The 56,910-nt window shown below is 66.4% G+C and carries 53 protein-coding genes, 1 tRNA gene and 1 pseudogene (1 of these 55 only partly in view); 26 read left to right on the forward strand and 29 right to left on the reverse strand.

Annotated elements, in window-relative coordinates; all coding sequences use genetic code 11:
- Window positions 1–4: 4 nt before the first annotated feature.
- Window positions 5–89: transfer RNA gene (locus ACIBW7_RS40565), tRNA-Leu, on the reverse strand.
- 156 nt (window positions 90–245) lie between these two features.
- Here ACIBW7_RS40565 and ACIBW7_RS40570 point away from each other — a divergent pair.
- Complete coding sequence (locus tag ACIBW7_RS40570; protein WP_397056179.1) at window positions 246–602, forward strand: winged helix-turn-helix transcriptional regulator; 357 nt, start codon at window positions 246–248, stop codon at window positions 600–602.
- 4 nt (window positions 603–606) lie between these two features.
- Here ACIBW7_RS40570 and ACIBW7_RS40575 read toward each other — a convergent pair whose 3' ends face one another.
- Window positions 607–1,482 carry a lysophospholipid acyltransferase family protein gene (locus ACIBW7_RS40575; protein ID WP_397056026.1) on the reverse strand — a complete coding sequence of 292 codons (876 nt, stop codon included), beginning with the start codon at window positions 1,480–1,482 and terminating at the stop codon, window positions 607–609.
- Between the two features lie 182 nt (window positions 1,483–1,664).
- Between ACIBW7_RS40575 and ACIBW7_RS40580 the strand changes: the two genes are divergently transcribed.
- Window positions 1,665–3,026 (forward strand): M20/M25/M40 family metallo-hydrolase, encoded by a 1,362-nt coding sequence (locus ACIBW7_RS40580; protein WP_364348263.1) that lies wholly within the window; start codon window positions 1,665–1,667, stop codon window positions 3,024–3,026.
- A gap of 18 nt (window positions 3,027–3,044) precedes the next feature.
- A complete protein-coding gene (locus ACIBW7_RS40585; RefSeq protein ID WP_397056028.1) occupies window positions 3,045–3,581 on the forward strand; it encodes a YbhB/YbcL family Raf kinase inhibitor-like protein in 537 nt (178 codons plus the stop codon).
- Window positions 3,582–3,635: 54 nt separating this feature from the next.
- Here ACIBW7_RS40585 and ACIBW7_RS40590 read toward each other — a convergent pair whose 3' ends face one another.
- The 4 genes from ACIBW7_RS40590 to ACIBW7_RS40605 form a co-directional block, all read right to left on the reverse strand.
- A complete protein-coding gene (locus ACIBW7_RS40590; RefSeq protein ID WP_397056030.1) occupies window positions 3,636–5,468 on the reverse strand; it encodes an AMP-dependent synthetase/ligase in 1,833 nt (610 codons plus the stop codon).
- 182 nt (window positions 5,469–5,650) lie between these two features.
- Complete coding sequence (locus ACIBW7_RS40595) at window positions 5,651–6,463, reverse strand: GTP cyclohydrolase II (protein WP_397056032.1); 813 nt, start codon at window positions 6,461–6,463, stop codon at window positions 5,651–5,653.
- A gap of 565 nt (window positions 6,464–7,028) precedes the next feature.
- Window positions 7,029–8,039 (reverse strand): GTP cyclohydrolase II, encoded by a 1,011-nt coding sequence (locus tag ACIBW7_RS40600; protein WP_397056034.1) that lies wholly within the window; start codon window positions 8,037–8,039, stop codon window positions 7,029–7,031.
- A 143-nt stretch (window positions 8,040–8,182) separates the two neighbouring features.
- Window positions 8,183–9,688, reverse strand: coding sequence for a PfkB family carbohydrate kinase (locus ACIBW7_RS40605; RefSeq protein ID WP_397056036.1), 1,506 nt, complete (start codon window positions 9,686–9,688; stop codon window positions 8,183–8,185).
- Window positions 9,689–10,151: 463 nt separating this feature from the next.
- On the opposite strand from ACIBW7_RS40605, the gene ACIBW7_RS40610 reads away from it, so the two are divergent.
- The 3 genes from ACIBW7_RS40610 to ACIBW7_RS40620 are packed head-to-tail and all read left to right on the forward strand — an operon-like array spanning window position 10,152 to window position 11,109.
- Complete coding sequence (locus tag ACIBW7_RS40610; RefSeq protein WP_397056038.1) at window positions 10,152–10,439, forward strand: hypothetical protein; 288 nt, start codon at window positions 10,152–10,154, stop codon at window positions 10,437–10,439.
- Window positions 10,436–10,720, forward strand: coding sequence for a hypothetical protein (locus ACIBW7_RS40615; protein ID WP_397056040.1), 285 nt, complete (start codon window positions 10,436–10,438; stop codon window positions 10,718–10,720). The genes ACIBW7_RS40610 and ACIBW7_RS40615 overlap by 4 nt, the downstream gene beginning before the upstream one ends.
- Entirely contained in the window at window positions 10,717–11,109 is a 393-nt protein-coding gene (locus tag ACIBW7_RS40620) for a hypothetical protein (RefSeq protein WP_397056042.1), read from the forward strand. Before ACIBW7_RS40615 ends, ACIBW7_RS40620 begins: the two co-directional genes overlap by 4 nt.
- Before the next feature lie 48 nt (window positions 11,110–11,157).
- On the opposite strand, the gene ACIBW7_RS40625 is transcribed toward ACIBW7_RS40620, so the two are convergent.
- The 4 genes from ACIBW7_RS40625 to ACIBW7_RS40640 form a co-directional block, all read right to left on the reverse strand.
- Entirely contained in the window at window positions 11,158–12,144 is a 987-nt protein-coding gene (locus ACIBW7_RS40625) for a PfkB family carbohydrate kinase (RefSeq protein WP_397056044.1), read from the reverse strand.
- 120 nt (window positions 12,145–12,264) lie between these two features.
- Window positions 12,265–13,341: a quinone-dependent dihydroorotate dehydrogenase gene (locus tag ACIBW7_RS40630; RefSeq protein WP_397056046.1), complete on the reverse strand. Its 1,077-nt coding sequence runs from the start codon at window positions 13,339–13,341 to the stop codon at window positions 12,265–12,267.
- Window positions 13,342–13,345: 4 nt separating this feature from the next.
- The gene (locus tag ACIBW7_RS40635) at window positions 13,346–13,591 is read right to left on the reverse strand and encodes a DUF5703 family protein (protein ID WP_040691094.1); all 246 of its coding nucleotides are present in this window, start codon (window positions 13,589–13,591) and stop codon (window positions 13,346–13,348) included.
- Window positions 13,591–14,649 carry a YncE family protein gene (locus ACIBW7_RS40640; protein WP_397056048.1) on the reverse strand — a complete coding sequence of 353 codons (1,059 nt, stop codon included), beginning with the start codon at window positions 14,647–14,649 and terminating at the stop codon, window positions 13,591–13,593. The genes ACIBW7_RS40635 and ACIBW7_RS40640 overlap by 1 nt, the downstream gene beginning before the upstream one ends.
- A 154-nt stretch (window positions 14,650–14,803) precedes the next feature.
- On the opposite strand from ACIBW7_RS40640, the gene ACIBW7_RS40645 reads away from it, so the two are divergent.
- Genes ACIBW7_RS40645 through ACIBW7_RS40655 form a run of 3 tightly spaced genes read left to right on the forward strand, consistent with a single transcriptional unit; the run spans window position 14,804 to window position 17,788 of the window.
- Complete coding sequence (locus ACIBW7_RS40645; RefSeq protein ID WP_040691095.1) at window positions 14,804–15,160, forward strand: hypothetical protein; 357 nt, start codon at window positions 14,804–14,806, stop codon at window positions 15,158–15,160.
- The gene (locus tag ACIBW7_RS40650; protein WP_397056050.1) at window positions 15,161–15,694 is read left to right on the forward strand and encodes a hypothetical protein; all 534 of its coding nucleotides are present in this window, start codon (window positions 15,161–15,163) and stop codon (window positions 15,692–15,694) included.
- Window positions 15,695–17,788, forward strand: coding sequence for an MMPL family transporter (locus ACIBW7_RS40655; protein WP_397056052.1), 2,094 nt, complete (start codon window positions 15,695–15,697; stop codon window positions 17,786–17,788).
- Window positions 17,789–17,849: 61 nt separating this feature from the next.
- Here ACIBW7_RS40655 and ACIBW7_RS40660 read toward each other — a convergent pair whose 3' ends face one another.
- From ACIBW7_RS40660 to ACIBW7_RS40680, 5 genes are all read right to left on the reverse strand, one after another.
- Entirely contained in the window at window positions 17,850–18,692 is an 843-nt protein-coding gene (locus ACIBW7_RS40660; RefSeq protein ID WP_397056181.1) for a heme ABC transporter ATP-binding protein, read from the reverse strand.
- A gap of 358 nt (window positions 18,693–19,050) precedes the next feature.
- Window positions 19,051–20,124 (reverse strand): FecCD family ABC transporter permease, encoded by a 1,074-nt coding sequence (locus tag ACIBW7_RS40665; RefSeq protein WP_397056183.1) that lies wholly within the window; start codon window positions 20,122–20,124, stop codon window positions 19,051–19,053.
- A 38-nt stretch (window positions 20,125–20,162) separates the two neighbouring features.
- The gene (locus ACIBW7_RS40670; protein WP_397056054.1) at window positions 20,163–20,291 is read right to left on the reverse strand and encodes a hypothetical protein; all 129 of its coding nucleotides are present in this window, start codon (window positions 20,289–20,291) and stop codon (window positions 20,163–20,165) included.
- A gap of 173 nt (window positions 20,292–20,464) precedes the next feature.
- The gene (locus ACIBW7_RS40675) at window positions 20,465–21,502 is read right to left on the reverse strand and encodes a hemin ABC transporter substrate-binding protein (protein ID WP_397056056.1); all 1,038 of its coding nucleotides are present in this window, start codon (window positions 21,500–21,502) and stop codon (window positions 20,465–20,467) included.
- Window positions 21,503–21,530: 28 nt separating this feature from the next.
- The gene (locus ACIBW7_RS40680) at window positions 21,531–22,508 is read right to left on the reverse strand and encodes an aldo/keto reductase (RefSeq protein WP_397056058.1); all 978 of its coding nucleotides are present in this window, start codon (window positions 22,506–22,508) and stop codon (window positions 21,531–21,533) included.
- A 237-nt stretch (window positions 22,509–22,745) separates the two neighbouring features.
- Here ACIBW7_RS40680 and ACIBW7_RS40685 point away from each other — a divergent pair, with 237 nt between their 5' ends.
- The 4 genes from ACIBW7_RS40685 to ACIBW7_RS40700 all read left to right on the forward strand — a co-directional run bounded on the left by ACIBW7_RS40685 (window position 22,746) and on the right by ACIBW7_RS40700 (window position 25,889).
- Complete coding sequence (locus ACIBW7_RS40685) at window positions 22,746–23,675, forward strand: undecaprenyl-diphosphate phosphatase (RefSeq protein ID WP_397056185.1); 930 nt, start codon at window positions 22,746–22,748, stop codon at window positions 23,673–23,675.
- A gap of 16 nt (window positions 23,676–23,691) precedes the next feature.
- The gene (locus ACIBW7_RS40690; protein WP_397056060.1) at window positions 23,692–24,435 is read left to right on the forward strand and encodes a histidine phosphatase family protein; all 744 of its coding nucleotides are present in this window, start codon (window positions 23,692–23,694) and stop codon (window positions 24,433–24,435) included.
- A gap of 83 nt (window positions 24,436–24,518) precedes the next feature.
- Window positions 24,519–25,103: a DUF3090 domain-containing protein gene (locus ACIBW7_RS40695; protein ID WP_040691105.1), complete on the forward strand. Its 585-nt coding sequence runs from the start codon at window positions 24,519–24,521 to the stop codon at window positions 25,101–25,103.
- 3 nt (window positions 25,104–25,106) lie between these two features.
- Window positions 25,107–25,889 carry an SCO1664 family protein gene (locus ACIBW7_RS40700; protein ID WP_397056062.1) on the forward strand — a complete coding sequence of 261 codons (783 nt, stop codon included), beginning with the start codon at window positions 25,107–25,109 and terminating at the stop codon, window positions 25,887–25,889.
- Between the two features lie 199 nt (window positions 25,890–26,088).
- Here ACIBW7_RS40700 and ACIBW7_RS40705 read toward each other — a convergent pair whose 3' ends face one another.
- Window positions 26,089–26,961 carry an LLM class flavin-dependent oxidoreductase gene (locus ACIBW7_RS40705; RefSeq protein ID WP_397056064.1) on the reverse strand — a complete coding sequence of 291 codons (873 nt, stop codon included), beginning with the start codon at window positions 26,959–26,961 and terminating at the stop codon, window positions 26,089–26,091.
- A 239-nt stretch (window positions 26,962–27,200) separates the two neighbouring features.
- Between ACIBW7_RS40705 and mshC the strand changes: the two genes are divergently transcribed.
- Window positions 27,201–28,439, forward strand: coding sequence for a cysteine--1-D-myo-inosityl 2-amino-2-deoxy-alpha-D-glucopyranoside ligase (gene mshC / locus ACIBW7_RS40710; RefSeq protein ID WP_397056066.1), 1,239 nt, complete (start codon window positions 27,201–27,203; stop codon window positions 28,437–28,439).
- Window positions 28,440–28,481: 42 nt separating this feature from the next.
- Here mshC and ACIBW7_RS40715 read toward each other — a convergent pair whose 3' ends face one another.
- Window positions 28,482–28,886 (reverse strand): hypothetical protein, encoded by a 405-nt coding sequence (locus ACIBW7_RS40715; RefSeq protein ID WP_397056068.1) that lies wholly within the window; start codon window positions 28,884–28,886, stop codon window positions 28,482–28,484.
- 166 nt (window positions 28,887–29,052) lie between these two features.
- Between ACIBW7_RS40715 and ACIBW7_RS40720 the strand changes: the two genes are divergently transcribed.
- Complete coding sequence (locus ACIBW7_RS40720; protein ID WP_397056187.1) at window positions 29,053–30,126, forward strand: MBL fold metallo-hydrolase; 1,074 nt, start codon at window positions 29,053–29,055, stop codon at window positions 30,124–30,126.
- Window positions 30,127–30,305: 179 nt separating this feature from the next.
- On the opposite strand, the gene ACIBW7_RS40725 is transcribed toward ACIBW7_RS40720, so the two are convergent.
- Entirely contained in the window at window positions 30,306–30,968 is a 663-nt protein-coding gene (locus tag ACIBW7_RS40725; RefSeq protein WP_397056070.1) for a TetR/AcrR family transcriptional regulator, read from the reverse strand.
- A gap of 109 nt (window positions 30,969–31,077) precedes the next feature.
- On the opposite strand from ACIBW7_RS40725, the gene ACIBW7_RS40730 reads away from it, so the two are divergent.
- Window positions 31,078–32,508, forward strand: a complete 1,431-nt coding sequence (locus ACIBW7_RS40730; protein ID WP_397056189.1) for a cytochrome P450 — start codon at window positions 31,078–31,080, stop codon at window positions 32,506–32,508.
- The gene (locus ACIBW7_RS40735) at window positions 32,505–32,693 is read left to right on the forward strand and encodes a ferredoxin (RefSeq protein ID WP_397056072.1); all 189 of its coding nucleotides are present in this window, start codon (window positions 32,505–32,507) and stop codon (window positions 32,691–32,693) included. Before ACIBW7_RS40730 ends, ACIBW7_RS40735 begins: the two co-directional genes overlap by 4 nt.
- Before the next feature lie 71 nt (window positions 32,694–32,764).
- Here ACIBW7_RS40735 and fadD11 read toward each other — a convergent pair whose 3' ends face one another.
- The 3 genes from fadD11 to ACIBW7_RS40750 all read right to left on the reverse strand — a co-directional run bounded on the left by fadD11 (window position 32,765) and on the right by ACIBW7_RS40750 (window position 37,915).
- Complete coding sequence (gene fadD11 / locus ACIBW7_RS40740; protein WP_397056074.1) at window positions 32,765–34,579, reverse strand: fatty acid--CoA ligase FadD11; 1,815 nt, start codon at window positions 34,577–34,579, stop codon at window positions 32,765–32,767.
- Window positions 34,580–34,941: 362 nt separating this feature from the next.
- On the reverse strand, window positions 34,942–36,165 hold the full coding sequence (locus ACIBW7_RS40745) for a methyltransferase (RefSeq protein ID WP_397056076.1): 1,224 nt from the start codon (window positions 36,163–36,165) through the stop codon (window positions 34,942–34,944).
- A gap of 580 nt (window positions 36,166–36,745) precedes the next feature.
- Window positions 36,746–37,915, reverse strand: a complete 1,170-nt coding sequence (locus ACIBW7_RS40750; RefSeq protein ID WP_397056078.1) for a lipase family protein — start codon at window positions 37,913–37,915, stop codon at window positions 36,746–36,748.
- A 179-nt stretch (window positions 37,916–38,094) separates the two neighbouring features.
- Between ACIBW7_RS40750 and ACIBW7_RS40755 the strand changes: the two genes are divergently transcribed.
- A complete protein-coding gene (locus ACIBW7_RS40755) occupies window positions 38,095–38,808 on the forward strand; it encodes a dienelactone hydrolase family protein (protein WP_397056080.1) in 714 nt (237 codons plus the stop codon).
- Window positions 38,809–38,907: 99 nt separating this feature from the next.
- Here the strand turns inward: ACIBW7_RS40755 and ACIBW7_RS40760 are convergent.
- From ACIBW7_RS40760 to ACIBW7_RS40770, 3 genes and pseudogenes are all read right to left on the reverse strand, one after another.
- Window positions 38,908–39,690, reverse strand: a pseudogene (locus tag ACIBW7_RS40760) (crotonase/enoyl-CoA hydratase family protein).
- A 38-nt stretch (window positions 39,691–39,728) separates the two neighbouring features.
- Window positions 39,729–40,388: an enoyl-CoA hydratase-related protein gene (locus ACIBW7_RS40765; RefSeq protein WP_397056082.1), complete on the reverse strand. Its 660-nt coding sequence runs from the start codon at window positions 40,386–40,388 to the stop codon at window positions 39,729–39,731.
- Window positions 40,389–40,408: 20 nt separating this feature from the next.
- On the reverse strand, window positions 40,409–41,023 hold the full coding sequence (locus ACIBW7_RS40770) for a helix-turn-helix domain-containing protein (RefSeq protein WP_397056084.1): 615 nt from the start codon (window positions 41,021–41,023) through the stop codon (window positions 40,409–40,411).
- Window positions 41,024–41,237: 214 nt separating this feature from the next.
- Here ACIBW7_RS40770 and ACIBW7_RS40775 point away from each other — a divergent pair, with 214 nt between their 5' ends.
- Window positions 41,238–41,786, forward strand: a complete 549-nt coding sequence (locus ACIBW7_RS40775; RefSeq protein ID WP_397056086.1) for a TetR/AcrR family transcriptional regulator — start codon at window positions 41,238–41,240, stop codon at window positions 41,784–41,786.
- 97 nt (window positions 41,787–41,883) lie between these two features.
- Here the strand turns inward: ACIBW7_RS40775 and ACIBW7_RS40780 are convergent, their stop codons facing one another.
- A complete protein-coding gene (locus ACIBW7_RS40780; protein WP_397056088.1) occupies window positions 41,884–43,743 on the reverse strand; it encodes a Na+/H+ antiporter in 1,860 nt (619 codons plus the stop codon).
- Between the two features lie 137 nt (window positions 43,744–43,880).
- Here ACIBW7_RS40780 and ACIBW7_RS40785 point away from each other — a divergent pair, with 137 nt between their 5' ends.
- The 5 genes from ACIBW7_RS40785 (at window position 43,881) to ACIBW7_RS40805 (ending at window position 49,500) form a co-directional block, all read left to right on the forward strand.
- Window positions 43,881–44,771: an alpha/beta fold hydrolase gene (locus tag ACIBW7_RS40785; RefSeq protein WP_397056090.1), complete on the forward strand. Its 891-nt coding sequence runs from the start codon at window positions 43,881–43,883 to the stop codon at window positions 44,769–44,771.
- A gap of 41 nt (window positions 44,772–44,812) precedes the next feature.
- The gene (locus ACIBW7_RS40790; RefSeq protein WP_397056092.1) at window positions 44,813–45,436 is read left to right on the forward strand and encodes a TetR/AcrR family transcriptional regulator; all 624 of its coding nucleotides are present in this window, start codon (window positions 44,813–44,815) and stop codon (window positions 45,434–45,436) included.
- 205 nt (window positions 45,437–45,641) lie between these two features.
- Window positions 45,642–46,613, forward strand: coding sequence for an enoyl-CoA hydratase-related protein (locus ACIBW7_RS40795; RefSeq protein ID WP_397056094.1), 972 nt, complete (start codon window positions 45,642–45,644; stop codon window positions 46,611–46,613).
- Between the two features lie 69 nt (window positions 46,614–46,682).
- A complete protein-coding gene (locus ACIBW7_RS40800; RefSeq protein ID WP_397056096.1) occupies window positions 46,683–48,971 on the forward strand; it encodes a molybdopterin-dependent oxidoreductase in 2,289 nt (762 codons plus the stop codon).
- A gap of 136 nt (window positions 48,972–49,107) precedes the next feature.
- Window positions 49,108–49,500 (forward strand): hypothetical protein, encoded by a 393-nt coding sequence (locus ACIBW7_RS40805; RefSeq protein WP_397056098.1) that lies wholly within the window; start codon window positions 49,108–49,110, stop codon window positions 49,498–49,500.
- 162 nt (window positions 49,501–49,662) lie between these two features.
- Here ACIBW7_RS40805 and ACIBW7_RS40810 read toward each other — a convergent pair whose 3' ends face one another.
- The 3 genes from ACIBW7_RS40810 to ACIBW7_RS40820 all read right to left on the reverse strand — a co-directional run bounded on the left by ACIBW7_RS40810 (window position 49,663) and on the right by ACIBW7_RS40820 (window position 54,673).
- Window positions 49,663–51,867: a molybdopterin oxidoreductase family protein gene (locus tag ACIBW7_RS40810; protein WP_397056100.1), complete on the reverse strand. Its 2,205-nt coding sequence runs from the start codon at window positions 51,865–51,867 to the stop codon at window positions 49,663–49,665.
- A gap of 333 nt (window positions 51,868–52,200) precedes the next feature.
- Window positions 52,201–54,159, reverse strand: coding sequence for a glycoside hydrolase family 15 protein (locus tag ACIBW7_RS40815; RefSeq protein WP_397056102.1), 1,959 nt, complete (start codon window positions 54,157–54,159; stop codon window positions 52,201–52,203).
- A 244-nt stretch (window positions 54,160–54,403) separates the two neighbouring features.
- The gene (locus tag ACIBW7_RS40820) at window positions 54,404–54,673 is read right to left on the reverse strand and encodes a hypothetical protein (RefSeq protein WP_397056104.1); all 270 of its coding nucleotides are present in this window, start codon (window positions 54,671–54,673) and stop codon (window positions 54,404–54,406) included.
- 183 nt (window positions 54,674–54,856) lie between these two features.
- On the opposite strand from ACIBW7_RS40820, the gene ACIBW7_RS40825 reads away from it, so the two are divergent.
- Entirely contained in the window at window positions 54,857–55,615 is a 759-nt protein-coding gene (locus ACIBW7_RS40825) for a FadR/GntR family transcriptional regulator (RefSeq protein ID WP_397056106.1), read from the forward strand.
- Window positions 55,599–56,330 carry a cache domain-containing protein gene (locus ACIBW7_RS40830; protein WP_397056108.1) on the forward strand — a complete coding sequence of 244 codons (732 nt, stop codon included), beginning with the start codon at window positions 55,599–55,601 and terminating at the stop codon, window positions 56,328–56,330. Before ACIBW7_RS40825 ends, ACIBW7_RS40830 begins: the two co-directional genes overlap by 17 nt.
- Window positions 56,331–56,396: 66 nt before the next feature.
- Here ACIBW7_RS40830 and ACIBW7_RS40835 read toward each other — a convergent pair whose 3' ends face one another.
- Window positions 56,397–56,910, reverse strand: partial view of a LysR family transcriptional regulator gene (locus tag ACIBW7_RS40835; protein ID WP_397056110.1) — the 3' portion only. Its footprint extends 443 nt past the window's final position; the window shows 514 of its 957 coding nt (coding positions 444–957); its start codon lies beyond the right edge, outside the window; its stop codon occupies window positions 56,397–56,399.

The following is a 56,910-nucleotide window of genomic DNA, read 5'->3' on the forward strand; positions in this document are numbered from 1 at the left end:
TAGGTGTCCGGAGGGGGACTTGAACCCCCACGCCCGATAAAGGGCACTAGCACCTCAAGCTAGCGCGTCTGCCATTCCGCCACCCGGACCGGTGTGCTCAGCAAGGTTATCGGATGTGGCGGCGTTGACCAAATCGCGGGTTTAGCTGGTAATTCCCGGTGTTGCGCGCTCGCCTTGTCCGAGCTGGCGACGAGTACCTACTATTTGAGCCAGTACTTACCGATACGCATGTGGGACAGGTAGCGATGGGTGCCAAGAGATCCGGACCGTACTTCTGCGGCATCGACGCGGCGATGGATGTAGTGGGCGGGAAATGGAAGGCGCTGATCCTGTGGGAGTTGGCGAATCACGGCGTGCGTCGCTTCGGTGAACTGCGCAAGGGGCTGCCCGGCGTCTCGGAGAAGATGCTGATCCAGCAGCTGCGGGAGCTGGAGGAGGACGGCATCGTCGATCGCGAGATCTATCGCGAGGTCCCGCCGAAGGTCGAGTATCGGCTGACCGAATTGGGCATTGCCCTCAATGCGGCGCTGGAGCCGCTGGGGGTGTGGGGCCGCGATCGCATCGACCGGATCGGCGCCGGGCGCGTCCACCTGCCCACGTGAGGGCTCATCCCAGGATCGGCAGCGTCCGTTCCTCGGCCAGCCGCGACAATGCCTCCTGCATGATCCCGGTGACGTACTCGTAGCCGCGATCCACATCCAGCTCCGGCCCCGATATCTCGTGCAGGTCGATCGGCGGAAGGAATTCGACGGTCACTTTCGTGGGCAATGGAATATGCCCGGCGAGGTCGCTGACATTCAGCCCCCACGGCAGCGCCAGCGAAATCGGGAACACCTTCAACCGCAGTGTCCGATCCAGGCGTAGCAGCCGCGCTATCCGGTCGCCGCGGGTGAGCATGAGGGCGTTCTGCTGGGCGCCGTAGTTCACGAACGGCACGATCGGTACGTGTTCGTCCCAGGCCAGTCGGAGGAATCCGGTGCGTCCGGCGAAATCGAGCCGGTCCTCCTCCCAGGTCGGGCGGTGCACCTCCCAGTCGCCGCCGGGATACACCAGCACCGCCGCGCCACTGCGTAGCGCGGCCTTGGCGCTGTCGGGATCGGCTGCCACCGTGCCGAAGCGGGACAGGAACGAGCCGAGGAACGGCACGGCCATCACCAGATTGTGGGCGAGTTGGTAGAAGGGGCGCTCGGGTCCGAAATAGTGCGCGAACGCGAGGGTGGTCACGAATGCCTCGGGCGAGACATTGCCGCCGGAGTGGTTGCCGACCAACAGTATCGGTCCGTCTTCGGGTATCTGCTCCATCCCACGCACCTCGGCGCGGAAGTACGCGCGGGCCAGTTGCCAGGACGGTTCGACGGCGCAGGCGATGAAGGCGGGATCCCGGTCGCTCATATCCGCCTTGGGAACCCGCGCTCGCACCTGCCTCGCGACCCATTCGGACGCGCTGTCGAGCGGCAGCAATGGCAGGTTCGGGAACTTCATGGGCACGGCTTTCCGGTCAAGGCTTCGACCGAGACATACCCCGCAATGCCGCGACCACACCGCACCCGCGATTGCGATCAGCGTGAATCGACCCGCGATTGCGCATCTCGCGACCGTGGCGGGTGCCGTCCGATAACAGCCGCGGTGCCCTGCGGGCGGTGTCAGGTGGTAGGAAAGGGTACGTGTCTGCAACTGGCGAAGTATCCGGTCCGAACACCACATCTCGTGCCGTGTCCGAGGTGGTCGAATTGGTCAGTACGCTGATCCGGTTCGACACTTCCAACACCGGGGATCTGGCCACCACCAAGGGTGAGCGCGAATGTGCGCAGTGGGTGGCCGATCAGCTGCATCAGGCGGGGTACACGACCGAGTACGTGGAGTCGGGCGCGCCGTGTCGCGGGAATGTGTTCGCGCGGTTGAAGGGGGCCGATTCGAGCCGCGGCGCGCTGCTGATCCACGGGCATCTTGATGTGGTGCCCGCCGAGGCCGCGGACTGGAGTGTGCACCCGTTCTCGGGTGCGGTGCGCGACGGCTATGTGTGGGGGCGTGGCGCGATCGATATGAAGGATATGGTCGGCATGATGCTGGCCATCGCGCGCCAGTTCAAGATCGAGGGGACGGTGCCGCCGCGCGATATCGTCTTCGCCTTCCTCGCCGATGAGGAGAACGGCGGCAAGTGGGGTTCGCAGTGGCTGGTGCAGAATCGGCCCGACCTGTTCGACGGGATCACCGAGGCGGTGGGGGAGGTCGGTGGCTTCTCGCTGACCGTGCCGCGCCCGGACGGCACCGACCGTCGGTTGTATCTGGTGGAGACCGCTGAGAAGGGGCTCGGCTGGATGCGGTTGCGGGCCAAGGCCCGTGCCGGTCACGGTTCGTTCCTGCACGAGGACAATGCCGTCACGATTCTGGCCGCCGCGGTGGCGCGCCTGGGCAAACACACGTTCCCCCTGGTGCTTTCGGATTCGGTCGCCGAATTTCTGGCCGCGGTCGCCGAGGAGACCGGCTTGGAGTTCGATCCGTCGAGTCCCGATATCGAGGGTCAGCTCGCGAAGTTGGGCACGATCTCCCGCATCATCGGCGCGACACTGCGCGATACCGCGAATCCGACCATGCTGCAGGCCGGTTACAAGGCGAATGTGATCCCGCAGACCGCCGAGGCGGTCGTCGACTGTCGCGTGGTGCCGGGGCGGCAGGCCGCATTCGAGCGTGAGGTGGACGAGCTGATCGGCCCGGATGTCGAGCGCGAGTGGATCACCAAACTCGATTCCTACGAAACGACATTCGACGGACATCTCGTCGACGCGATGAACGACGCCATTCTCGCCCACGACCCGCAGGGCCGGACCGTGCCCTACATGCTCTCCGGCGGTACCGACGCAAAGGCCTTCGCCCGCTTGGGTATTCGCTGCTTCGGTTTCGCACCGCTGCAGCTGCCACCGGAATTGGACTTCACGGCACTCTTCCACGGTGTCGACGAGCGGGTTCCGGTGCAGGCACTCGAATTCGGCACCCGGGTGCTGGAACACTTCCTGTTGAACAGCTGACGATCGAAAGGACCCACCGTGCCCGACTACTCTTACAACCCGTACGACGCGCTGCCCGAGGTGCCAAGCTTCACGGTGACCTCGGAGGATGTCGCCGATGGCGAGAGCTTCGGCAACGATCAGGTCAGCGGCGTATTCGGCGCGGGCGGCAAAGATGTCTCGCCGCAGCTGTCCTGGTCCGGATTCCCCGCGGAGACAAAGAGTTTCGCGGTCACTGTCTACGATCCGGATGCACCGACTGCCGCCGGTTTCTGGCACTGGGCGGTGGCCAACATTCCGGGGAGCACCACCTCGCTGCCACGCGGAGCTGGTAGTGAGGGCGGTGTCCTGCCCGAGGGTGCGGTCACATTGCGCAATGACGGCGCGTTCCCGGGATTCGTCGGTGCGGCGCCACCGGCCGGACACGGGTACCACCGCTACTTCATCGTCGTGCACGCGGTGGATGTGGAGCGCTTGGAGATCGACGAGAACGGCACACCCGCCTTCCTCGGCTTCAACCTGTTCTCGCACACCGTGGCCCGCGCCACCATCGTCGCCAAGTACGAGGTCGCTTAGCATCTGCCGGGAAAACGACTGTGGCCCTGAGCTTTTGCTCAGGGCCACCGATCGTTACGAGACGTTCACCACCGATTCGGGCAGCGGCGTGGTGTACAGCGAGGCGATCTCCTCGGCGTACTTCGCCGCGATCGGGTTGCGCTTGAGCTTCATCGTCGGGGTCAGCTCGTCACCGCCCGGCTCCCACGGCTTGCCGACCACGGTGAACCGTTTGATCTGCTCGACCCGCGACAGCTTGCGGTTACCCGCGACGACCGCGGCCAGCACCTCGTCCAGGATCTCCTTGCGGGTGGCCAGCGCGGCCAGATCGTCGGCGGGCGCGTCGAATTCCTTGGCCCGGATGGCGGCGGTGTCCGGATCGAGCACGATCAGCGCGGAGATGAACGGTTTGGCCTCACCGATCGCCACCACCTGACCGACCAGCGAGGAGGCCCCCTTGACCACGTTCTCGATATTGGTCGGGGAGATGTTCTTGCCCGACTCGTTGATGATCAGTTCCTTCTTGCGATCCACGATGCGCACATAGCCGTCGGCATCAATGGTGGCGACGTCACCGGTGGCCAGCCAGCCGTCGGCATCGAGCGCCTCCTTGGTCTTATCGGGCTGCTTGCGGTAGCCCGGGGTGACGATCGCGCCACGCACCAGCAGTTCACCGTCCTCACCGAGCCGTAGCTCGAGGCCCTCGACGGCCCGGCCGACCGAACCCGGCCGCGGCTTGGCCAATTCGGTGTAGGTGGCCACGCCGGTGGTCTCCGACATGCCCCACACCTCGCTGACGGTCAACCCGAGACCGAGGAAGTATTCGAGGGTTTCGGCGGGGATCGCGGCGGCGCCGGAGGCGGCGACCTTGAGGTTGTCCAAGCCGAGGGCTGCTCGCAGCTTCGACAGCACCAGCGCGTCGGCGACCTTGTACTGCGCGGCGAGCACCGGGCTGCGGCCCTTACCCGCCAGATCGGCGCGTGCGGCCGCGATACCGGTATTGATGGCCCAGTTCGCCAGCGCCTTCTTCACCGGGCTCGCTTCGGCGGCCAGCTTGCCATCGATACCTGCCTTGATCTTCTGCCACACCCGGGGCACACCGAAGAAGGCGGTGGGGTGTGCGTCGGGCAGCGCGGCGGCGATCTCGCGCGGATCCGGTACGCAGGTGATCAGGATGCCGGTGAGCAGGCTGATGGCATGGCCGGAAATGCGGTCGGCGACGTGGGCGGCGGGCAGGTAGGAGATGGCGCGGTCGTCGAAGCCGACCGGCAGTGGGCCGTTGACCAGCGCGATGATCTGGGCCAGCACATTGCGGTGGGTGATCTCCACCCCCTTGGACGGGCCGGTGGTGCCCGAGGTGTAGATCAGCGTGGCGAGATCGTCGGGGGTGACTGCCTGCCAAGCGGCATCGAAATCGAAGTCCGCGGCCGGATTCGCCTCGAGGTCGGCCAGGCCGACCGTATCGGCGGCCGGACCGTCCACCACCACGATGTGCGCGAGCTCGACGCCCGCGCCCTTGATCACGTCGAGGAAGGCGCGCTCGGTGATCACCACCTTGTTCTCCGCATTGGTGAACAGATGCTTGATCTGCTCGGGAGAGCTGGTGTTGTAGATCGAGAACGGGGTGGCGCCCAAATGCAGTGCGGCCGTGTCGATCAGATTGAACTCGGGCCGGTTGGTGAGCATGATGCCGACGCTGTCGCCGTGGCCGACACCCAGGCCGGCCAACCCCGCTGCCAGCGTGCGCACCCGCTCACCGTATTCGCGCCAGCTGATCTCCGTGGTACCGCCGACCGTCCGCAACGCGACCTGATCCGGTCGTAACTTCACGGTCTCCTGGAATGCTTCCGGCACCGTGTACACCGCCTTGCCGGACTCGTGCGCGAAACCGATTTCTGTTGTCGTCATCTTCCCGTTTCCCGATATCTCTGGCGTGAACCGCGCCCGGCGCGACCGCATGGTTTCCACGCGGTTCGAGAGCCGCTGCTCCTGATAAATTGCAAGCGACTCTATCTCATCGTGTCACGCGGTGGGATAGCACCGTGTGGCGCGGCTCACTCATGGTAGCCAGATCGGGGTAATCGTGTCCGTTACTTGGACGCGGGCAAATCAGACCCCTTATCGCGGCCCCACGGCAGATTCGCGCCCGGCAGCCAGATCCGGCGGAGCGTGCTGGGCCGCACTTTGACGCGGACGCGCCGAACCGTGTGGCGTCTGCGCAGTGCGGGCCCGAGCCGCGACCAGGCGCGCAAGAAACGGTCGTGTCGTTCGGGTATGGGTTCCACGCACGGTCCGGACAGCACATCCCACGACGGAAGCAAGTGTCCGCGTCGGCGACGTTTTGCGTCGAGATATAGGGCCGCCTCTCGGCTCAATGGTTTGGTATGCAACGGCACCCTGTCGACCGTCACCCCGGTCGATCGCAATTCATCGACCTTCGCGGGATTGTTCGTGAGTAGCCGCACCTTCGTCAGGCCGAGATCCTGCAAGCTCTTGGCTGCATGGAGGTAAGTGCGGCTGTCCGCAGGAAACCCGAGACGCTCATAGCTCGCGAACGTGTCGATCTTGCACACCTCGCTCTCCCGGTGGCCGAGCGCCTTGGCTATCAGTCCACTGCCTCGGCCCTCTTGTTCCAGGTAGATGAGCACGCCGCCGCCGTCGGCCCAGATCAGGTCCAGCGCCTTGTCCAGCTCCGGCCCACAGTCACAATTCTGCGAGCCGAGCGCGTCGCCATACAGGCACCGCGAGTGGATCCGGACCAGACAGCCATCGGTGACCTCACCGTAGACGAGCACATGCCCGTTGTCGCCGCCGCCGGCCACTTCCATCACCCGAACTATCAGAGTCTGCCCCTTGCGGGTGAATCGATGCGCGGTGTCATCGAGAGTGCCCGAGTTGTCCACCGTGTGACCTCCGTTTTTCCGCGACCCGGATACGTAGCCTGGCGTCCTTGCCCGATCGCGGCGCCATGGCAGCGGCAGCTGCCCACAGCGGCTGGGTTGCACGAGGTCGATCGAGCCGACATCGGTTTGCGCACGCCACCGATGCCCGTACCGTCTGGAGGCCCGAGATGCCTTGGCTCACAGACGAAAGCGCTGGCCGGTCGCGGCAGTGCTTCGATATCGGTCACCCCGAGCAGATGGAGTGGAAGATCATCGACCGGCTGATCCGAATAGTACTGCGCCGCACCCGAACCAGACCCTGTGGCCCGTATCACAGCTGCGAAGAATTTGCGAATGTGGCTGTACGCCTAGCCGAATAAGCAGCACTCATCCCGGGGAAGGCCACGGCTGCGTGCTGGTTTACGCACAGTCTGTTCCGGGACCGCTGCTCGGTTGCCCGACGGTCGAGGAGTGTGATTCACCGGGTGATCACGGCAGGGCTGAGAGCCGACGGACACCACTGCCGCGCAGCGCTCCCTGGCTCGCCGATGAGCCCGGTGGTCTTGTGTCCGTGTTGTTTTCGCGGCTACGAGCTGGGTTGGTCGGCGCCGGCATGGGCTAGAGCGCGACCGCGTCGGCGGCCGGTGCGGCGTGGTGTTGCGTGGCGCGGTCCTCCTGACACGGAGAAATCACCGAGTGTCTCGACCTGATTCGGACGGGCGCAGCGTGGCTGCTCGACATCGACCGCGGGCGGCCGCATTGTCGGGCGCAGGCGTCGAGACGGTCGGTAGGCAGCGTGCGCGTCGGGCCACGTGCACAGGCTCAGCACGACCAATCCCGTGACAGCCGAGATCGCCGCGACGCCGAAGTATCCGAGCAGGGCACAGGGGATTGCCATCACTGGAATCGCCAGAGAGGCCGCCCGGGTGCGGGCTCGCCGGTCCCACCTGACGTGCTCGACGGTCGAGACAGCCAGGAGCCTCGGGATTTGGTGTCCACGATGACGGCGTTTGGCCTGGAGATACTTTCGGGCCCGCTCGCTGCGCGGCCAGGTGTGCAGCGGCACTCTGGTCACTGCAAGTCCAGCTCGTTCGAGCGGTTCCACCTTCTCGGGATTGTTCGTGAGCAGTCGTACCGAAGTGAGCCCGAGTTCGCGTAGGCATTGGGCGGCCGACTCGTAGGATCGCGAATCAGCGCTCAGCTCCAGTCGTGCATAACTGGCGAAGGTGTCGATGTCGAACCGATCGCTGGTCTGTAGCCCGCGCGCCTTGTTGATCAGCCCGGCGCCGCGGCCCTCCTGCTCCAGATAGATCAGTACACCCGCGCCCTCGTCCTGAATCATGTCCATGGCCATATCGAGTTCGGGACCGCAGTCGCAGTCATCGGAACGCAGTGCGTCACCGTAGAGGCAGCGGGAGTGGATCCGGACCAGACAGCCATCGCTGATTTCCGGGGATCCAGCTGTTGCCTGCCCGAAAACCAGTGCGTGCCCGCCGTCGACCTGGTGCCGTATCGGCACGATGCCGACCTGGAGTTCGCGACCCCGGCGGGTCAAGCGGTGCCCGGTCTCATCGAGGCTAGCCGCCGCTTCGGTCACGCTGGTCCTCCGATACATGGGATGAACTTGCAGGTGATGTGGCCTCGCCGGTCGCCGTGACGTCCACCCGATGACGGGGTGCTCGCCAATTTACACACCGATCGATTACCCGCGTCGGCGGGGCCACGACGCATCGTAAGCGTTCAGCCTGTGGTTGGCTCGCCAGCGGCGAGTTGGACGATCCGATCGATATTGTGTGCCCTTGGCATTGCGTCAGGCACATCGCCGAATGACTGGGTCGCGACCATTGCCGCAGTGGCCCAACGGAATACCTGTTTGTCGACCGGTCCGGCGGCGCCGACGAGTTTGCGCGCGAGCGCGGCCGAGAACGCGGCCGCCGCTCCCGGTGAGTCGGCGAGCGCGACGGCGAAGTCGGCGATGCGGGTGTTGACGGCATCGGACCGCACCGTGCAGTGGAAGCCATCGATCACACACACCGCTCGAACGCCCAGGATGCGTAGCCGTTGTGCGATGTTCTCGGCCGAGCCGATGTCTTCCCCGGGCAGCATCTTGACGAGTTCTCCCGTGGTGCCGATCAGATAGTCGACCGTGTCGAGATAGCCGTACAGATACTGAGGGCTTTCGATCGCCGGTGTGGCATTCAGCAGCAGTAATGGACGCGGGTTCAGGCCGCGGATGGTGGCCATGATCCGCTCGACGACATCGATCGGATGTTCGAAGGTCAGCAGCACCGCGTCCGATGCGGCCAGAGCGGCGCGCACTTCCGGATCGCGCGGGTCGTGGGTGCCAAGCCGGATCCGCTCATCCTTACAGCTGATATAGCTCGAAGTGCCTGTGCTGGTGATCATCACCGCCGTCACTTGCGTCTGCGCCCCATCGACCTCCTTGACCAGTCGGGTGTCGACGTTCTCGGTTTCCAGATAGTTGCGGATGTATTTGCCCGCATCGTCAGCGCCGACCGCGGAGATCAATCGCGACTGAAGTCCCAGCCGTGCCGCTGCCACCGCACGATTGAGCCCCTTGCCGCCCGCGTGCATCTCGAATCCGCCCGGCGTCGACTTGCCCGCCGCTGGAATCTGCCCGATGCGATATATGTGATCGATCACCGAGTCCCCGATGACTGTGACAACGCCGCGTTGCGGCTGCGAATCCGGCAGTGTCACCAGCGCTTTCGGCTCGGGCGTGAACCGATATCCGGATCGTCCCGCGTAGGTCGACGCGGCCACGAGTTGTCCCGCCAAGGCGGTGAACGCCCGTCGCTCGGGTGTCGCCCGCAGGGAACGCACGCTCGGCGGGGAAGTGATGTCGTTTGCCCCGACCATGCGATGCAACAGTTCCCACTCCGCGGTGAGATACTCGCGCCGCTCACCGAGATCGGCCGCGTAGAGGCGGGTCAGATCGATTCCGTGCGGCGGCTTTTCGCGTAGGAGCCCCAGCGACAACTCGGCGTCGGCGATCAACCGGTGCGTCGGCGCCAATTGCCGGGCGAGATCACGAATTACCGGCAGAACGGCCTGCTCCAGCGAGATGCCCTCACGGTCCGCTCGCTCTTTGACAACGGGCAGATCCAGCAGGGGAGCAACGTCGATTTCCGTGGTGCGCAACCGATCCGCACTCAGACCCGAGCGCTTGCTGAGCCTGGTGAGGATGTTGCGGATGGCAACCGTGCGTGAGTCCTGCTGGACCATAGGCGGGCCTGTCCTCCATGACGCTGCGATCGTTCCCTGTGCCACTCTCACGATATGCCAATCGTCCGGGGTTTAGCCGTCGAGCGAACCGGCAATTACCAACTTACAACGGCAATTGACCGTAGTGAATGGCAAATGCCACACTGAGTTACGGCGACCAAGTGTCGTCCGCCAGATGACTCGGGAGGGCCTGGTGATGAGAGTGATTCTGCTGATACGGCACGCACGGCGGCGCGGGGAGCCAAGGGCCGGCGGTACCGAAACCGAGCTCGCTCCCAACCGCGCCCAGGTCTAGGTGAACGAATCGAGTTCGCCGGTAAGACATTTCACCCGATCAAGCCGACTTCGTCGCCTGCTCCATCCGACAGCAGCGAGCCCCGGCTGACCGCGGCGCAGCGGTCGACCGGGGCTCAGTGCACCCAAAATGCGGTCGGCGACAGCTCTGGCACCCCTGGAGACAGCCGTGACGATCTACGAATGCAGCCGGTCGATGACCAGCAGCGTCACGCCCGACGAATGGGCGTGGCGGGCAGAGCGCGATGAACCGGCATGGCGATTGAGCTGGATACCCGACCAGCTGACCCATGAACAGGCCTGGGCCGGAATGCAATTGCAGGAGATTCTGAGCCACCCGGACCCAGCATCGGACCACGACGCGCACGCGCGGGCATTAGCCGATCAACTCGGTATCACCGTGCGGCAGGCACTGCACACGCTGCACCAACGGATGCTCGACAGGAGGCATTCGTGACCATCTACGTAACTCACTGGTCGATGACCAGCGATCTCACCGCGGAGTCGGCCTACCGGCTCGCGGACAAGTGGGCCAAGTCGTGGCGGCTGAGCTGGCTGCCCGAACGGCTGCTGACGCGGGAACAGGCTTTGGCGGGAATGGATCTCGCGGAGATCTTCAGCACCCAGGAATTCCGGCACGACTCGACGGTTCACGCACGAGCCTTCTATTGCGCCGGCCAGATCGGAATACCCCTCGAGCTCATCGGGCTCGAATTGCGACACCGGAGGCACCCATGACCGTCGACACCACCGACTGGACCATGATCAGCGATATCACCCCCGAGTCGGCATACCGCCAGACCGGGTCGGGGGCGGCGGTCTGGCGACTGAGCTGGCTGCCGGATCGGCTGCTGACCCGCGAGCAGGCGCTGGCGGGCATGGAACTCGACGAGATCCTCAGCGATCCGGACATCGTGCACGATCGGCATGCCCACGCCGATGCGGCCATTCTGGCCGGGCGGGTCGGCATCGTCTGGGAGCAGGCGGTGATCCTGCTGTCGAAGCGGATACTGGCTCGGCTACGCCAGCGTCCCAACGGAATTCAGGACGACCCGGCGGACTGCGAATCCGCGGGGCACTCCCGGATGTCGCTGCACGCAGACCGGACACCATGGGTGTTCCGATAGCGTGCGGCGCCGCGAGGCATCGGCCGCCGGGAGGGAAGGCGGCCGATGTCATCGCGGCGCGGGATGCCTGGCCACGATCTCATCGATCGTGGCGGCAGTCGGCATACCGTCCGGTACCGGCCCCTCCACCGAGGTGGATGCCATCGCGGCAGTTGCCCAGTAGTAGTCCGGGCTGGTGGCGGGCCCCTCGGTCAGCAACAGCCGATACGCCAGCGCGGCACCGAATGCAGCACCACCGCCAGGTGAATCTCCTTGTCGCGCTGCTAGATTCGCAGGCAGGTCGAGGTTCGCCGTGTCGGATCGGACGCGGCACGCGAGGTGCTCGACCGCGCAGACACTACGCACACCGTGCGCGCGTAACCACGGTGCGACCGACGAGTCGAAATCCGAATCGCGCGTGCCTGCGAAGGCACCGAGTTCCCATGGCGCCCCGATCAAATAGTCGATCGCGTCGAGGTGCCGATGCAGGGCGCGGGGCGCGTCGACCGGCGGCGCGGCGTGCACGATCAGCACAGGCGCAGGCCGCAGGCTCTGGACGGCGACCAGTACCTGATCGATCACCGCGATCGGCTGCTCGAACGTCAGCAACACCACATCGGCGGCGGTCAGTGCATCACCGATGTGCGCTACATCGGGCACGATTCCAGCCTCACGACAACCAATGGTGGTGGTCACGCCCGCTTCGGTGACCACCACCATGGTGATTGCGCTCGGCACGCCGGGCACGACGCGCACCTGCTCGGTATCCACCTGCTCGTCACGCAGATAGGCCAGGATCCGCCCGCCCGCCTCGTCGTCGCCCACCGCTGAAATCAGTCGCGATTGCAGGCCGAGTCGCGCCGCGGCGACAGCGCGGTTCAAACCCTTGCCACCGGGATGCGCTTCGAAGCGGCCGTGCGCTTCCGGCCCTGCGGCCGGAACGTGATCGACACGATAAATGTGATCGCTTACGGCGCCCCCGACGACGGTGACGACGCCGTGAGGAGCACGTGAGCTAGCCGGTTCGGCATCCGTTCCCAGGTCGTCCGGGACCATGCGCCGCCCCCTCTGGGTGCTGCATTCGATATGTCTTGCCGCACACCAGCTTAGGCTGCGCACGCGCGAAATGGCATGTCTCGCAACAATACATCGGCCGCACGAAACGACCGGTCGGGATCAGGTCCGTGCGACGTGATCCGCGCCGACTGCCTCGGCGATGGAGTGGTAACCGGCTTCGCGCAGTCGCTGGGCGATACCGCGGTGGATATGGCGCATCCAGAACGGGCCGCCGTAGATGAAACCGGTGTAGCCCTGCAGCAGAGTGGCCCCGGCGAGGATGCGCTCCCAGGCCTGGTCGGCGGTTTCGATGCCGCCGACCGAAATCAGCACCAGACGGTCGCCGACACGGCGGTAGAGCCGGCGCAGCACTTCCAGGGAGCGCTCGGCGACCGGGGGCCCGGACAGGCCACCCGCGCCCATGGCCGCGACCTCGGCGGCATCGGTGCGCAGGCCGTCGCGGCGGATGGTGGTGTTGGTGGCGACGATCCCGGCCAGGCCGAGTTCGACCGCGAGATCGGCGACGGCATCGACATCGTCGTCGGACAGGTCGGGGGCGATTTTCACCAGCACCGGGACCTCGACGCTGTCGAGGACGGCCTGCAGGACCGGGCGCAGGGATTCGACGGCCTGCAGATCCCGCAGGCCGGGGGTGTTGGGCGAGCTGACATTGACGACGACGAAGTCGGCCAGCGGCCCGAGCAGCGATGCGCTCACCGCATAGTCGGCTGCGGCGTCGGCGGGTTCGACGATTTTCGTTTTACCGATATTCGCGCCGATCGGGACCCCGCCGCGGCGGTTGCGCAGATGTTCGGCCGCGGCGGCGGCGCCATGATTGTTGAAACCCATCCGGTTGATCAGACCGTGGTCGGCGGGCAGCCGGAACAGCCGCGGTGCGGGATTGCCAGGCTGGGCCTGCGCGGTGACGGTGCCGATTTCGGCGAATCCGAACCCCAATGGCGCCCAGGCGTTCACACCGTCGGCGTTCTTGTCGAATCCGGCGGCCAGCCCGAGCGGCGCCGGGAAGTCGATGCCGAAGGCATGGTTGTGCAGGATCGGATCGTCGGTGCTCAGCGCTCTGGTCATCGCCCAGCGCGAGGGTGCGAACCGGGCGGCCAGCCGCATGGCCGTGAACGCCAGATGGTGGATGCGTTCCGGCGGCAGCAGGAACATCAGGCGCAGCAGCAGTGAATACATGGCCTCACATTCCCGGTTCGGGCTGGGGTAGTAGTGCGGTTTTTCGCCGCCGCAGCAGCACCCGCCTGCTGCCGTCGGTGTAGGCGCGCACCCGCGACAGTTCCCAGCCGCCGAATTCGGCTTGGATGGCCAGCCGCATCGACGCCGTCACCCGGGTCACCTCCGGTGGGAGCCGCAGCGGCACGTATTCGTAGTCGTCACTGGTGGTTTCCCAGCTCGCCGGTAGCGCTGCGCGTGATTGTGGCGCCATCACTGCCCTTTCTTCCGCTGGTCCGCGCGGATCCGTTGCAGACCGTCGCCGGTCGCGGAACCGACGAACAGGTCACCGGTGCGCTCGTCGATGGTCACCGAGTTCGGCTGTCGAACCGTCGGATAACGGCCCACCTCTTTCGGTATACCCGTCGACAGGTCGAATCCGGCGACTTCGTTGCTCTGGGTACACGTCACCCACACGGTGTCGGACCGCTGATCGTAGGCAAGCGCGTAAGGCGACGATCCTACCGGGAATCGCTGCCGCAGCACGAGCGGTCCGGCAGTGTAGACCAGCAGTTCGTCACCCGCAGTGTCGGTGACGATGATCCGGCCGAACGGGTCGGTGATCAGATTGGTTGCGCCGTCACCCGCGCGCAGTGCCAGGCCGAGGCGGTCTTTGCCGAGATCGAGCTGGGTGAGCGAGGTCTGGCGGCGGTCCAGGACCGAGACATGGTCGCCGGTGACGGCGAGTGCGTCGGCGGAGGCGAGCCCGGAAATGGTTTCGGCGACCTTGCCGTCGGGGGACAGCTCGCGCACCTTGCCGTCCGCGGTGCCGACGAACATCGTGCCGTCGTCGCGATAGCGCACCGATCTGGCATCGCCGTCGACAGGCACCTCGGTGGTGACGCCGGAGGTGATATCGAGGCGCATGATCCGGTGGTCGCCAGGGATCAGCAATTCCCCCGGCCTGCCCTGCGCCAAGCCGACACCGTGGGCGGGCAGCAGGAGGGTACGCATCGCCACGTCCGGCGCGCCGGTGGGATCGACGCGGGTGAACGTCGCGGGGTCGATGACGAACAACATCGTGCCGGCGTCGTGGCTCGCCTCGAGCGCAACCAGTTGTCCGGTGCCCGCCTCGGCGAACAGTCCACCGACCGGGTTGTCGAGCCCCCACACATCCCCGGCGGGTTGCGCGCTCCGCTCGGGTGCGACAGCAGCGGTGGCCGCGGGGCGCGTCTGCAGCTTGTCGCTATCGGAATCGGAGGAACATCCGGCCATCAGCGCCAGCACCGCCACACCCGCGAGCGCTGCGGGCAGCGAACCATGTGGGCGCATCCACCGAACTCCTTACTACGACGAATCATCCGCTACCGCACCATCTGACCATGATGGCGCACGTGACCGGCCTACCGGGGTCGTCGGTGACGGAGAATGTCGGTAATCGGGGTTACGGTTGACTCGAAACAATGTCCAATTCAGGGAGATCCGGTTGAAAGCCGACCATCCATCGGGATTTGCCATCGATGACATAACCGTTGGTCCGTTTGCTCACGGATTCGGCACCACGGCCGATGGCAGGCCCTACGCCTTCCGCACCGTGCGCTCCACCGTGGTGCTGGAGATCTACCGCGCCGACCTCGACAGCGATGTACCGGGACCGGAGGATGTGGTCGCCGTCGCGCAGGCCCGCGCCACCGATATCGACCTCGACGACGAACGCAGTGTCGTGGCACTGGTGCGCGACATGATTCCGGACGCGGAACCGGTCGAGGCGGTCCCGGACCGTGACATGACAACTGTGCGGGCCCTGCTGGGCCGGATCAGTTCAGTCATAGATGGTATGTAGATGGTGATGCCAACCACACGATTCGTCCGTTCCGCGCTGACCGCGGCCACCCTCGTCACGGTGGCCGCGGCGTGCAGCACCGGACCGGACGAGGCCTCGGTCGATGCCGCGCGTTCCTCGGCCAACGCCTCGCTCTCGTCCTCGATCGCGGCCTCCTCGAGCGCCGCGCACCGGCCGCTGCCTACGGCCGCCGAATTGGATGCGCAGATCAAACGCGCCCTGGATCCGGCGCTGCCCGACTCCGAGCGCACCGACCTCATCGAGGACGGCGAGGCCTTCCGCGACGCCATCCCGGATATGTACCGGGCACTGCAGGACAATCCACGCGCCATCTACGGCGTCACCGACCCGGTCTTCGACAACCGCGACGGCACGCTGACCGCGACCATGCGGCTGGACAAGGACGGCAGCGGTACCGCGGTCCGCACCACCGTCGTGCATTTCGTGCTGCTCGACGGCAAGTGGAAGATCTCGCGCACCGATCTGTGCGGCATTCTGCGCTCGGCCGACTACCGCACCGCGGCCTGCGGCTAGATGATCGAATCCGGCTCGCTGCGGTGGGGACGTCTCATCCACCGCCACCGTTATCTGGTGCTGGGCACAGCCATTGTCGTGGTGCTGCTCTCGGGCTGGTACGGCCGGGACCTGGCGGGCCGACTGACCCAGGAGGGCTGGTTCGACGAGAGCAGTGAATCGGTGGCAGCCGCCAAGATCGCCGATGCCACCTTCGGTCGCGATACCGACAGCGACATCATCCTGCTGTACACCGCACCCGAGGGTATGACCGTCGACGACCCGACAGTGCGTGCGGCAGTGACGAATTCGCTGAAGCAACTGCTGGCCCGTCACCCCGACCGGATCCTGAAGATCGACAGTTATTGGGACAGCCCCTTCGCCGCGCAGGCCACCGACGCCTCGCACACCCACGCCTTCGCCAGCGTCGGATTGCGCGGGGAAGGTACCGCGACGGTCGAGAACTACACCGCGATCAAGGGTGAGCTGGGTGCCGGTCGCGCGGGCGGTGGCCCCGGCGGCACCACGGTGCAGTTGGCCGGGCTGCAGCCGATTGTCGAGGGCATCAATCAGGGCATGCAGGACGATATTCGCCGCGCCGAGATCATCGCGCTGCCGATCGTGGCGATCCTGCTGTATTTCGTATTCGGCGGGGTGGTCGGGGCATTGCTGCCGGTGCTGATCGGCGGGATGACGGTGCTCGGCACCCAGGGCACCATCCGGATGCTCACCGATCACATCGAAGTGAACGTCTTCGCCAGTGCGGTGGTCACGTTGGTGAGTCTGGGGTTGGCGATCGACTACGGGCTGTTCACGGTGACCCGGTTCCGGGAGGAGTTGGCCGCCGGGCACAGTGTGGAGGATGCGACGGCGCGCACCGTCGCCACGGCCGGGCGCACCGTACTGTTCTCGGCCGCGATCATCGCGATCAGCTTGGCGGCGTTGTTCATCTTCCCGAACGGGGTGCTGCGGTCGGTGCCCTATGGCGGTATCAGTTCGGTGCTGCTTGCCGCGCTGCTGTCGGTGACAGCGCTGCCTGCGGTGCTGAGCATTGTCGGGCGGCGGATCGACCTGTGGGGTTGGCATCGGTTCTCGCGCACCAAGACCGAGGCGCAGATCGACGCCGGATTCTTCTCCCGGTTGGCGACGCGGTCGATGCGGCGGCCGTGGGCGGTGGTGGTGCCGATCGTGCTCGGGCTGCTCGCACTGATCGTTCCGATTCGCAATATCGAGTTCGGCGGGATCAGTGAACGGTATCTGTCCGAGGACAATCCGGCGCGGGTCGCGCAGGAACGGTTCGACGAGTTGTTCCCGAGTTTTCGCACCGAGCCGATCAAGCTGGTGGTGGTGGGCGCGAATCCGGAGCAGCTCAGCGATATCCGCTACGAAGCGAGCCGGATTCCCGGTCTGACGGGCCGTTTCGAACCGGGTGCGCCGACCGAGGACGGGATCAATGTGCTCAACGCCGGTCTCGCCGACAAGCGCAATGCGGATGCGGTGATCGATGCGTTGCGGGCGATTCCGGAACCTTCCGGCGTGGACATCATGGTGACCGGGGTGCCCGCGCTCGAGCGCGACAGCATCAACGGATTGCTCGTGCGACTACCGTTGCTGGTCGGTCTCCTGGCGGTCGCGGCGTTGGTGATGCTGTATCTGGCATTTCGATCGATTGTGTTGGCGCTCAAGGCCGTTTTGATGAGCGCATTGAGTCTGGCCTCCACACTGGGCGTGCTCACCTGGGTGTTCGTCGAGGGGCACGGGGCCGGGATCTTCGACTTCACGCCGGGGCCGCTGATGTTCGCGGTGCTGGCGCTCATCGTGACGGTGGTGTTCGGGTTGTCCACCGACTATGAGGTGTTCCTGTTGTCGCGGATGGCCGAGGCGCGCGCGGACGGCGCCTCGCCGCCGGAAGCCATCCGTTACGGCATAGCCCATACCGGCGGCGTAATCACCTCTGCCGCAGCGATTCTCATCGTGGTGACCGGTGCGTTCGGCTTCTCCGATCTGGTGTTGATGAAGTACATCGCCTACGGCATGATCGCGGCGCTGGTCCTGGACGCGTCCGTGGTCCGCATGCTGTTGACGCCCGCGGTGTTGAAGCTGATCTGGCGTTGAATGGCTGCTCAGCGGGCGAGAGGATCGAGAATGGCTGTGCTCGAGGGCGCGAACCTCGGGGTCAGCGGCGGACGGGCAAGACCAGTTGGGCACCGGTTACCGGGTGGTTGAGGACTTCGACGGGGTGTTCGTAGACGCGGGTGAGGAGTTCGGTGGTGAGGACCTTGCGGGGTGGGCCGTCAGCGGCGATGCGGCCGGATTCCAGGACCGCGACTCGGTCGGCGTAGGCGGCGGCGATACCGAGGTCGTGCAGGACGACGACAACGGCGGCGCCCGCGGCGGCGCGGGCAGTGGCCAAGCGCAGCACCGCTTCTTGATGGCCGAGGTCGAGTGCCGCGGTTGGTTCGTCCAGTAGCAGTGTTCCGGTGTCCTGGGCCAGGACACGGGCCAGGGCGACGCGGGCGCGTTCACCACCGGAGAGCGTCGGAAATGCCCGGGCGGCAAGGTGTTCCACGTCGGCGGCGGTCATCGCGGCGGCGATCCGTTCGTCATCGAGGTCGCGACGCTCGGTCCGCACCCACGGCGCACGCCCCATGGCGACGACCTCACGAGCGGTGAACGGGAATCCGACAGTGTGACTCTGCGGCAATACCGCCCGGCGCCGCGCCATATCCAGATGCGACCAGTGGCCCAGTGCCCGCCCATCGAGTTCGATCGTGCCCTCGCTCGGCTCCAACTCACCCGCGAGCGCCGCGAGCAACGTCGACTTGCCCGCTCCGTTCGGCCCCACCAACGCCACGATCTGGCCCGCGACAACGTCGAAGTCGACGGCTTCGAGGACCCGGCGCGTATGGGCTCCCGAAGCACCACGCCTGTCGATGCTCACTCCGCTGGCCCGAAGCGTCACCGCACCCCGCTCCGGCGGCACCGGCAACTCGTGTGTCCGTGCGAACACCGAACTCAATCCCTCCAGCACCCCGCTCACATCTCCGCCCCACCGACGGGCTCCGGCATGTACGCCCGGCCATCGCCGACGATCCTGCACGCCCCTTCGCTGATGATGCTGCCTCGCAGCGCCGTCGGATTCGGCATTCCGGCATGCACTGCCGGTTGGCCCGTCGGCGCTGCCCACCCGTCGACTCGGCGGTACTGGTTCGCGCCCACGTCACCGAAGGATCCGCACCCCTTATCTGAATCCGCACCTGGTGTGGGTGCCCACCAGTGGTGAGGGTGCGGAGAAAGAGTGCGAATCCTTCGAGGCAGGGGCGAGGCAGCGCGGCGTATGGGGTGCGGATCGGTTACGTCCCAGCCGAATTCGTGATTCATGCCCAACCCCCCGCGCGAGCACGCGTGCGGCGCAGGAGCCAGAAGAAGAAGGGGCCGCCGATGAGGGAGGTGAGCATGCCGAGGGGGAGGTCGGCGTTGTGAACCAGGGAGCGGGCGGCTACGTCGGCGGCGAGGAGCACGACCGCACCGACGATGGCGCTCAACGGGATGAGGATGCGGTGGGCGGGGCCGACGAGCATGCGGACCACATGCGGCACGATCAGTCCGACGAACAGCACGATGCCGGTGAAGGCGACGCCCGCCGTTGCGAGGACGGCGACCACCACGACGACGTTGCGCCGCAAGCGCTCCACATCGACACCCAGATGTCGGGCGGCGGATTCACCGAGGGCGAGCAGGTCCAGGCGGGGTGCGATGAGCACTGCGGCGAGAATCCCGAGAGCGGCCAGTGGAGCGACGACGTGCACCGCATCCCAGGTCGCTCCGTTGAGACTGCCCAACTGCCAGAACACGATCTGATCGCGGGCGGCCGGGGTCGCGATGAACAGCAGGAACGCGATCAACCCACCTGCGAAGGCATTGATCGCGACACCGGTGAGCACCAGCGTGACCACCTCGGTGCGCCCATTCGATCGCGACAGCAGATACACCAGCAATGTGGTCAACAGTCCTGCAGCGAATGCGGCCGCCGCCACCGACCACGCCGCCACGAACGCACCACCCACCACGATCACCGTGCCCGCACCGACCGCGGCCCCCGCCGACACTCCGATCACACCGGGTTCGGCGAGCGGATTCGCGAACACCCCCTGCAGCAATGCACCCGCTGTCGCCAATGCCGCCCCGACCAGGATCGCGAGCACCACGCGGGGAAACCGCACTTCCCACAGCGTCACCTCACCCGCCGGATGCGCGGGCATCGGCCCCCAGTCCAACCCGATCCGATGCAGCACACTGCCCGCGACCTCGGCGGGCGTCGTCGGCACCTGCCCGATCGCCGCGGACGCCAACGCCAACACCACCAGCGCCGCCAACGCCACGGCGAACACGATCGCGGTCCGCGACCACCTTCGCGACTTCGGCGCGACCGGATGCGGACTGTGCGGCATCGCCGAGTCGGTCGCGGTTGTCCCCGTGGCCCTTTCGTTCACACCCGCACCTGCCCGGTCGCCGCCACCACAGCGGACACGATCGCGGTGGCCGAGCGCACCCGCGACTTCGGCACAATCGGATGCGGATTGCGCTGTATCACCGAGTCGGCTGTTCCCGTGGTCATTTCGCTGACGCTCGCAGTCCCCGACGCTCGGCTCCGCTGTTCGCAAAGTGCGCTCGTGGTCCGCTCGCGCGTCACGGCACCGCTGCGATGTCCGGCCGCACATCCGCGAAGTGCCGTCTGCACTTCACCGACGTTCCCGAGCACAGCCCGATCGCCGCACCGTGACGCGCCGCTCATGCGGGCTCGGTGCCGTACACGGCCTCGCTGAGGGCGGCGATCACGCGGCCGGTGTTCGGGCCGAAACTCAAAACCACCGAGTCGGCCATATCGACCACGCGCTTGTTGCGCCCGGCGGGTGTCTGCGCGATGCCAGGAACCTTTTCCAGCCCATCGACGCCGCCGACCGACTTCAGCCCGTCCGACATCACCAACAGCACATCCGGTGCGGCCGCGATCATGGCCTCACTGGTGATCGCTACGAACGGTTCGGTCAAACCGGCCTCGGTGCCCGCATCGCGCGCACCGAGTGCGGCGATGAGGGCGTCGGCGCCGGAGCCGGGTCCGGCGAGCATGGTGATGGCGGTGCTGCGCAGGTAGAGGAAGGCGATGGTGAGGGGTTTGTCCTGTTCGGGCACCGCGGCACTGGCGGCGGCGATCTCGCCGCGGGTGCGCTGAGCCAGAGCTTGGCCGCGATCGGGTACGCCGAGTGCGGCGGCGACCGCCTCGATCTGTGGCACCACGCCGTTCATGGTGCGCTGCGGATCGAAATAGACGACCGTCACCCCGGCCGCGCGCAGTTGCTCGCGCACCTGCGGGGCAGCACTGGTGCTATCGGTGAGAAAGACCGAAGGACGCAGCGCCAGAACGGATTCCACGTTCAGCGAACCGCTGCCACCGGTCACGATGGGCAGATTCGCGACCGCGGGAAACCCGGCCGCGGTACTGCGCCCGACCAGTTTGGCGCCCATGCCCAACGCCCAGACCGTCTGCGCGAGCGTGCCGAAGCGGTCGGCGGCGATGATGCGGCCGGCGTCGGTGACCGTGACTTCGGCCCCGTCGAACGATCGGACGGTCGCGGGCAGCGTGGGTGTGGGTTCGGGCCCGATCGGCACCGGATCGAGGTTCTCCAGTTTCGCGGTGACCGGCCCGCGGCCGCCTCCGCTGGTGGCGTCGCTGTCGGTTCCGCAGGCTGAACCGACCAGCAGGGTCAATGCCAGCACGGCCAGGAGGGAACGCACCCCGCCGGATCGGACACGGTCGAGAAACCTCATGCAGGTAAGGCTAGCCTCCCTCATAGAATCATCCTGCCGCGCGTGCGCTGACATCGTCGAGCGCGGCCGCGATGGCACGCGGCAGTTCCAATGTCTCGGCGGCCAGCACCCCGGTGAGCTGCCCGATATCGCGCGCGCCGACGATCATGCTCGCAATGCCGGGACGGTCACGGATCCAGGCGAGGGCAACGGCCAATGGTGAGGTGGCCAGCCCGTCGGCGGCGGTCACCAGCGCCTCGACCACCCGGGTCGCGTGCTCGTCGAGCCGGTGCCGGATCTCGGCGGCGGTCGCCTCATCCGCACCGCGCGAATCGGCGGGCACCCCGTCGCGGTATTTGCCGGTGAGAATGCCCCCGGCCAGCGGCGCCGTGGCGATCAGCCCCACACCGTGATGTCGAGCAGCCGGAATGAAATCGGTTTCGGTATCACGGACCAACAGCGAGTACGGGGTCTGCGCGACAGTGACGGGCGCGACCGCGGCGAGGCTGGCGACCTGCCAGGCATTGAACCCGCGCGCACCGGCGTAGCGGACGCGCCCGGAGCGCACCGCGAATTCGAGAGTGGCGGCGACCTCATCGAGCGGGGTCGCCGGATCCCAGGCGGCGACATGCCAGATATCGAGATAGTCGGTACCCAGTTCGAGCAGTGTCCGATCGAGCTGGCGCAGCAGCGCGCGACGCGAGGTGTCCACGGCCGGACGCACCGGCTCCGGCTCGGGCACGGCCGACCCTGCGGGTGCGGGCGTCTTCCGCGGCGCGACACCCGCGCAGCCGCTGAGCACCAGATCGTCGCGGGAGACAAGATCGCCGAGCAGTTGTGCCAGGATCCGTTGTGCCGCACCGCCCGCATAGGCCGGGGAGGTATCGACCAGCGTGCCGCCGGCCTCGGCGAACGCCACCAACTGCACCGCCGCATCGTCGGTATCGGTATGCGCCCCCCAGGTGTGGGTGGCAAGTCCTATCCGGGACACCCGTAGGCCGCTGCGGCCGACCGTCCGCTGTTCCATCACCGTGTCCGCGCAATCGTCACGGCGCCAAGCCTAGAGTGTGGATACGCAACTCGACGCCCACCAGCACCGTGGGTCGCACGGTCGAGCCGGGCATGCCGTCGCCATCTCGACACTGTAACGTCGCTGCGTGATTGCGGCGGTGGTCACGGTGATGCGACCGATCGCCGGACCAATTGCCCAGTAGGAATACATATTTCGGGCGGAAGTGGAGGCTGGTTCGTGGTCGGCGAGTCGATGACCTGGGTACAGGCCTTGATACTTGGTCTAGTGCAGGGTCTCACGGAGTTTCTGCCGATCTCCTCCTCGGCGCATCTACGCATCGTGTCGGCGGTGTTCTTCGGCGATGACGCGGGCGCCTCGTTCACCGCTGTCACCCAGTTGGGGACCGAGGCGGCGGTGCTGGTGTTCTTCGCCAAGGACATCTGGCGGATCATCGTCGCGTGGTTCGGCGGGCTGCGCGATCGGCTGACCGAGCGTGGCCGGCCGGAGCTGCCGCTGCACGACCAGCCCACCATGCGCCTTCCGGTCATCACCGCTGATCACAAGCGCGTCCTGGACGAGCAGGCGCAGCGTGAACTCGACTACCGCATCGGCTGGTATGTGATCATCGCGACGATTCCGATCGGTGTGCTCGGGTTCCTGTTCAAGGATCAGATCCGCACCGGTGCCCGCAACCTGTGGTTGGTGTCGTTCATGCTGGTCGCGTTCGCGCTGATCATCGCGGCAGGTGAGTACTACGGACGCAAGATCCGCCCGATCGAGCAGCTGACCACCCGCGACGGTTTGATCATGGGTTTCGCGCAATGTCTGGCCCTGGTCCCGGGTGTGTCGCGTTCCGGTGCGACCGCGACGGCGGGTCTGTTCCTCGGGCTCGAGCGCGAAGCGGCCGTGCGGTTCTCGTTCCTGCTCGCCATTCCCGCTGTGACGGCGTCGGGCCTGTTCAGCCTGCCCGACGCATTCGAACCGGCGGGCGAGGGCCTCAATGCCAGCGGACCGCAACTGCTGGTCGCGACGATTCTGGCGTTCGTGGTCGGGTATGCCTCGGTGGCGTGGCTGTTGAAGTTCGTCGGCAAACATTCCCTGGACTGGTTCGTCGGCTACCGCATCGTGCTCGGGCTCACGGTCATGGGCCTGCTCGCGGGCGGAGTGGTGTCGGCGACATGATCGTTAGGCTGGTGCCATGACGGTGATCTTGCTGCGGCACGGTGTTTCGACCTCGAATACCGCCCGCACCCTGGCCGGGCGCAGCGCGGGCGTCGATCTGACCGAGTACGGCGATACCCAGGCCCGCGCCGTCGCCGAACGGCTCGCCGCGCTGCCGATCGAGCACATCGTGCACTCGCCGCTGCTGCGCTGTCAGCGCACGGTCGGACCGCTTGCGGAAAAGCTCGGTCTGGAACCGGAGTACGACGATCGGTTGATCGAGGTCGACTACGGCGACTGGACCGGCAAGGCGATCGCGGATCTGGTGACCGAACCGCTGTGGAAGGTGGTGCAGCGGCACGCCTCGGGCGCGGTCTTCCCCGGCGGCGAAGGCCTGGCGCAGGTGCAGATCCGTGCGGTGGCCGCGGTGCGCGAGCACGATCGACGGTTCGCCGAGAAGGCCGGTCACGATGTGCTGTGGGTGGCGTGCACGCATGGTGACGTGATCAAGTCCGTACTCGCCGACGCGCTCGGCCTGCATCTCGACGGTTTCCAGCGCATCGTGGTCGAACCCGCCTCGCTCAGCATCGTGCGCTACACCCCCACCGCGCCGTATGTGGTTCGGCTCAACGACACGGGGGCGGATCTGTCCGGTTTGGCAATCAAACCGCAACGGCCCGCCTCGGATTCCGGGGCGCCCGCAGAGCCCGAAGCCGGTCCGGTTCCCGGTGGCGAGCTAGGTGGCACCCCGAGTGCGGATAATGGGAATGCGGAGCTTTGAGATTCCTTGTAAACGAGTAGGTGGCGTGTTGCGGAGTCCAGCGCCGCGGGTAGTCGATCAGGGTCACGTATCAGGAGGTGCAGATGTCTCGCGCAATCCACGTATTTCGCACCCCCGATCGTTTTGTCGCCGGGACCGTCGGTGAGCCGGGCGATCGCGCGTTCTACCTGCAGGCCGTGCAGGAACCACGGGTGGTCAGCGTGTTGCTGGAGAAGCAACAGGTGAAGGTGCTCGCCGACCGGATGGGTCTGCTGCTCGACGAGGTCGCGCGCCGCTTCGGCGCCGAGGTGCCGCCGCAGGCCGAGGACATCTCCGACAGCGACCCGCTGGTGACCCCGATCGACGCCGAGTTCCGGGTCGGCACCATGGGCCTGGGCTGGGACGCCGATGCGGGCGCGGTGGTGGTGGAACTGTTGGCGATCACCGAAACCGAGGTCGACGAGTCGGTGGTGCTCGATGACACCGAAGAAGGCCCCGACGCGGTACGGGTGTTCCTGACCCCGATCCAGGCCCGGGAGTTCGCGTTGCGCTCCACCCGGGTGATCGCGGCGGGCCGGCCGCCGTGTCCGCTGTGTGGGGAACCGCTTTCGTCGCGCGGGCATATGTGTGTGCGAACCAACGGATACAAGCGCGGGGATATTTTCGGCGCGGCCGAGCTAGAGGAGTAGTCCGTGGCCGAGCCTCGGTGGCACACCGCGGAATTGACGGTGATCGGGCGGGTGACGACCGCGAGCAATGTCACCCTCGTCTGCGATACGGACGGCGTTCGCGTGGTCTACAAGCCGGTGCGCGGGGAGCGGCCGCTGTGGGATTTCCCGGACGGCACGCTGGCCGGGCGAGAGGTGGCCTCGTATCGGGTGTCGGATGCGCTCGGCTGGGGTGTCATTCCGGAGACGATCCTGCGCGATGGCCCCTACGGGCCGGGCATGGTGCAGCGGTGGGTGGAATCGGTGGACAACCACACCGATCAGGGCGACCGGCTCGATCTGGTGGATCTGGTGCCGTTGGGTGCGGTGCCGGACGGGTTCTGCGAGGTGCTGCGCGCCCAGGATCCGGGGGGTAACGAGGTGTCGCTGATCCATGCCGACGACCCGCGACTGCAGCGGATGGCGGTGCTCGATGTGCTGCTCAACAATGCCGACCGCAAGGGCGGGCATGCTTTGGAAGGTGTCGACGGGCAGGTTTACGGCGTCGACCATGGCATCTGCTTGCACAGTGAGCACAAGTTGCGCACCGTGCTGTGGGGCTGGGCGGGTAAACCCATCTGTGACGGATTCATGGCCGATATCGCCGCCTTCGCCAAGGAACTGCCCGGTTCGGTCGCCGATGATCTCGCACCGCATCTCACCGATGCGGAGATCGAGGCGCTCGCCGATCGTACGCAGGAACTGCTGGACAACCCGGTGATGCCGGTGCCGCGCACGTCGCGGCCGATTCCGTGGCCCGCGTTCTGAGCTGAGGTCGGCACAGCCCGGGATACTGTCCGCAGTCGCTTGCGATGTGCGTGCGGTGCCGTATTGCATCGAGTGTCGGCGCGCATGTGCTGCCCTGGTGGGATTACGGTTTCCGCTTTCCGGCGTAGCGCGGCGGGGCGGGGATTCGTGCGGGCGTGGGCATTCCGCAGATGCACGGCCGCGGCCGGGAGTGGCGCGCTCAGTCGAGCAGCGGGCGGACTTCAGCACCGACGAAGCGGACGAATTCGATCAGGTTCGGATCGTCATCGGTGGGTTCGAGGACTACGGTGTCGGCGCCTGCGTCGGCGTAGCGGCGGACGGCATCCGCGACGGCGTGTGCGTCGCCCGCGATGCCTGCCTCGGGCGGGTGCTCGCTGGAGTTGCGTTGCTGGGCCGCAGTCAAGCGTTCGGCCGCGTCCGGGCCGGTGGCCGTGAGCAGGTTGACGATGACCCGATGCGGTTCGGCGCGTGCGGCTTTCGCGCGGCCTTCCTCGATGCGCGCACGGGCGGCGCGGACGCCGTCGGGGGTGGTTCGTGCGGTGAGGATGGTGGCGTCGGCGAGTTCGCCGGACAGTCGCAGGGTCTGCGGGCCGGTCGCGGCGGCGGTGATCGGCGGGGACGTGGTCGGCGGCCATTCCAGGGCGACATTGTCGAGGTGCACGTATCGGCCTGCGGCGCTGACCTTTTCACCGTTCAGCAATCCGCGCAGCGCAACCAGATGTTCCCGTAGCAGCGTCATCGGCGATTCGACCCGCGCGCCGATCTGTCCCATCCAGTCCTGCACACCGTGCCCGAAACCCGGAATCACCCGGCCCGGATGCAGCCGCAACAGCGCCGCCACCTCCATGGCGGTGAGCGCCACATTGCGCAGCGGCACCGGCATCACCCCGATCCCGACGCGCACCCGCTCGGTCCGCGCCAACACTGTTGCGGCGGTGGTGATTCCACCGGCCCAGAAGCAGTCCTCCCACAACCACAGTTCTTCGAGCCCGCTGTCCTCGGCCGCGGCCGCAACCGCGAGCAAGCGTTCCGGGGAAACCTGGGGCATCGACACCGCACCGAGAACAGTCATCCGTCCAACCTAGCGCGATCGCACTCGGCCCCGGCCGAATTCGGACAGCCCGGTGCGCTCGGCAAACTCAGCGACAGTGACCTGCGCCACTCCCGGCAATTCGATCCGCCAGACGGCAAACATTGACATCCGACTTTTGCGACATCGGACCAGGTCAGATCCGGGGTGGTTGCCATACAACCTATCGTTGGGAGCAGGGTGCGGCGCAATGGCCTCCACCACACCTTTACCCTCGAATCATGCAGTCCTGGTCCGATACCGCCCTACCGACAATTCCCGGAGCAGGGCCACCGTTGCGGTTGTACGACACCGCCGACCGGCAGGTTCGCCCGGTGACCCCGGGCCCTACGGCCACCATGTACGTCTGCGGGATCACCCCCTATGACGCCACCCATCTCGGGCATGCCGCCACCTATTTGACCTTCGACCTGGTCCACCGGCTGTGGCGCGACGCGGGCCAGGAGGTGCACTACGTGCAGAACGTCACCGACGTCGACGACCCGCTGTTCGAGCGCGCCGCCCGCGACGGTGTGGACTGGCGTGATCTGGGCACCCGCGAGATCAATCTGTTCCGCGAGGATATGTCCGCCCTGCGCATCGTGCCGCCGCGCGACTACATCGGCGCCGTGGAGTCCGTCGACGAGGTCATCGAATTCGTGCAGAAGCTGCTGGCCTCGGGCGCGGCGTACACGGTCGAGGATGCCGAATATCCGGACATCTACTTCCGCGCCGATGCCACCGAGCAGTTCGGCTACGAATCCGGCTACGACCGCGCAACCATGGAGCGCCTGTTCGCCGAACGCGGCGGCGATCCCGACCGTCCCGGCAAGCGCGACACCATCGACGCACTCCTGTGGCGCGCCGCGCGTCCCGACGAGCCGTCGTGGCCGGCGCCGTTCGGTGCCGGGCGACCCGGCTGGCATATCGAGTGTGCGGCGATCGCGCTCAACCGCGTCGGCCCCGAATTCGATATCCAAGGCGGCGGTAGCGACCTGATCTACCCGCATCACGAGTACTCCGCCGCACACGCCGAGGCATTGATCGCGGGCCGCCGCTTCGCCCGCCACTACGTGCACGCCGGTCTGATCGGCCTGGACGGCGAGAAGATGTCCAAGTCGCGCGGCAACTTGGTGCTCGTCTCCAAGCTGCGCGCCGCAGGAGTCGACCCTGCCGCGATCCGCCTCGGCCTGCTCGCCGGTCATTACCGCCGAGACCGCATGTGGACCGACGCCGTCCTCGCCACCGCCACCGCCCGCCTGGACCTGTGGCGCCGAGCCACCGCGCTCGCTTCCGGCCCCGCCGCCGAAGACACCGTCGCCCGCCTCCGCCAACACCTCGCCGACGACCTCGACACCCCGAAAGCCCTTGCCGCTGTGGATAACTGGGCCAACCAAACCCTCAACTACGGAGGCCGAGACAGCGAGGCCTCGACGCTGATCGCAACCGCCGTAGACGGCCTACTGGGCGTTCAGCTGTAATCCACCCAGCCGGAACGACGATCAGAGCATGCTGTGGGCGCGCTACTCGGGTGTCGTCGCACCCCACTGTGCCATCTGCGACCGCCATGGACGCCCGGCCAGTCCGCGCAGCTCGGTTGCCGTCTGCCGCGGCAGTCGGCCCCAACCGGGCATCCCACGGCGGCACACGGTACCGCGAGATTCGCGCCGCGTCTCGAGATCGCGGCCTACCCTGAATGCGAACTGCATGGGCGCATACACGCTGTATGCGCCCAGTATGGCCGCCAGTTCCACTCGTGGATCTCGGGCCACCGAGGTGGTTATCGCTTGTGCCGGAACCTCCGTGCTGCTCGTAACCACCTGCGCCCGAGCGGACTCGGTCGGCTCGCTGGTCAGCGGTGCGACGCGCAGGCGCGCGTAACTGTCGGCGTCTGCGGGCGCGAAGAGCAGTTCGACGCGCTCCTTCACACACGCTTTCGGCCCGCATATCTGCGATCGAGCGTGGGTGGGGCGGAAAGTGCTCGGGTGGTGGGGAATGTGGGCTCGATGGCGGCTGCGGGGCAGGGGGTGGGTTGTTCGGGGAGGTGATCCGTGATGTTGTACACGGGTGTGCGGCATTCATCCTCGGGGCTTGGTGGGGCGGTGGTCGGTGCTCGATGGTGTGATCGGCGCGGGTACGGCGTTGGCGGCGGGGCGGTTGCAGGCCGCGGCTGCGCAGGCGGATCCGCGGACGGTGGCGGCGCGGATGCGGTTCTTCGGGGCGGACATGGTGGATCCGGATACGGGTGCGGTGCGTGCGGATCGGGTGGTGTTGTCCTGGGTGGGGTGCACGACCTATGCGTTCGCGATGGCCGGGTCGGTGTTTCTGCTTGATGCGTGGGTGCCGCGGCTGACGAGCACCGGTTATGTGCCCGCGACGGCGCAGGATCTGGCGGATCTGGCGCCGGAGGCGATATTCATCGGGCACGGGCATTTCGATCATGCCGCTGATGCGGGTCGGATCGCCGAGGCATCGGGGGCAGTCGTGTATGGAACCGCCGAGCACGGCGTGAATATCCGTGCGCAGGTGCCGGATCCGACATTCCGGACGGCCGCGCTCGGGGACGGGGCGTCGCTGCCGGGGGAGCGACACGAGTTCACTGTGGGACCGGTGGAGGTCACCGCGGTCCGTCACGTGCACTCCGCGCCCACCGCTCCCGAGCGGCCCGGCGGGTCCGCGCCGTTTTTCCCGCGGCCGGAGCTGGGCGCTCTGGTGCGGCATCCACCGACGCTGGCCGGTGTCCTGCAGAGTGCGCGGCGCCTCGGCGATCCGGAGGGCGGCACTCTCCTCTACCAATTCCGCGTTCCCGGATTCGCGCTGGTCTGGCACGATTCCTCGGGTCCGCTCACCGAGAAGGCCCCGCAGGTCTTCGATGTCTTCGCCGACCTCCCACCCACCAACGTCCAGATCGGCGCGGTCCAGGGATTCAACCAGATCAGCAACGGTCTTCGCGACCCGCGCCGCTACATCGAGGCCATCCGCCCCGAACTGTTCGTCCCCACTCACCACGACAACTGGCTGCCCGGCATAACCGCCTGCGCCGCCACCTACGACAATCCACTGCGCGGCGAACTGGCCCGCATCCCCACCGACCACCGCCCAGACCTGCGCCCCCTCCACGACCCGGTCGACTACGTCAACCCCCACCGCCTGACCTTCTCGCTGTAACCCAACTGCCACAACACTTTACGGCTGTTCGCTCAGTCGGAGCGAGCCACTCGCCCGATCGGCAGGCATCGACCTGCTCGAACACCGCCGGCCACTACGCTGCGATCGAGTCGAGTCGAATGGTTACTCGGACCGACCGGCCCCCTTGCTTCGCCTTTGCATCCAGACCGAAGCACCGTTCAGGAAGCTGGTCTGTGTGGGAGGCGGGCGGCCATGGTGGCCAGGTTGTCGGCGAAGGTGAGGACGAATTCGACGCAGAGGTCGATGAGTTCGTCGCGGGTGATGTCGATGCCGTCGTCGAGCCAGGCCAGGATCAGTTCGGCGGCGCCGCCGGTGATCATCAGCGAGACCGCGCGCACCAGGGTGTCGCTGCCTGGTGGTGGGTCGAGCAGGGCGCGTTCCTGATCGGCGACGACGTCGGCGATGGTGCGCATGGCGGCGGCGCGGCGGCGCATCAGGGTGTCGCTGCCGTGGGCTTCGGCGAAGGCGATGCGGGCGCGGCGCGGGTCGTCGATAACGGAGGTGAGGATCGCGGTCACCGCGGCGCGCGTTTTGGCCGGAATGCCCTCCGGTGCCGCGGCCAGGGCGTCGAGGGAGCTGCGGACGGCGGTGTCGATGATCTCGTCGTGCACGGCGGCGGCCAAGGCATCGAGGTCCGAAAAGCTCTCGTAGAAGAAACGCGGGCCGACCTTGGCCTGTTCGCATACTCCACGCACCGTGGTCGTCGCCCAGCCCCGGGTGCCGATGATCTCCAGGGCCGCATCCATCAGGCGACGGCGGCGTTCCTCGCGCCGCTGCTCGGCGGAGGTGCCGCGGTAGATCCCGGTCGCTGCCCGTGTCACAGGCTCAGTATGCCGCAGGCAAAACAGGAAACAACCGTTTACGGAAACGATTGATTCCTGTATGGTGTGGATCACACGATTTTCGCAAGGATGCGAGAGGACCACCATGATGTCGACGATGGGCCGACGGGCAAAGTACGCCGCATCCACGCTGGCCGAGCGTTATCCGTCGCGGACCCGAGCCCTCGCCGAACCACCCGCCGGTAGCGAATTGCGGCCGATACTAGGCGATTACGGCTTACCGGTGATCGGGCACGCCCTCCCAGCCATGACGGACAACCTCGATTTCGCGCGGCGGCGCGTCGAGAAATACGGTCCCGTGCAGTGGTCCGGACTGCTCGGCCGGCAGGTCGTGATGGTGGTGAGCCCGGAGGCGATCGAGGAAGTGCTCGCGGACCGGGACAAGGTGTATTCCGCCAAGGGCGGCTACGACTTCTTCATCGGACCGTTCTTCCGTGGCGGCATCCTGCTGCGCGATTTCGACGAGCACCGCTACCACCGGCGCATTCTGCAGCAGGCCTTCACCCGGCCACGACTGGTCGGCTATCTCGACATCACCACACCGGCGATCGCACGTGGCATGAGTGACTGGTTGCCCGCCGACGACTTTCAGCTTTTCCCGGCAACGAAACATCTGCTGCTGCGGATGGCTTCGGAGGTATTCATGGGCGCACGCCTCGGTCCCGAGGCGGCGCGGCTCGAGCGCGCGTTCATCGATGCGGTGCGCGGGGGGCAGGCGCTGGTGCGCACCAATCTGCCCGGCGGTGTGTGGGCGAAGGGCTTGCGCGGGCGCAAGGTACTCGAGGACTACTGCCGCCGCGAAATGCCCGCCAGGCGTGCAGGCACCGGTGACGACCTGTTCAGCGTGCTGTGCCACACCGCCAGCGACGAGGGCCATACGTTCACCGATCAGGACATCCTCGACCATCTGATCTTCGTGCTGATGGCCGCACACGACACCAGCACCATCGCTCTGGCGATGATGGGATATCAACTCGGTCTGCATCCGGAGTGGCAGGACCGCCTGCGCGCCGAATCGCAAGCCCTGGGCAAGGATTCGCTCGACTACGACGATCTCGACCGGCTGCCCGCCCTGGATCTGGTGTTCAAGGAGATCCTGCGGATGTACTCCCCGGTCGGTCAGCAGATCCGGGAGACGGTGCGCGACACCGCGATCCAGGGCCACTTCCTACCCGCGGGCACCATTGTCGTCATCGGCTCGCATTCGGCGATGCGTATCGATCGCTGGTGGCACGACCCTGATGTCTTCGATCCGGAGCGTTTCACCGCCGAACGCCAAGAGGACAAGTCCCACCGCTACGTCTGGGCGCCTTTCGGTGGCGGCGCGCACAAGTGCATCGGCCTGTACTTCGGCGGCATGACTGTCAAGGCGATCATGCATCGAATGCTGTTGCACTACCAGTGGTCGGTGCCTGCCGGATATGTGCCGCCGATGGGCTGGGCGACCGGCCCCATCCCACTCGACGGCCTCCCGATCCAGCTGCGAGCCGCACGCGTCGAAACCCGGCGGCCCGCATGAGAATCACCGCCGACCGAACCCGCTGCCAAGGCCACGGCATGTGCGAAGCCTTACTCCCGCACATCTTCCAGGTCGACACTTCCGGCAAAGTCCGCATCCTCACCGACCCCATCCCCACCCCCGACCAGCCCGACGCCCAACTCGCTATCGACACCTGCCCCGTCGAAGCCCTCCGCGTCGAATGAGAATGACTGGTAGCGGGCGCTCTCGACGGTTGCCGCCACCGTTACCCCGTGATCGCCGGTCCAGCGCCGGATCAGACCTCGGAGTGGACTGGGGCGGCTGGTTCGTGGGTGGTGTCGGATAGCGTTGGGGCGTAGAGGGTTTCGATTTCGGTGGCGTATTTGGTCGCGATGGGCTTGCGGCGCAGTTTCATGGTGAGGGTGATTTCGTCGCCGCCGGGCTCCCAGAAGGTGGGCAGGATGGTGAAGCGTTTGATCTGTTCCACGCGGGAGAGTTTCGCGTTGCCCGCGGCGATGCCCTGGGCGATTTCTGCGATGACGCCCGGGTCGGCGGCCAAGGCGGGGGCGGAGGCGTCGGGCAGACCGCGTTGAGTCGCATACGGTGTCGCGGATTCGGCGTCGAGCACGATCAGGGCGGTGTTGTAGGGGCGGGCGTCGCCGATGGTTACGATCGAGCCGACCAGCGGGGTGGCGGCCTTGATGGTGTTCTCGATATTGGCCGGGGACATATTCTTTCCGGCCGCGTTGATGATGAGTTCTTTCTTGCGGTCGACCACGCGTAGATAGCCGTCGGCGTCGCGGGTGAGGATATCGCCGGTGTGCAGCCAGCCATCGGCGTCGACCGCATCGGCGGTCTTGCCCGGCTCCTTGCGGTAGCGCTGCATGACGAGCGGTCCGCGGACCAGGAATTCGCCGTCGTCGGCGATTTTGGCCTCCGAACCGGGCAGCATGCGGCCGACGGTGCCCAGGCGCGCCTCGGCGGGTGGGCTGGCGCTGGCCACACAGGTCAGTTCGGACATACCCCAGATCTCGGAGATGGGGACGCCGAGACCGCAGAAGAAACCGAGGGTCTCCGGCGGGATCGGCGCGGCACCCGACATCGCCCACTTCACCTGGTCCAGGCCGAGTTTGGCGCGCAGCTTCGACAGCACCGACTCATCGGCCTCGGCCCATTCGGCGGCCAGCTCCGCATCGACGGTTCCGCCGTCCAGCAGCACCGCGGCCTTGCGCGCGGCCACACCCAGCGCCCATTGCAGTGCGGCCCTCGTGGTTTCGTCGGGCTCGTTGGCGACCGAGAATTCGACCGCGGCCTTGAACTTCTCCCACACTCGTGGCACCGCACCCCAAATCGTCGGGCGCGCATCCAATAGCGCCGCGGGCAGCTGGTTGCGGTCCGGCACGACGGTGATCTGGGTGCCGTAGTACTCCTGCAGGTACAGTGCGGTGAACCGGTCGGCCATATGCGCGGTCGGCAGGTAGGAGGTCTGCCGGTCGCCGAATTCCACGGGGAGTACGGCGTTGAAGGCGTGCGCCTCGGCGGTCAGGTTGGCGTGGGTGATCTCGACGCCCTTCGGATTTCCGGTGGTGCCGGAGGTGTAGACCAGCGTCGCGATATCGTCCGGGCGCACCGAACGCCATGTCGCCTCGAAGTCGAAATCGTTGCGGCCCTTGGCCTTCAGCTCCGCGAGACTGATCGTTCCTGCGTGTTCGGCATCCATGCACACGATGGTCTCGATCTGCGCCCCGCAGGTGCGGACCCGCTCGACGTACTGCTCCTCGCAGATCACCACCCGGTTGCCCGCATTGCCGAACACATAGTTCAGCTGCTCGGGTGCGAGGGTGTTGTATACCGAGAACGAGGTCGCGCCGGTGTGCTGCGCGCCCACCTCGATCGGATAGAACTCGACCCGATTGGCCATCATCAGCGCGACCGTATCCCCGCGCCCGATCCCGAGCGCATGCAATCCCGCCGCGATATGCCGCACCTGCTCGGCGTACTCCCGCCAGGTCAACGCGTGCCCGCCACCGATGGAGCGCACCGCGATCGCGTCGGGATCGATCGCCGCCACCCGCTGGAAGGCGGCACAGGAGGTATTCGGTTCGCTCATCGCACACCACAATCACTACGGCCACATTTTCTTCCCGACCGTAAGTTGCCACCCAACTCTCGCGTGCCGTTTTCACCCGATTTCGCCTCGCCCGTATGCCTTCCGCGGTCGGCGAAGATCGGCGTCGCACCCGAGCCACCGGGTTGGCCGCCACCCATTCGGAAGTCGACGGCCGACGATGGCGCTGAATGCGGCCAGTGCGCTTCGGGTGCCGAGTTGTGGGAGCTTCGTGGCGCCACGATGCCGAGTCGAGGGCAGATCGCGAGCCGATGAGGTTGTTCGACACTGTCCCTGGCTGCCGCGATCATGGGATCCCACCGATCTTGCTCCCGAGTTCCGCAGCCGGTCGCGGGGCACGTGCTTCATGATGCGCCGTCGCGGCAGGTTCCGGCGCGATGCGGGGCCGAGGATGAATCCGGGGACCGACCGGAATCAGCCGGTGCCCTTGATGAATCCCGGGTGCCTGCACGGTATCCGGGGGCCAGGCGCCACAGCGAGGTAACTTCCGCGGCTCGGGCTGCGTGCAGCGGGTCTGTGGTGTCGCGGGGTCGGGAGTGGTGGGGTCGGGTGTCGATCCGGTCGATGATGTGCAGTCCTGCCGAGTCGATCGCGGTGCGGAGTTCGGTGCGGGTGCGCAGGCCGAGGCGTTCGGCCAGATCGGATAGGACCAGCCAGCCCTCGCCGCCGGGTTCGAGGTGAGCGGGGAGGTCGGCCAGGAAGGCGTGCAGCATGGCACTGTTCGTGTCGTAGACGCCTTGTTCGACGGTGGAAGTCGGGCGGACCGGGAGCCACGGCGGGTTGCAGACGATCACGTGTGCGCGGCCGTCGGGATACAGGCCTGGGCCCTGGACATCGATGCGGGTCGTGAGCCCGAGGCGGTCGATATTGTCGCGGGCGCAGTCGAGTGCGCGCGGATTGATATCGGTGGCGACGATGTGGTCGACGCCGCGGCAGGCCAGCACCGCCGCCAGCACGCCGGTTCCGGTTCCGAGATCGAATGCGGTGCGGTGCTGGACCGGTAACGGTGCCGTGGCGACCAGATCGACGTATTCGCCGCGCACGGGAGAGAAGACCCCGTAGTGCGGGTGGATCCGCGCGCCCAGAGCCGGTACCAGGACACCGTTTTCGCGCCACTCGTGCGCCCCGATCGCTCCGAGTAGTTCGGTCAAGGCGATCACCATCGGCTCATGCGCGGACCCGTACGCCTCGGTGCACGCCTGCCGAACATCGGGCGCGCGCCGCAATGCCAACGAATGGTCCGGCTCCAACTGCACGATCAGCCTGCCCAACACCCGTGCCCGCTGCCCACGAGCTCGCCGATAGAGGTGAAAGGATTCGGCCGGCCCCTCACCCGCCGGTACGGGTTTGCGATCGATGCGCCGGCTCAGTGCCCGCAACAGCTGACGGGCGTTGTGAAAATCGCCGCGCCAGAGCAGCGCCGTCCCCTGGCAGGCCAGGCGGTAGGCGGTATCGGCACGCATGCGGTCATCGGCGACGGTGACCTGCGCCGGCGCTGCCGCCGCGCTTTCGGAATGCCACTGTGCGCTGTGGTCGGTATCTGCTTCGGTCCAGTGAATGGTCGACATGGGGTGCTCCTCGTGATCGGACGTGCATTGGCACGGAGAGCACTTCGACGAGGAGCGGGAGAACGGCCTGAGTCAGCCGGGGCTGTAAGGACGGACTAGCGGTCGCACGTCGAAGCGCGAGCACCGAAGTCGCCGAGGACCATACCGAGCATCATGAACAGCCCTTTCCCTGAGTCGACACCTCGAGACTCGCACACGAGCCGATGCCACCACACACCGGGTCCGAACAAGGGCCCATCACGAGGTGTCTCATCGCCGCAACCCCGATCGGTATCGGTGGCGTGAATCCGAGGCGGGGGCGAGTTCGTAGTGAGCCGATGCCGCCGTCGGGTCGGCATCGCACACGTACCGAATCACCTTCCGCCGCACAGCTTCCCAATAGGTGGCCGCCCCGGCTCCAAGTTCCTCCCGTTCGGCGAAGGACCAGGCGGCGACTCAGTTCCGAGCACATCTGCGTTCGCCGCTCGCAATGGCTGGACTGCGGACGAATTCCTCGACAGCTGAATCGATTTCGATGAAAGCGTGCACGGCAACCGAAGTCGAATCTGCTCCCGGGGGCCCGAACCTCGGCCGAATGCGGTCAGGCGACGCCCATCCATTTGTCGATTCGATCGATTGCCCCAGGGGTGAACGCGCAGGTGATGTGGTCGCACGGCAGCAGGGTCAGTGACACGTCCACGCCGGCGCTTTTCCACTGTTGCTGGAGTGCTTGCGCACCGGCGACGGGAATCCATTCGTCGAAGAGGCCGTGCCACAGGTAGATCGGCATCGTCGGGGTCAGTCCGCCGGCCTTGGTTTCGCGGTAGATCCGCTGGACGACGTCGGTCGGGTACGGGTCGACTTTGGTCAGCGTGCGCACCGCCACCGGCGCGGCGCCGAGGAGGGCGGCGCTGGAGCAGAGGTTCTTGTTCTCTTGGGCGGTCCGCACCCCGATGTCGTTGAGCAGGTCGAATGCCTCGGGCGTGGCTCGGGCCACCCCGAGCGCCGCCATCAGATACAGCGCAGCGGCGGGCGGCTTCCCGTCCATGGTCTTGCGCAGCAGGCTCAGGTCGGCGGGTGTGCCACCTGCGGCGGCGCCGAGGATCTGCAGTTCGGGGGCATATGTGGGCTGCAGCTGTGCCGCCCATACGGTGGCGATCGCGCCGCCGCTGTAGCCGATCATCGTGGTGGGGCTGCCCGCCAGTCCGGCCGCCGGAAACTGTAGTGCGGCACGGATTCCGTCGAGCACTTCGCGTGCCTGGGTGGGCCCGTGTGCGTAGGCCATCTTGGGGCCTTGGTAGTCCGTCATCACCACCGCGTAACCGTGCCCGAGCAGTTGGCGGGTGATATCGGGCGCCTCGATGGAGACCGCATGGGTCAGTTGGTAGGACGGATTGCATTGGAGCCCGACACTGTCGATGGCGTAGTTATTGCTGACGACGCGGCCGTTCCATGTCTTCGGTTTCATGATCGTGGTGATCGCGGCGATCGAAGTGCCGTCGGCGGCAGTGGATTTGAACCACACCTGCCAGGCGGCGAAGTCGTTGGTCGCGGCCAGCGGCGGCAGAATCTGCACCGATCGCGACGACACGATCGCGCCGTTGGACAGCCCGTCGGTATTGAAATGCTGATCGAGGTAGGCGTCGCCGGTCGGGTCGGGATCGTATTTCGCGTAGTCACCGCTGTCGGCCGCGACCAGGGGCGAGGCCGCGAATATGGTGAGCGCCAGGGTGGTCGCGACGGTGAGGGCACGCCACGGCAGCCGAAACATGAACAAGTCGCCTTTCGCTCGAACAACACGCTGACCGGGGAATCCGCGTCGGCAGAGGTTAAACCAACCGGGGCCGCGACACCCGCGGATTTCACGATCAACTCCGAAATTCGCGTCGTGCGATAGGGCCCGCCACGCAATTGCTGTACACGTCTGGGACAGTGGCCTACATTGCTGGCATGAACACCATCGAGCTCGACGCACCGGACGGCGCTCTCGAGGCGATCCTGGCCCGCCCGACAGGGGACGGTCCGTGGCCCGGTGTCGTGGTGCTCCACGATGGTGTGGGCTTCGGCCCGGATATCCGGAGCAATGTCGAAATGCTGGCCGACTACGGCTATCTCACGATCGCACCGAACCTGTTCGCCAATGGCCGGGTGCGCTGCATCCGCGCGGTGATGCGGTCGCTGATCTTCACCGGCGCCAGCCCCGCGATCCGGGAGATACTCGCCGCCCGCGACCGCCTGGTCGCCGATCCCGACTGCACCGGCAAGACCGCGGTCATCGGCTTCTGCATGGGCGGTGGCTTCGCATTGCTCACCGCGCCAATGGGTTTCGACGCGGCCGCACCGTTCTATCCGGGCCTCTACGGCGACTACCGCGCCCAACTCGAGGGCGCATGCCCGGTGGTGGCCAGCTACGCCCAGCTCGACCCCTCACTCCTCGGCACGGGCCGCAAACTCGATCGGGTGCTGACCGATCTCGGCGTCGAGCACGACATCAAGACCTACCCGGGCACCATGCACGGCTTCGCCAACGTCTTCGGCATCGATCCGGTCCTGCGGGTCGCGGGTCTCGGCTACGACGCCGAGGCCACCCGCGATGCCTGGCATCGGATCTTCGCGTTCTTCGACAAGCACCTGACGGACACACCGGCCAGCGGATCCGAATAGCGCGGCCTCGGGGCATACCGCAACCCGAGGGTCCGACCACGACGCCCGCACCGCCGCATCCCTACCACCCGAGATGACTTCCAGCGAACACCTCCGCCATCACTCACCACGCCACCGCGGCGCACGCTTCTCGGCAAACGCGCGCGGCCCTTCCAGTGCGTCCTTGCTCGCGAAGATCGGCCCCGCCTCCCGGAAACTCATCTCCCACATCGGCGCATCCCAATCGGAGCCGAATTCGTTGCTGCGGTGCATGATTCGCTTGGATGCGGACACCGACAGCGGCGGGTTGGCGGCGATCGTCTCGGCGAGCTCCATCGCGGTGGGCAGCACCTGATCGGCCGGGACGACCCGGTTGACCAACCCCCAGTGCGCGGCCGCCGCGGCATCGATGGGCGCTCCGGTCAGCACCATCTCGTGGGCGATCTTGGGTGGGATCTGACGCGGCAGCCGCAGCACACCGCCCGCGGCGGCGAACAGCCCACGGGTGACCTCGGGCAGTCCGAGTTCGGCATCGGCGCTCATCACCGCGAGATCGCAGGCCAATACGATCTCGGTGCCGCCGCCGAGGGCGAATCCGTTGACCGCGGCGATGAGCGGCTTGTCGATGAAATGCTGGACCAGTCCGGCGAATCCGTACTCCGGATGCTACGGGTCGTGAATTCCGTTGCCGCGTGCCAGTTCCTCGAGATCCGCGCCCGCGCAGAACGCGCGACCGGCCCCGGTGATCACCCCGGCCCGCAGGTCCCGATCGGCCGCCAACTCCTCGAGTGCCGCACCGACGGCCATCGAGAGCGTGGAGTTCACCGCGTTCATCGCCTCGGGTCGGTTCAGCGTGATGATCGCGATATGGCCCTGTCGTTGCAGGACGGCGGCCTCGGTCATGTCGGGCTCCTCTATTGATGTGTGCCGAACCTACCTTCTTACGAGCCGGATTCGGTCAGCTCGGCGACGACCGGACCGAACATGGTGTTCTTGATCGCGCCCAGCGTCGCGGGATCCTTACCGCCGAGCGGGGCGAGCATCGCGATGGCGGCGGTGGCGACCGCAGCTTCGCCCGCGGTGGCGTCGACGATATCCAGTGCTGCGGCATCGATTCCGCCGAAGCGGCGACCGGTGGTCATAGAGGCCATCGCGGCCTTAGGGGGCAGCTTGGACTGGATCAGCGCGGCCATGCCCGGGGTGAACGGAATGCGGATATCGACCTCGGGCAGACAGAAGAAGCCACGGTCGGCGCGCATCACCCGGTAGTCGTGGGCGAGGGCGAGCATGGCGCCGGCGCCGAAGGCGTGCCCGGGCAGCGCGGCGGCGGTAGGAATGGGCAGGGTGAGCACGCGGGCGAATAGGGCCTGGACCCGGCCGATGTACCACTGGGTGCGGTCGCCGTTGGCGACCAGCCAGTCCAGGTCGAGGCCGTTGGAGTAGAACTTGCCGCTCGCGGTGGTCACCAGACCGTGTGCCCCCTCGGCGAGCGCGGTGTCGAGGTGGGCGTTGACCGCGTCGAGAAAGTCCGGGGCGAAGCGGTTTTCGTCATCGCCGAGGTCGAGGACGGCGATCTTTTCGTGGTAGTTCAGTGTGCTCATGTTGGTCCTTGCTCCAGGTGTTATTCGGGTGGGCCGACCGCGAGCACCGCGCGCACGGCGGCGCGAAGGTGTTCGCGGGCAATGGGTTTCGTGATCCGGTCGCGGCGCAGCAGGATGCCGGTCGGCAGATCGACGACGCAGGTGGTGATCACGTCGACCGCGGCGGCGTCACCGCGGCCCCATAGGGCACGCGCCAGCCGGATGAGCAGTCGCACCAGCGCCTCATCGGTTCCGGCGAGTTCGGCGACGACCTGTTCGGGTAGTTCGTCGCCGAGCAGTTCGTCACGTGAGACGGTCAGCAGCAGTTTCGAGGAATCCGGGTATCGCCGCGCGAACTCCACCGGCGTCTCGGCCGCGGCCACCACGGCCTCGAGCGCGCGTGGGGTGCCCTTGTTCGCGTCGAGGTGCGCCTCGACCGACTCGGTCTGCATCCGCAGAAACCGCCCCGCCGCCCGTAACCAGCTGCGTCCTAGCAATTCCGCGCGCGAACCGAAGGTGTGATAGATCGCGCCGTTGGACACGCCGGTTGCCGCCGCGACAGCCCGGATGGTGACCGCCGCGGGACCCGAGCGCACCGCCAGCGACTCCGCGGCATCGAGCACGATGTCGGGGTCATGGGTCCGCGGGCGGGGCATGCCACGACTATAACAGAGCAGTTGCTCTGTAATGAATCGGCAGCACCCTGGCAAACCCTCTTCCGCTCTGCCACTGCATGTTTCGCCCGGTCACGGGTACTTTCGCGGCGCGGCGATGCCTATGCGCGGACTTCGTTACGTTTCGGCGCGACGGACATACGATGAGGTACTGTCCGGTCCACCCTGCCCGCACGAACAGAAACGGCGCCTGCGAATGTCACGAGTGGTCACCAAGGAGCAGTACTTCGACACCGCTCTGGAGGTCTTGGCCGAACTCGGCTTCAAGGGCCTCAATATCGGCGTGCTGTGCCGCCGCCTCGGTGTCACCAGCGGCTCGTTCTACCACCATTTCGGCAGCTGGCAGGGCTTCGTGGACGCACTGCTCGAGCATTGGGAGAACCGCCAGGTCATCATCCTGCGCACGCTGAACTTCAACCAGGGCAATCCCGACGACGACATCCGCGCCATGTCCGACCTGGCCGCGGGCCTGCACCACGCCGCCGAGGCCGCGATCCGCGCCTGGGCAGGCAATGACGAATCGGTGAACCTGGCACTCAAGCGGGTCGACGAATCGCGCCGCCGCACCGTGCACAAGGCAATCAAAGGCGTGGTCCGCGATGAGGAGACCACCGCGGTGGTCACCGCGCTCGGCATGTCGATGCTGATCGGCTACCAGCAGATCGCCGCGGGCGGGGAGGACATTTCACTGGACCAGCTGCTGGCCGAGTACGCGCGGTTGATCTACTCCCACGCCCGCCGCTGACCACCGGCCGACCGTGCGAGAAGGAAACGGTCGGCGAGGGTAGTCGAATGGTGGCAGTTGGTGCGTTCGGAGACCGCCGAATGACGACCGTCGGCGGTCAGCCCAGGAGTTCGTCGATGTAGCACCAGCGCCAGGCCTCGCCGGGTTCGACGCTGCGCATGACGGGGTGGCCAGTGCCGGCATAGTGTTTGGTGGCGTGATTGCCCACCGAGGAGTCGCAGCAGGCAATGTGCCCGCAGGACAGGCACATTCGCAGATGCACCCAGGTATACCCCTCGGCGATGCATTCCTTGCACTCGTCGGGTTCGGTGGGCTCACGCACCAACGGCGCGGACTCCAGATGCGCGCAGCTGTCGGCCGCCGCCGGGGCGGCGAGCGGTTCGACGCGTTCCTCTTCGGTTTCGTCGAAGCGGTCGATCATCGATTCCTCGAGATCGAGCCGCGACAGCACGTACTGCAGGATCTCGTAGTCCGCGCCGCCCGAATCCCGCACGCGCAGTACCGTTTCCCGTTCCGCGCGCAGCATTTCCAGCCGCAGTCGCCGATATTCGGCGGTCGGTGTCGCCAGTTCCGATTCCGAGCGGCCCAGGCGTTCCCAGGCCGCATTGGTCTTCCAGGTGACCCGATCGCGCAATTGTTCGACGACACCCGGCGGTGTATCGGGGGTGATGTGCTTGTCCAGTTCGGCCAGTCCGGCCGCGGTCGCCTGCTGCAGCAGATTCGCCTTCTGCAGTGCGTTTTCCGCGCGACTCGGGCCGCGCACATGTAGCCGCCGCACCAACCACGGCAGCGAAGTCCCTTGCAGCAGTAGCGTTCCCGCGACCACGACGAGCGCGAGCAGTTTGAGCACCGGCAGTTGCGGGGTGTCGGCCGGCAGCAGCAGCACCGCGGCCAGAGTGACCACGCCGCGCATGCCCGCCCACGACACCACCACCGGATGACTCACCGGCACATCGGCATTCGACAATCCGAGCTTGCGCGAGAGCAGCGCGACCGGGAACACCCACAGCGGCCGCGACAGCATCGCCGCCATCATGACCGCCACCGCCGCCGCGATCAGGGTGGTGTGGTCGAGGTCGCTGTTCCACGCGCCCTCGATGATCGCGCGCATCTGCAGCCCGATCATCAGGAACACGACGCTCTCGAGAATGAATTGGATGGTGCGCCAGTTGGTGCGTTCGGCGATCCGGGAGGCAGCGCTCTGCCATACCGGCGCACCGTGGCCCAGGACCATGCCGCAGGTCACCACCGCGATCACGCCGGAGGCCTTGATCCCCTCGGCGGGCAGATAGGCGACGAACGGCGCCAGGAACGACAGCGTGGTGTCCAGCACCGGATCGGTGATCCGCCGGCGCAGCATCGCAAGCAGATAGGCGACCACGATGCCCACCGCTGCACCACCGCCCGCGGCGAGCAGGAAGTCACCACCGGCCTTCCACACCGACACCGTGCCCGCGGCCGCCGCGATCGCGGTGCGCACCGTCACCAGTGCGGTCGCGTCGTTGAACATCGACTCGTCTTCGAGGATGGTGACGATCCGGCGCGGCATGCCGATGCGCCGCGCGATCCCGGTCGCGGCCACTGCATCCGTCGGTGCGACCACTGCACCCAAGGCCACCGCCACCGCGAACGGTACCGGCAGCAGCCACCACACCACCGCCGCGACCGCGAACGTGCTGAACAGCACCAGGCCCACCGACAGCAGTGCGATGGTGCGCGCATTGGCTCGGAAGTCGACCAGCGAGGTGCGAATCGCCGAGGTGTAGAGCAGCGGCGGCAGGAAACCCAGCAGGATGACTTCGGGATCCGGGTGTACCTCGGGAACGTGCGGCAAATACGAGGCGACCACCCCGGCCAGCGTCAACACCAGCGGTTCGGATATCCCGAACCGTCGCGCGAGCGCCGCGAGCGACGCCGCCGACGCGACTAGAACAACGAGGCCGATCGCGACATGCACTATGGCATTCTCGCAGAGCAAACACACGGCTCGAAAAGACCATGCGGTACGTGACACGGACAGTGTGGTTCGCTTCCCCCGAATGGCTGTGGCGGTAGCGTTCGCGCGCAATAGTTGTCGGCACGAAGGAGGTAGACATGGAAGAGTTTGCGTCCTGGCGGGCGAGCGGTCGGCGGCACACTCACCGCGGCCATCAGATCTTCTGGCAGGACAGCACCGGTGACGGTGCCGGAAATCTGCTCTGTATCCACGGTTTCCCCACCGCGTCCTGGGACTGGCATGCGGTGTGGCCGGGTCTGCGCGAACGGTTCGCGCGGCTCATTGCCCCCGATATGATCGGCTTCGGCTGGTCGGCCAAACCCCGCAATTACGACTATCGGATCGCTGATCAGGCCGATATCCACGAGAACCTGCTGCGTCAGCAGGGGATTTCCCGCACGCACATCCTGGCCCACGATTACGGTGACACCGTCGCCCAGGAGTTGCTGGCCCGCGACGCACAGCGCCGCGCCGACGGCGACGATTCCCTGGTGATCGAATCGGTATGCCTGCTCAACGGCGGACTGTTCCCCGAGACCCACCGTGCGCGCCCGGCGCAGAAGTTGCTGGCGAGTCCGCTGGGACCGCTGGTCGGGGTGTTGGGCACCGAGCGGGTCTTCCGTCGCAGCCTCGCCGGGGTCTTCGGTCCCGATACCCGCCCGAGCATCCACGAGCTCGATCAGTACTGGATCCTGTGGTGCAGTAAGCACGGCAAGAGCAACGGGCACAAACTGATTCGGTATATGGGTGAGCGCAAGGCGAACCGGGAGCGCTGGGTGGGCGCGCTGCTCGACACGCAGGTTCCGGTCCGGCTGATCGACGGCCTGCTCGACCCGGTATCGGGTGCGCACATGGTGCGCCGCTATCGCGAGCTGATCGCGGATCCCGATGTCGTCGAGTTGCCGAAGGTCGGGCACTACCCCCAGCTCGAAGCCCCCTGGGAGACCTTGGCCGCGGTGCTCGATTTCCACACCAGCCGCGTGCGGTAGACCAACACCCAGCGTTATGGGGTGTCCCATACTATGGCTACATGGCAGCGACACGCCGATCGAATAAGGAGGCTCCGGCGCGCCCACGGCAGCGTGACGCGCGCCGGCGGATGATCGAGGGCACGATCGAATCCCTGCGCATCCACGGCGCGAGCGCCACCAGTGTGGACCGGGTGCTTGCCGATACCGGCGCGCCCCGCGGGTCGGTCTATCACCACTTTCCCGGCGGTCGCACCCAGCTGATCACCGACGCGCTGAGCGCGGCCGGTGGTTCGATGTCGGAATTCATCGAAACGATCACCCGCGAGAACGAGCCGACCACCGCACTGGATATGTTCGTCGCACTGTGGCGACGGACCCTCGTCGACAGCGACTACCGCGCGGGCTGCCCGATCTTCGCGGTCGCCGTCGAAACCAACGACGATGCACCGGAATTCGCGGCATCTGCCGCCGCGATCTTCGCCCGCTGGAATACCGCACTCACCGATCTGCTCAGCCGTCACGGCCTCGACCCGGTGCGCTCGCGGCGCATGGCCACGCTCACCGTCGCCGCCGTCGAGGGGGCGATCGCGCTGTGTCGCGTCGAGCGTGCCACCACACCGCTGGAGGACACCGTCCGCGAATTGCAAGCTCATCTGACGAGCGCCATCAGTGCTTCCATGTAGCACCTGATTGACCCGTGAGGTCGGTCTTTTCCGGCCGTATTCGGCAGTTCAACCCTGCGAAGAATGCGCGCTCAGAGCCGTTCTTCTGGCTACGCGGCGCAACGTTTCGACAGGGCGTCCCCTTGACATCCCGATTATGGTGGAGACCATAATCAGCGTCGGGTGCAGGTTCCACCGCGCCCACCACGGACCCGAGGAGACGCCGATGTCGCGAGCAGCCGAGCTCGACCTGGAGACGATCGATCTGGCCCGGAACGGGAGAGTGCTCACCGCGACCATCGTCGCGCCGCCGCTGAACTTCGTCACGCCCGCCGTCGTAAGGGATCTGGACCTGCTCACCGCGGCGGCCGATGCCGATGACGCAGTCGGCGCGATCGTGCTCACGGGTGGCCTGCCCGGGCGGTTCCTCACTCACGCGGATCCGAGCGCGCTCACCGGCATGCTCGCGATGCCGCATCCGTTCCTCCCGGCTCGCGCGGTGGCGCCGCTGATCCCGGTGCTCAATACGAGCCTGCGAGTACCGGGTGCGGCGCAGGTGCTGGAGCGTTTCGGTGGCGGTCTCGGCGCCGGCATGGTGTGGGGTTACCGCTGGAAACGAACGACTCTGCGGATGAACCGGTCTCGCGTGGTCTATCTGGCCGCCATCAATGGTCCCGCCCTCGGCGGCGGCCACGAGATCGCCCTCGCCTGCGATATCCGGTATGCCGCCGACGCCGAGCACGTCAAACTCGGTCAGATCGAATCGATCGCCAACCTTATTCCGGGCGGCGGCGGAACTCAGCGCCTGCCGCGGCTGATCGGCGCGGCCAAGGCGATCGAGCTGACCCTCGAAGGTGGACCGCTCAGCGCACAGCAGGGCCTGCGCTTGGGGCTGGTGCACCGGCTGACCGCCGAAAACGAGCTGCTCGCCGAAACCGCGGCTACCGCGGCGCGTCTGGCCGCGCGCAATCCGGTCGTCATCAAGGAGCTCAAGCGTGCCATCTACTTCGGCACGGAGAGATCGCTGTCGCGCAGTCTGAATCACGAACTCGCCGCGTTCCTGTCCACCGGCAGTAGTAGGGCGGCCACTCGCACGCAGGACGCCTTTTTCGACGATCTCGATCGGCTCGGCGACACACCGTTCCTGGCCGAGCCGAAGGCGTGGATCGACGGCACTCGCGTCGACCAGACCAGTTGATTCCGCATCCATATTTCGACAGGCGGTTTCGCTTCCGCTCTCGATCAATGACAACTCGGAGGAGCATCGATGAGTACCGCCGCGCAGCAAGGCAGCCGAGTCGACAACAGTGCGCGGCCTGGGCGCAATGATGCTGCGGTGCAACAGGAATGGCATAAGACCGCTTGCATCCTGTGTGAGAACAACTGCGGCCTGTTGATCCGACTCGACGGCCGCAGCTTCGCCAAGATCCGCGGCGACAAAGACCACGTCGCCTCGGCCGGATACACCTGCAACAAGGCGCTGCGCCTGGACCACTACCAGAACGGCGGCACCCGCCTGACCACCCCGCTGCGCCGCGAGGCCGATGGCAGTTTCACCGAAATCGACTGGGATACCGCGATTTCCGAGGTCGCCGCGCGACTCGCCGAGGTCAAGAGCACATACGGCGGCGACAAGATCTTCTTCTATGGTGGCGGGGGACAGGGTAACCACCTCGGCGGCGCCTACAGCGGTGCCCTACGCCGGGCGCTGGGCAGCCGCTATCGCTCGACCGCCCTCGCCCAGGAGAAGACCGGCGAGGGCTGGGTCGACGCGCATCTGACCGGCGGCCACACCACCGGCGATTTCGAACATGCCGAAGTTTCGGTCTTCCTCGGCAAGAACCCCTGGCAATCGCACGGTGTGCCGCGCGCCCGCACCGTCCTGCAGCAGATCGCCAAGGATCCGGCCCGCACCATGATCGTGCTCGATCCGGTGCGCACCGAAACCGCCGATCTCGCCGACATCCATCTGCAGGTCCACCCCGGCACCGACGCGTGGTGCCTGGCCGCGATGCTCGCCGTGCTGGTACAAGACGATCTGCTCGATCATGCGTTTCTCACCGAACACGTCGACCAGGTCGACGCAGTCACCGCCGTGCTGCGCGATATCGATATCGCGTCCTATGCCGAAGTTTGCGGTGTGCCGGTGGAATTGCTGCGCACCGCCGCCCATCGGATCGGCGCCGCGAGCAGTGTCGCCACCTATGAGGACTTGGGCGTCCAGCAGAGCCCCAACAGCACCCTGATCTCCTATTTGAACAAGCTGCTCTGGCTGCTCACCGGAAACTTCGCCAAACCCGGTGCCATGCAACCACATTCGTGGATGGCGCCGTTGGCGAGCTACAGCCGTGACATCAAACGCAGCCCGGTGACCGGCGCACCGATCCTCGGCGGCATGCTGGCGTGCAATTCGATCGCCGAGGAAATCCGCACCGATCATCCCGACCGATTCCGGGCAATGATCATCGAATCGGCGAATCCGGCACATTCACTCGCCGATTCGGCCACCTTCCGCGCCGCACTGGACGCACTGGATCTGGTGGTGGTCATCGATGTCGCGTTCACCGAAACCGCACGCCACGCCGACTATGTGCTGCCCGCGGCCAGCCAGTTCGAGAAGTGGGAGGCCACCTTCTTCAATCTGGAGTTCCCGCACAACACCTTCCATCTGCGCGCACCGGTACTCGAACCGCTACCCGGCACATTGCCCGAACCCGAGATCTACGCGCGCCTGCTCCGGGAACTCGGTGTCGTCGGTCGTGCCGAGCTGACGGTGCTGCGGACCGCCGCGAAACTCGGCCGCAGACCCTACGCATTTGCCTTCGCCGCACTGCTGGCCATGGACAAGAAGATCGGCGGACTCGCCCCCTACCTGCTCTATGAAACCCTGGGCCCGACACTGCCCGATGGTGCGCGCTCGGCCGCCGTGCTGTGGGCGCTTGCTCAGCGCGTGGCGAAGGTGCACCCCGCCGCGATGCGCCGAGCGGGTCACTCCAATGCCGATGCACTGTTCGACGCCATCCTCGCGGGCCGCTCCGGGGTCACCTTCACCGTCGACGACTATCCGGATGCCTGGGACTATGTACCGCACCCGCGCATCCCGTTGGCAATCCCGGAATTGCTGCACGCGCTGCGCGAACTCCCGACCACGCCCGCCACGCACACCAGCTCCGAATTCCCCTTCGTCCTGTCGGCCGGGGAACGACGATCCTTCACTGCCAACACCATCTTCCGCGACAACAGCTGGCGTCGCCGCGATCCGGAGGGCGCATTGCGCCTCAACCCCGACGATGCCACCGCCCTCGGTCTCACCACCGGCGAGCGCGCCCGCATCACCACTCGGCGTGGCAGTGCCGTGGCCGCGGTCGAAATCAACGACCGCATGCGGCCCGGGCATGCCTCGCTGCCCAACGGGCTGGGCCTCGACTTGCCCGATGGCACCCGCACCGGGGTGGCCGCGAATGAGCTCACCGATGCCGGTTGGCGCGATGCGATTGCCGGAACGCCGTGGCACAAGCATGTTCCGGCCCGTATCGAACCGCTACGCGACGTGTAGCTTTCGCCCAGATCGGACAAATGCGGCGCCCGCGTCGGTGCTGATTTCGACCGGCGCAACGCTGGGTCTGTGAGCAACCGAACTTCGGGACGCTCCAGTGCTTTTCGCCCGAATGGCGACACCGTACAGTCGGCCCATGGTTTTCCGGCTCGAGCTGCAACCTGCCCAACCCCTGCACCTGACACCCAACTGCGTGGTGCATACCGGGACGGTGCGACTATTCGTCACCGGCACGCTCATCCACAACTCCGGAGCCCCCGCCGAACCGTTCGGCTTCTTCCTCCCGAACACCCGCCCCCTGCCCGAAGACGCGCCCGAACCGTCTCTGTGGGCGGAAATGCATCTGATGACCGCCACCGCCACCGCCACCGCGTCATCCGGAAACTTCCCCTTCGGCATCACCCACGCCCAGGCCGCCTACGTCCCCGACCCACGCGCCGGCCTGCACCGCTGGCTCCACCTCACCGCCGCCGCCCACCCCGCCCGAGAGCTCCGCCTCGGCTACCGCGTCACGGTTCAAACGCCCTGATCGGTCTCGACGGCGTGCACCGCGGTGCGACCGGATCCGACCGGTCGGCGCGACGGTCGACCCGCGCCGTGGAGTGGCCGTGGGCCACGGGATCGGCAGACTTCCTGGCCGGGACAGCCAGGAAACGGCAGCACCAGCGCGCATTCCGCGGGCAGTGCACTCCTACGAGGACGGCGCAGGCTCGCGATCGACATCCGCTGCCGTCGGTGCGGGGGACGCCGGAGTCACTGTCACCCACGTGTTGTTGACTGCCGCATTTCCGGAGAACGTGTCGGTGAGCGACGGGTCGTGCAGCAGGTTGACATTCGCGCCCGGGAGAGACGCCGCCACTTGCCAGCCGACGCCGGGTTCACGGTGCCCCCAGCCGTGCGGGATGGCGATGGTGCCGCGGCGGATATCGTCGCTGACCTCGAGGGTGACCACGATCGAGCCGGTGCGGGAGGTGACCGCGACGGGTGTGCCGTCGGTGAGGGCGCGTTCGGCGGCGTCGGCGGGATGCATGAGGGCGGTGCAGCGGTCGCGGCCCTTCACCATGGACGCGACATTGTGCAGCCAGGAGTTGTTGCTGCGCAGGTGGCGGCGTCCGATGAGTTTGAGGTCGTAGCCGTCGGCGGGCGCGGTCAGCGCATTGCCGCGGCGCGCGTCGTCGAGCAATTCCCGTGCGGCCGTGACGAAATCGTCGGGCGCGAGGTGCACTTTGCGATCCTTCGTCCCGATCAACGCGCGCAATCGCGGCTGCAGCGGACCGAGATCGATACCCCCGGCCGCGGCGCGCACCTTCGCCACGGACAGCCCCTTGCGGCCGCGCCGCAGCACCCCGTACGGACCTGCGGCCACCCCAACGGTCGTCAACCGCATCGGACTGAACTGCTCCAGAAGCGCATTGGCCGCTCGAGTGGTGAACCGGCGCGCGGGCAGCGGCACCAGCTCGGTGATCAACCGCGCCATGATCTGCCAATCCTCGAGTCCGTCGGCCGGAGGTTCGAAAACGCGGGCGTCGTAACGCAGATTGTTGCGCACACTGAATACCGGGAAAAGAATGTTCACATCCTCGCGCTCCAGCGGGGAGATCGGCGGCAGGATGATGTCCGCGTGCCGGGTCGTCTCGGTGACGTACATGTCCACGGCGACATAGAAATCCAGCGACTCCAGCGCGGCGTCGAGTTTGCCGCGCTGCGGTGTCGACAGCACCGGATTTCCGGCGTAGGTGATCATCGCGCGGATCTGCCCGGCGCCCTCGGTGAGGATCTCATCGGCCAGCACCGCGACCGGCAGTTCCGAGCGGAACGATTTGTAGGTGCCGGAGCGGTCCGTCCACGCTCCGTGGCCCACCGGCAGATATTTCCCGAACCGCGGCGCATCGATCGGCGGTGTCGCGAACATCTGCCCGCCCGGCCGATCCAGATTCCCGGTGACCGCGTTGATGGTGTTGACCAGCCAATGTGTCAGTGTGCCGGTCACCTGGTGGCATATCCCGATCCGGGCATACAGCAATGCCGAATCCGCCGCCGCATGCTCGCGCGCCAGCCGCCGAATCGTCTCGGCATCGACACCGGTGAGCGGTGCGGCGAGTTCTGGTGTCACCTCGGCGACCAGCGCCCGCAACTCCTCCCAGCCGGTGCACTGCGCGCGAATCCTGGCTTCCGCACACAGGTTTTCGCTGACCAGCACCTGCAGCATGGCCAGCAGCAGATACACATCACCGCCGGGTGCGATGGCCACATGCTCGTCGGCCAGGCGCGCGGTCTCGGTGCGCCGCGGATCGATGACGACCACTTTGCCGCGCTTGCGCACGTCCCGAATGCGCTGCTTCGCATTGGGCATGGTGGTCACCGATCCGTTCGATACCGCCGGATTGGCGCCCATGATCACCAGCCGATCGGTGCGATCGATATCGGCCACCGGCATCAAAACATTCGATCCGAACATCCGCCACGCCACGAACTCCTGCGGAAACTGGTCGATCGAGGACGCCGAAAAGAAGTTCCGCGTCATCAGCACCGTGCGCAACAGCGCGCCGTAGATCACCGACGAACTATGTGCGGCCGGATTTCCCAGGTACATTCCGATCGCGCTGAGCCCGTGCGCGTGGCGCACCTGCCGCAGCCGCCGCCCGATCTCGCTGAACGCATCGTCCCACCCGATCGGCTCGAACCGGTCACCGACGCGCCGTACCGGCGTGCGCAACCGATCCGGATCGTGGTGCAGCCCACCCATCGCCGTCGCCTTCGGGCAGATATACCCCTGCGAGAGCACATCATCCGGATTGCCCTCGATCCGGGTGACCTGATCATCCTCGACGGTCACCAGAATCCCGCAGTGCGCCTCACACAACGTGCATTGCCGAGCGACGGTGGTAGCACCCATCCCGTGTTCCTCCACACCATTGAGAGAGTTACCGTCTCATCGTAGCGGCGCCTACCGTGCCGGGCATACCGTTCCGATCCAGCCGGGCCCGCGGATTCGGCAGGCGCGGGATCGGTTGCCGCAGGCGTCGATCACGGCCCGCCGGCCCGCGACGCCGAACGGTATCGATCGAAATCTTCGGAAGTTGTTATGCGCGAATAGATTTCGTGCCGAGGTCGGTCTGCGGGCCGAGCTCTCCGCCTTGGCCTGGACCAGCGGCGTTGCGACTGCGGGCATTTCGGGTGCGATCGTCGCGCGGAAACCCGGCGGATGACCGGGCCCGCGGCATCAGGGTCAGCGGTGCATGTATCCCAGTGTGAATGATGCATCGTCCAGTCGTGGGGCGATCGATTCCCCGCCGAGTGCCTGCCGCAACATGGCTTGTTCGTCCTGGATGACGTGCATTACGGCGTTGATCAGGGCGAGGTGGGTGAACGCCTGGGGGAAGTTGCCCCAGTGCCTGCCGGTTCGGGGGTCGATCTCCTCGGCGTAGAGGCCGAGGGGGCTGGCATAGGCGAGCAGTTTCTCGCACAGCTGTTTGGCCCGCGTCTTCTCGCCGATCTCCGACAGCGCCGAGACCAGCCAGAACGAGCAGATCGTGAAGGCACCTTCTTCCCCTGCGCAGCCATCGTCGGTTTCATCGACGCGGTACCGCAATACCAGGCCGTCTTCGGTCAGTTCGTCGGCGATGGCCAACACTGTGTTGCGTACCCGGTCGTCCTCTGGTGGCAGGAATCGAACCAGCGGGATGAGCAGGGTCGAAGCATCCAGCGCCGTGCTGCCGTAGTACTGGGTGAACACCTGCCGGGAATCGACTGCATGAGTGCATATATCGGCGTGGATTTCGTCTGCGGCCTGCTGCCAGCGATGCGCGCGTTCGAAGTCCTGGTGGATACGGGCCAAGCGGGCGCCGCGATCGGCGGCAACCCAGCACATCACCTTGCTGGAGGTGAAGTGTTGGGGCTCCCCGCGTACTTCCCAGATGCCGTGGTCGGGCTCGCGCCAGTAGGTGAGAGCGCTTTTGACCGCCCGGCTCAGCACCAGCCAGGCTCGCGCGTCGATTCGGTCCCGGTTGCGCGCGTAGAGGTAGACCGCGTCCAGCGCGGCCCCCCACACATCGTGCTGGCGTTGCCGGTATGCGCCGTTGCCGATGCGTACGGGGCGGGCGTTTTCGTAGCCGCGCAGGTGGGTGAGGGTCTGCTCGGTGAGGTCGCTTTCACCACCGATGCCGTAGACGATCTGCATATCCCGGACGTCTTCGGTCAAGCTGATGATGTAGGAGAAGAAGTCGTTGGCCTCCCAGCTGAAGCCCAGCGTGTACAGGCCCCACAGTGCGAAGGCGGAGTCGCGTATCCACGAGTAGCGATAGTCCCAATTGCGTTGTCCGCCCGGTGTTTCGGGTAATGATGTGGTGGCGGCGGCGCTGATGGCGCCAGTGGGTGCGAAGGTCAGCCCCTTGAGGGTCAGCGCGCTGCGGGTGAGCTGGGCAGCCCACGGATGGTCCGGAAACCGCCCACCGGCCAGCCAGTGCCGCCAATGGTGGATTGTCCGCAGCATCCGCGCATCGGCCTCGTCAACGGCGCGGGGCGCGTCGCGACTACCCCAGGAGAGCGCGCAAAAGCGGGTGTCGCCCGCCTTCAGCAGGGTGCGGGCCAGCGCATGCGTACCTTCCAGTCCCAAGCGCATGTCGGTGCTCAGCGTCAGCTGCAGTTCGATCCCGTCGGCGCCGGCCTGCGCGGAGTAGTAACTGTCGAGGTACTCCCAATGCGCGCGATGCCTGCCGTAGTCAAAGGACGGCTGGCAGTCGAGCACGAACTGGATTTGCCCGGTCTCACAGTGCACCGTCCGCAGCAGAATGTGCTCGGCGTCGTAGTCGGTGGGGGTCCGACGATGGGCGCTACGGCCGGGTACCTGGTGTCGCCAGGGCCCGACCAGCAGCACATCGCGGACCGTCGCCCACCCCTCGCCACTGCGCCAACTCGTCTCCATGACCATCGTGCCGGGGACGTAGCGGCGATCGGTGGGCACCATGAAGTCGGCGGGGGCGAACCGAAACGAACCGGCGGAACGATCGAGCATGGCCGCGAAGACACTGGGGGAGTCCATGCGGGGTAGACACATCCACTCGACGGCTCCGCTGGGGGCAATGAGTGCGGTGACCTCACAGTCGGAGATGAAACCGTAGTCGTCGATGCGTGGGAACGCCGTCGGCCGCGGCATGGGTTCGCTGTCGTCGTCCATGTGTCGCTCCATCGTCGTTTCGGCGCTGAACTCTGACCTGGCTATTCCACGCAATTGCCTGGCGAACCACCTTCCTGCTCAACCGGACGGCGAGCGGATCGGGCATGATGTGGCGTTTCCGAACAGCCCACCACCTTGTCGGCCGTATCGGCAACCCCGGCCTCTCGATGCGGACAGGGCGTTTCACGCAAGTTGTGTGGATGAGCAGCAAACGATTCGGGCTGAGTATGCGCCGCGACGATGGTGCTCGGCGAGGTTATGTCAATGCCCGCTGTCCGGCCACCAGCGGCGGCGGGATCAGTTTCGTCCAGAATTCGTGGCGGACCGCATCCCACAGCCTCGCCAGTTCTGGAAGGAGTTCCCGCGCTCGCGCGAGATCCGGGTAGCTGCTGGGGTTGAAGGATGCCACTGGCGAAGCGTCGGATGCGTCGTGCACGGCGACAATTGCGATCAGATGATGCTGAACCAAGCGCCAGGTCACACGCAGTCCATCGACTTCCGTATGGCAGGTCGGGTTCTCGGACATGGGGAATTCCTGTTTCGATCATGACGCCGGCGCGTCGAGGTGTCCAGGTGTGGCAGTTGAGATAGCCATTAACCTAAGACATTAGGTTTCATAGTTCAAGAGGTGTATGTATAACTTTATAGTTCATATTTCAATTGTTAATTGAGTAGAATCGTGTCAGGTCCCGTCACTCCAGGAGTCGCGTTGTCCTACCAGAAGAGGGCCGGATTGACCGCGCTGGGCGCCGTGCTGTCACCACTCGAAGGCGGTGGCCCGAAAACCGAGGCCGTAGTGCAGCGGCTGTCTGCTGCGATCAGCCTCGGGGTGATGGCCGACGGCCAGCAGTTGCCCAGCGAGACCGATCTCGCCAACCAGTTGGGTGTATCGACGATGACCCTGCGGGAGGCGCTGGTCGTACTTCGGCAGCAGGGCATCGTGCACACCAAGCGCGGGCGCGGGGGTGGCAGTTTCATCAGCGCTTCCGCGGAGGTCTTCGAGAACACCTCGCTGGCGCGGTTGCAACAGATGAGCGTTCAGGAGCTGCGCGATCTAGGGGACGAGCATTTCGCCGTCACCGGGGCGGTTGCTGTGTTCGCCGCGCGCCGCAGCTTGCGGGCCGATATAGCCGGACTCCGCGCCTTGGCCGACCGACTCGAGGACAGCTCCGACCTTGTCTCGGCCCGCCGGGCCGACAGCCGCTTTCATATCGAGATGGCGGTGTGCGCACAGTCCACCCGGCTGACTCGCGCCGAGGTCGGTCTGCAGGCAGAGCTCTCCGCCTTGCTCTGGCTGCCGCGGCTGAAGCTGGACCCGGCGGTCGAGGCGACCGCCCATCGTGACTTGGTGGACGCGATCGAACAAGAAGACGATGCCCGGGCCAGAGAACTGGCAGAATTGCATACGGAATCACGCATCCGTCGCCTTGTTGCCTTGCGCTTGGAGCTCAGTGAGGGACACCGATAACTTTCCCGCCCCCGCGACCATCGAGTCGCTCGCTGATTCCGTCACAAAACTGGCCGACGAGGTCTACCTGTCGCTGGCAACCATCGGGACCGCGCTGACAACCCTATGGGATGGGCTCACCGGGAAGCTGCGGTCCGCTCCCCGGGCGACCGATCTGGCACCGCTGCGCGAGACCATCCTCGGCGAGCTCGAGGCGCGCGGAAGATTGTTCAACGGCGCAGGCGTAGTGATGGCCGACAGCGTGCTGGCCGATCACCCCCGACACCTCGAATGGTGGCTTCCCGACGCACAACGCCTGGTGCTGGAATTGAATCCCGGTAGTGAGTACTTCTACGACTACACCAAAATGGACTGGTTCACGGTTCCGCGCGAGCAGGGTCGGCGATGGGTACAGGGGCCGCACCTCGACTACGCGTGCACCGATGAGTACGTCTGCACATTCTCGATACCGGTCATGACCACATCGGGAACATTCCTCGGAATCGCCGGTGCCGATGTGCCGGTTGCCGCGATCGAGGAGGTCTTGCTTCCGCGATTCCAAGCATCTGGTCAGCGGGTAGTGCTGGTCAACAGCGAAGGCCGCGTCATTATGGGGACCGATCCCGAATTCACGACCGGATCCAAGACGAGCCGGATGGACAGATCTGCTGCGACAGTTCCGATCGAGGCGATGCCTTGGTCGTTGCGGCCGCTCGGATCCACGGCATCGCATTGACCTTTTCAGGACCGATGAGGTGATCTGTGTCCTGGCCGCGCCGATGCTCCATCGCGGCGCCCGCGTTCAACTCCACAGCGTCACATGCACTTTCGGGCGGAACCGGGTGACGCCGACCCCGGACCCGCGGATCATCGCCTGAGTGCATCGCGGGGTGGTGATGAACCGCAGCAGCTCCGACACCGCGGGCTGGCGGGTGTCGGGTGGCAGGGTGGTCGCGCACCACTCATCGGATACCTGAAGGCCGGGCCCCTTGATGTGGCGCAACCGACCGGTCGCCAGGTCGGAGGACACGGCGAATCCGATCGTCAGGGTGATGCCCCCGACACAGCGGACCTCTTCGAGGGCGGCAGCGTCGCTCTGGAAGATCCGCTGATGTGATTCGGGAATGGCCAACTCGCGCAGCATCGTCGCGATGTGCCCGTCGACACTGCCGGCGCTGGGGCCAAGCATCCACTGCTGTTCCCGCAGCAGCGCCGGATGCGGTGCGATGTCGGCCAACGGGCTGTCGGGGCGCGCGACCGAAATGATCTGGTACTTCAGGAACGGCCGGGCGGTGGTGGTCGAGTCGGTGCCGTCT

It is taken from the genome of Nocardia sp. NPDC049526, assembly GCF_044465765.1.
Classification (GTDB): Bacteria; Actinomycetota; Actinomycetes; order Mycobacteriales; family Mycobacteriaceae; genus Nocardia.

Coding starts and splice junctions, on each gene's coding strand:
- ACIBW7_RS40685 (WP_397056185.1), top strand. CDS start 22,746: ATGACCTGGGTACAGGCCTTGATACTTGGTCTAGTGCAGGGTCTCACG.
- ACIBW7_RS40690 (WP_397056060.1), top strand. CDS start 23,692: ATGACGGTGATCTTGCTGCGGCACGGTGTTTCGACCTCGAATACCGCC.
- mshC (WP_397056066.1), top strand. CDS start 27,201: ATGCAGTCCTGGTCCGATACCGCCCTACCGACAATTCCCGGAGCAGGG.
- ACIBW7_RS40820 (WP_397056104.1), bottom strand. CDS start 54,673: ATGTCCGAGAACCCGACCTGCCATACGGAAGTCGATGGACTGCGTGTG.
- ACIBW7_RS40750 (WP_397056078.1), bottom strand. CDS start 37,915: ATGTTTCGGCTGCCGTGGCGTGCCCTCACCGTCGCGACCACCCTGGCG.
- ACIBW7_RS40680 (WP_397056058.1), bottom strand. CDS start 22,508: ATGGAACAGCGGACGGTCGGCCGCAGCGGCCTACGGGTGTCCCGGATA.
- ACIBW7_RS40695 (WP_040691105.1), top strand. CDS start 24,519: ATGTCTCGCGCAATCCACGTATTTCGCACCCCCGATCGTTTTGTCGCC.
- ACIBW7_RS40590 (WP_397056030.1), bottom strand. CDS start 5,468: ATGACGACAACAGAAATCGGTTTCGCGCACGAGTCCGGCAAGGCGGTG.
- ACIBW7_RS40745 (WP_397056076.1), bottom strand. CDS start 36,165: ATGTCGACCATTCACTGGACCGAAGCAGATACCGACCACAGCGCACAG.
- ACIBW7_RS40755 (WP_397056080.1), top strand. CDS start 38,095: ATGAACACCATCGAGCTCGACGCACCGGACGGCGCTCTCGAGGCGATC.
- ACIBW7_RS40815 (WP_397056102.1), bottom strand. CDS start 54,159: ATGGAGCGACACATGGACGACGACAGCGAACCCATGCCGCGGCCGACG.
- ACIBW7_RS40665 (WP_397056183.1), bottom strand. CDS start 20,124: ATGCCGCACAGTCCGCATCCGGTCGCGCCGAAGTCGCGAAGGTGGTCG.
- ACIBW7_RS40635 (WP_040691094.1), bottom strand. CDS start 13,591: ATGGCGCCACAATCACGCGCAGCGCTACCGGCGAGCTGGGAAACCACC.
- ACIBW7_RS40620 (WP_397056042.1), top strand. CDS start 10,717: ATGACCGTCGACACCACCGACTGGACCATGATCAGCGATATCACCCCC.
- ACIBW7_RS40790 (WP_397056092.1), top strand. CDS start 44,813: ATGGCAGCGACACGCCGATCGAATAAGGAGGCTCCGGCGCGCCCACGG.
- ACIBW7_RS40735 (WP_397056072.1), top strand. CDS start 32,505: ATGAGAATCACCGCCGACCGAACCCGCTGCCAAGGCCACGGCATGTGC.
- ACIBW7_RS40570 (WP_397056179.1), top strand. CDS start 246: ATGGGTGCCAAGAGATCCGGACCGTACTTCTGCGGCATCGACGCGGCG.
- ACIBW7_RS40625 (WP_397056044.1), bottom strand. CDS start 12,144: ATGGTCCCGGACGACCTGGGAACGGATGCCGAACCGGCTAGCTCACGT.
- ACIBW7_RS40810 (WP_397056100.1), bottom strand. CDS start 51,867: ATGGGTGCTACCACCGTCGCTCGGCAATGCACGTTGTGTGAGGCGCAC.
- ACIBW7_RS40630 (WP_397056046.1), bottom strand. CDS start 13,341: ATGTATTCACTGCTGCTGCGCCTGATGTTCCTGCTGCCGCCGGAACGC.
- ACIBW7_RS40800 (WP_397056096.1), top strand. CDS start 46,683: ATGAGTACCGCCGCGCAGCAAGGCAGCCGAGTCGACAACAGTGCGCGG.
- ACIBW7_RS40765 (WP_397056082.1), bottom strand. CDS start 40,388: ATGAGCACACTGAACTACCACGAAAAGATCGCCGTCCTCGACCTCGGC.
- ACIBW7_RS40770 (WP_397056084.1), bottom strand. CDS start 41,023: ATGCCCCGCCCGCGGACCCATGACCCCGACATCGTGCTCGATGCCGCG.
- ACIBW7_RS40805 (WP_397056098.1), top strand. CDS start 49,108: ATGGTTTTCCGGCTCGAGCTGCAACCTGCCCAACCCCTGCACCTGACA.
- ACIBW7_RS40650 (WP_397056050.1), top strand. CDS start 15,161: ATGGTGATGCCAACCACACGATTCGTCCGTTCCGCGCTGACCGCGGCC.
- ACIBW7_RS40640 (WP_397056048.1), bottom strand. CDS start 14,649: ATGCGCCCACATGGTTCGCTGCCCGCAGCGCTCGCGGGTGTGGCGGTG.
- ACIBW7_RS40785 (WP_397056090.1), top strand. CDS start 43,881: ATGGAAGAGTTTGCGTCCTGGCGGGCGAGCGGTCGGCGGCACACTCAC.
- ACIBW7_RS40655 (WP_397056052.1), top strand. CDS start 15,695: ATGATCGAATCCGGCTCGCTGCGGTGGGGACGTCTCATCCACCGCCAC.
- ACIBW7_RS40575 (WP_397056026.1), bottom strand. CDS start 1,482: ATGAAGTTCCCGAACCTGCCATTGCTGCCGCTCGACAGCGCGTCCGAA.
- ACIBW7_RS40730 (WP_397056189.1), top strand. CDS start 31,078: ATGTCGACGATGGGCCGACGGGCAAAGTACGCCGCATCCACGCTGGCC.
- ACIBW7_RS40795 (WP_397056094.1), top strand. CDS start 45,642: ATGTCGCGAGCAGCCGAGCTCGACCTGGAGACGATCGATCTGGCCCGG.
- ACIBW7_RS40705 (WP_397056064.1), bottom strand. CDS start 26,961: ATGACTGTTCTCGGTGCGGTGTCGATGCCCCAGGTTTCCCCGGAACGC.
- ACIBW7_RS40675 (WP_397056056.1), bottom strand. CDS start 21,502: ATGAGGTTTCTCGACCGTGTCCGATCCGGCGGGGTGCGTTCCCTCCTG.
- fadD11 (WP_397056074.1), bottom strand. CDS start 34,579: ATGAGCGAACCGAATACCTCCTGTGCCGCCTTCCAGCGGGTGGCGGCG.
- ACIBW7_RS40670 (WP_397056054.1), bottom strand. CDS start 20,291: ATGACCACGGGAACAGCCGACTCGGTGATACAGCGCAATCCGCATCCG.
- ACIBW7_RS40605 (WP_397056036.1), bottom strand. CDS start 9,688: ATGGTCCAGCAGGACTCACGCACGGTTGCCATCCGCAACATCCTCACC.
- ACIBW7_RS40775 (WP_397056086.1), top strand. CDS start 41,238: ATGTCACGAGTGGTCACCAAGGAGCAGTACTTCGACACCGCTCTGGAG.